General features: G+C 70.3%; 53 protein-coding genes and 1 pseudogene (2 of these 54 only partly in view). 17 read left to right on the forward strand and 37 right to left on the reverse strand.

Features of this window, described 5'->3' with window-relative positions; all coding sequences use genetic code 11:
- Both lipA and lipB read right to left on the reverse strand, forming a co-directional pair.
- Positions 1–754: the 5' portion of a lipoyl synthase gene (lipA, locus tag ACEN96_RS26215; protein ID WP_495585935.1), read on the reverse strand. Its footprint begins 245 nt before the window's first position; the window shows 754 of its 999 coding nt (coding positions 1–754); its start codon is at positions 752–754; its stop codon lies off the left edge, out of view.
- Positions 755–785: 31 nt separating this feature from the next.
- Positions 786–1,454, reverse strand: a complete 669-nt coding sequence (gene lipB / locus ACEN96_RS26220) for a lipoyl(octanoyl) transferase LipB (RefSeq protein ID WP_495585936.1) — start codon at positions 1,452–1,454, stop codon at positions 786–788.
- Positions 1,455–1,515: 61 nt separating this feature from the next.
- Here lipB and ACEN96_RS26225 point away from each other — a divergent pair, with 61 nt between their 5' ends.
- Entirely contained in the window at positions 1,516–2,193 is a 678-nt protein-coding gene (locus ACEN96_RS26225; protein WP_495585937.1) for a tetratricopeptide repeat protein, read from the forward strand.
- A gap of 15 nt (positions 2,194–2,208) precedes the next feature.
- Here ACEN96_RS26225 and ACEN96_RS26230 read toward each other — a convergent pair whose 3' ends face one another.
- The 7 genes from ACEN96_RS26230 to ACEN96_RS26260 form a co-directional block, all read right to left on the reverse strand.
- A complete protein-coding gene (locus ACEN96_RS26230; RefSeq protein ID WP_495585938.1) occupies positions 2,209–2,502 on the reverse strand; it encodes a DUF493 family protein in 294 nt (97 codons plus the stop codon).
- Positions 2,503–2,526: 24 nt separating this feature from the next.
- Complete coding sequence (locus ACEN96_RS26235; protein WP_495585939.1) at positions 2,527–3,408, reverse strand: D-amino acid aminotransferase; 882 nt, start codon at positions 3,406–3,408, stop codon at positions 2,527–2,529.
- Positions 3,409–3,538: 130 nt separating this feature from the next.
- Positions 3,539–4,708 (reverse strand): D-alanyl-D-alanine carboxypeptidase family protein, encoded by a 1,170-nt coding sequence (locus tag ACEN96_RS26240; protein WP_495585940.1) that lies wholly within the window; start codon positions 4,706–4,708, stop codon positions 3,539–3,541.
- 24 nt (positions 4,709–4,732) lie between these two features.
- Positions 4,733–5,374, reverse strand: coding sequence for an alpha/beta hydrolase (locus ACEN96_RS26245; RefSeq protein WP_495585941.1), 642 nt, complete (start codon positions 5,372–5,374; stop codon positions 4,733–4,735).
- A gap of 16 nt (positions 5,375–5,390) precedes the next feature.
- A complete protein-coding gene (locus ACEN96_RS26250) occupies positions 5,391–5,723 on the reverse strand; it encodes a (2Fe-2S) ferredoxin domain-containing protein (protein ID WP_495585942.1) in 333 nt (110 codons plus the stop codon).
- Positions 5,720–6,931: a VanZ family protein gene (locus ACEN96_RS26255; RefSeq protein WP_495585943.1), complete on the reverse strand. Its 1,212-nt coding sequence runs from the start codon at positions 6,929–6,931 to the stop codon at positions 5,720–5,722. Before ACEN96_RS26255 ends, ACEN96_RS26250 begins: the two co-directional genes overlap by 4 nt.
- Positions 6,932–6,938: 7 nt before the next feature.
- Positions 6,939–7,367 (reverse strand): CopD family protein, encoded by a 429-nt coding sequence (locus ACEN96_RS26260; RefSeq protein WP_495585944.1) that lies wholly within the window; start codon positions 7,365–7,367, stop codon positions 6,939–6,941.
- A gap of 221 nt (positions 7,368–7,588) precedes the next feature.
- Here ACEN96_RS26260 and hemB point away from each other — a divergent pair, with 221 nt between their 5' ends.
- Both hemB and ACEN96_RS26270 read left to right on the forward strand, forming a co-directional pair.
- Positions 7,589–8,596: a porphobilinogen synthase gene (gene hemB / locus ACEN96_RS26265; RefSeq protein WP_495585945.1), complete on the forward strand. Its 1,008-nt coding sequence runs from the start codon at positions 7,589–7,591 to the stop codon at positions 8,594–8,596.
- Positions 8,597–8,627: 31 nt separating this feature from the next.
- A complete protein-coding gene (locus tag ACEN96_RS26270) occupies positions 8,628–9,722 on the forward strand; it encodes a magnesium transporter CorA family protein (RefSeq protein ID WP_495585946.1) in 1,095 nt (364 codons plus the stop codon).
- A 3-nt stretch (positions 9,723–9,725) separates the two neighbouring features.
- On the opposite strand, the gene ybeY is transcribed toward ACEN96_RS26270, so the two are convergent.
- Positions 9,726–10,172, reverse strand: a complete 447-nt coding sequence (ybeY, locus tag ACEN96_RS26275) for an rRNA maturation RNase YbeY (RefSeq protein ID WP_495585947.1) — start codon at positions 10,170–10,172, stop codon at positions 9,726–9,728.
- A gap of 332 nt (positions 10,173–10,504) precedes the next feature.
- Positions 10,505–11,464, reverse strand: a pseudogene (locus ACEN96_RS26280) (PhoH family protein); the annotation flags it as partial.
- Positions 11,465–11,556: 92 nt separating this feature from the next.
- Here ACEN96_RS26280 and ACEN96_RS26285 point away from each other — a divergent pair.
- The 4 genes from ACEN96_RS26285 (at position 11,557) to ruvB (ending at position 15,642) form a co-directional block, all read left to right on the forward strand.
- Positions 11,557–13,038, forward strand: coding sequence for a sensor histidine kinase (locus tag ACEN96_RS26285; protein ID WP_495585948.1), 1,482 nt, complete (start codon positions 11,557–11,559; stop codon positions 13,036–13,038).
- Between the two features lie 183 nt (positions 13,039–13,221).
- The gene (locus ACEN96_RS26290) at positions 13,222–13,875 is read left to right on the forward strand and encodes a response regulator (RefSeq protein ID WP_495585949.1); all 654 of its coding nucleotides are present in this window, start codon (positions 13,222–13,224) and stop codon (positions 13,873–13,875) included.
- 98 nt (positions 13,876–13,973) lie between these two features.
- Complete coding sequence (gene ruvA, locus ACEN96_RS26295) at positions 13,974–14,543, forward strand: Holliday junction branch migration protein RuvA (protein WP_495585950.1); 570 nt, start codon at positions 13,974–13,976, stop codon at positions 14,541–14,543.
- Between the two features lie 40 nt (positions 14,544–14,583).
- A complete protein-coding gene (ruvB, locus tag ACEN96_RS26300) occupies positions 14,584–15,642 on the forward strand; it encodes a Holliday junction branch migration DNA helicase RuvB (RefSeq protein ID WP_495585951.1) in 1,059 nt (352 codons plus the stop codon).
- Positions 15,643–15,716: 74 nt separating this feature from the next.
- Here ruvB and ACEN96_RS26305 read toward each other — a convergent pair whose 3' ends face one another.
- From ACEN96_RS26305 to ACEN96_RS26330, 6 genes are all read right to left on the reverse strand, one after another.
- Positions 15,717–16,676, reverse strand: coding sequence for a porin (locus ACEN96_RS26305; RefSeq protein ID WP_495585952.1), 960 nt, complete (start codon positions 16,674–16,676; stop codon positions 15,717–15,719).
- 125 nt (positions 16,677–16,801) lie between these two features.
- A complete protein-coding gene (locus ACEN96_RS26310; protein ID WP_495585953.1) occupies positions 16,802–17,878 on the reverse strand; it encodes a sterol desaturase family protein in 1,077 nt (358 codons plus the stop codon).
- Between the two features lie 70 nt (positions 17,879–17,948).
- Positions 17,949–18,626, reverse strand: coding sequence for a histidine phosphatase family protein (locus tag ACEN96_RS26315; protein WP_495585954.1), 678 nt, complete (start codon positions 18,624–18,626; stop codon positions 17,949–17,951).
- Positions 18,627–18,980, reverse strand: a complete 354-nt coding sequence (locus ACEN96_RS26320; RefSeq protein ID WP_495585955.1) for a DUF1840 domain-containing protein — start codon at positions 18,978–18,980, stop codon at positions 18,627–18,629.
- A 113-nt stretch (positions 18,981–19,093) separates the two neighbouring features.
- Entirely contained in the window at positions 19,094–21,265 is a 2,172-nt protein-coding gene (locus tag ACEN96_RS26325) for a putative bifunctional diguanylate cyclase/phosphodiesterase (RefSeq protein WP_495585956.1), read from the reverse strand.
- The gene (locus ACEN96_RS26330; RefSeq protein WP_495585957.1) at positions 21,262–22,560 is read right to left on the reverse strand and encodes a cyclic di-GMP phosphodiesterase; all 1,299 of its coding nucleotides are present in this window, start codon (positions 22,558–22,560) and stop codon (positions 21,262–21,264) included. The genes ACEN96_RS26325 and ACEN96_RS26330 overlap by 4 nt, the downstream gene beginning before the upstream one ends.
- A gap of 201 nt (positions 22,561–22,761) precedes the next feature.
- Between ACEN96_RS26330 and pcaF the strand changes: the two genes are divergently transcribed.
- Both pcaF and ACEN96_RS26340 read left to right on the forward strand, forming a co-directional pair.
- On the forward strand, positions 22,762–23,961 hold the full coding sequence (gene pcaF / locus ACEN96_RS26335; protein WP_495585958.1) for a 3-oxoadipyl-CoA thiolase: 1,200 nt from the start codon (positions 22,762–22,764) through the stop codon (positions 23,959–23,961).
- 548 nt (positions 23,962–24,509) lie between these two features.
- Entirely contained in the window at positions 24,510–25,346 is an 837-nt protein-coding gene (locus tag ACEN96_RS26340) for an IclR family transcriptional regulator domain-containing protein (protein WP_495585959.1), read from the forward strand.
- Between the two features lie 98 nt (positions 25,347–25,444).
- Here the strand turns inward: ACEN96_RS26340 and ACEN96_RS26345 are convergent, their stop codons facing one another.
- The 3 genes from ACEN96_RS26345 to ACEN96_RS26355 all read right to left on the reverse strand — a co-directional run bounded on the left by ACEN96_RS26345 (position 25,445) and on the right by ACEN96_RS26355 (position 28,790).
- Positions 25,445–26,968 (reverse strand): 3-hydroxyacyl-CoA dehydrogenase, encoded by a 1,524-nt coding sequence (locus tag ACEN96_RS26345; protein WP_495585960.1) that lies wholly within the window; start codon positions 26,966–26,968, stop codon positions 25,445–25,447.
- 52 nt (positions 26,969–27,020) lie between these two features.
- Entirely contained in the window at positions 27,021–27,833 is an 813-nt protein-coding gene (locus ACEN96_RS26350; protein ID WP_495585961.1) for an enoyl-CoA hydratase-related protein, read from the reverse strand.
- Positions 27,834–27,899: 66 nt separating this feature from the next.
- Positions 27,900–28,790, reverse strand: coding sequence for a LysR family transcriptional regulator (locus ACEN96_RS26355; protein WP_495585962.1), 891 nt, complete (start codon positions 28,788–28,790; stop codon positions 27,900–27,902).
- Between the two features lie 135 nt (positions 28,791–28,925).
- Here ACEN96_RS26355 and ACEN96_RS26360 point away from each other — a divergent pair, with 135 nt between their 5' ends.
- The gene (locus ACEN96_RS26360; RefSeq protein WP_495585963.1) at positions 28,926–29,882 is read left to right on the forward strand and encodes a DMT family transporter; all 957 of its coding nucleotides are present in this window, start codon (positions 28,926–28,928) and stop codon (positions 29,880–29,882) included.
- A gap of 19 nt (positions 29,883–29,901) precedes the next feature.
- On the opposite strand, the gene ACEN96_RS26365 is transcribed toward ACEN96_RS26360, so the two are convergent.
- The 8 genes from ACEN96_RS26365 to def all read right to left on the reverse strand — a co-directional run bounded on the left by ACEN96_RS26365 (position 29,902) and on the right by def (position 36,374).
- A complete protein-coding gene (locus tag ACEN96_RS26365) occupies positions 29,902–31,095 on the reverse strand; it encodes a phosphoglycerate kinase (RefSeq protein WP_495585964.1) in 1,194 nt (397 codons plus the stop codon).
- Positions 31,096–31,212: 117 nt separating this feature from the next.
- Positions 31,213–31,542, reverse strand: a complete 330-nt coding sequence (locus ACEN96_RS26370) for an AzlD domain-containing protein (RefSeq protein WP_495585965.1) — start codon at positions 31,540–31,542, stop codon at positions 31,213–31,215.
- Positions 31,539–32,285, reverse strand: a complete 747-nt coding sequence (locus ACEN96_RS26375; protein ID WP_495585966.1) for an AzlC family ABC transporter permease — start codon at positions 32,283–32,285, stop codon at positions 31,539–31,541. Before ACEN96_RS26375 ends, ACEN96_RS26370 begins: the two co-directional genes overlap by 4 nt.
- Before the next feature lie 103 nt (positions 32,286–32,388).
- Entirely contained in the window at positions 32,389–33,159 is a 771-nt protein-coding gene (locus ACEN96_RS26380) for a head GIN domain-containing protein (protein WP_495585967.1), read from the reverse strand.
- A gap of 120 nt (positions 33,160–33,279) precedes the next feature.
- Positions 33,280–33,768, reverse strand: coding sequence for a hypothetical protein (locus ACEN96_RS26385; RefSeq protein WP_495585968.1), 489 nt, complete (start codon positions 33,766–33,768; stop codon positions 33,280–33,282).
- Positions 33,769–33,915: 147 nt separating this feature from the next.
- Entirely contained in the window at positions 33,916–34,761 is an 846-nt protein-coding gene (gene htpX, locus ACEN96_RS26390) for a zinc metalloprotease HtpX (protein WP_495585969.1), read from the reverse strand.
- Between the two features lie 132 nt (positions 34,762–34,893).
- The gene (gene fmt / locus ACEN96_RS26395; RefSeq protein WP_495588690.1) at positions 34,894–35,850 is read right to left on the reverse strand and encodes a methionyl-tRNA formyltransferase; all 957 of its coding nucleotides are present in this window, start codon (positions 35,848–35,850) and stop codon (positions 34,894–34,896) included.
- Positions 35,851–35,861: 11 nt separating this feature from the next.
- A complete protein-coding gene (def, locus tag ACEN96_RS26400; RefSeq protein ID WP_495585970.1) occupies positions 35,862–36,374 on the reverse strand; it encodes a peptide deformylase in 513 nt (170 codons plus the stop codon).
- A 226-nt stretch (positions 36,375–36,600) separates the two neighbouring features.
- Here def and ACEN96_RS26405 point away from each other — a divergent pair, with 226 nt between their 5' ends.
- From ACEN96_RS26405 to ACEN96_RS26415, 3 genes are all read left to right on the forward strand, one after another.
- Positions 36,601–37,758 (forward strand): LysM peptidoglycan-binding domain-containing protein, encoded by a 1,158-nt coding sequence (locus ACEN96_RS26405; protein WP_495585971.1) that lies wholly within the window; start codon positions 36,601–36,603, stop codon positions 37,756–37,758.
- Positions 37,759–37,800: 42 nt separating this feature from the next.
- Positions 37,801–38,913: a DNA-processing protein DprA gene (dprA, locus tag ACEN96_RS26410; RefSeq protein WP_495585972.1), complete on the forward strand. Its 1,113-nt coding sequence runs from the start codon at positions 37,801–37,803 to the stop codon at positions 38,911–38,913.
- An 87-nt stretch (positions 38,914–39,000) separates the two neighbouring features.
- The gene (locus tag ACEN96_RS26415; protein ID WP_343642232.1) at positions 39,001–39,453 is read left to right on the forward strand and encodes a Smg family protein; all 453 of its coding nucleotides are present in this window, start codon (positions 39,001–39,003) and stop codon (positions 39,451–39,453) included.
- Positions 39,454–39,480: 27 nt separating this feature from the next.
- On the opposite strand, the gene ACEN96_RS26420 is transcribed toward ACEN96_RS26415, so the two are convergent.
- The 4 genes from ACEN96_RS26420 to yajC all read right to left on the reverse strand — a co-directional run bounded on the left by ACEN96_RS26420 (position 39,481) and on the right by yajC (position 45,328).
- Positions 39,481–41,865, reverse strand: a complete 2,385-nt coding sequence (locus ACEN96_RS26420; RefSeq protein ID WP_495585973.1) for a DUF1631 family protein — start codon at positions 41,863–41,865, stop codon at positions 39,481–39,483.
- Positions 41,866–41,898: 33 nt separating this feature from the next.
- A complete protein-coding gene (gene secF / locus ACEN96_RS26425; protein WP_495585974.1) occupies positions 41,899–42,933 on the reverse strand; it encodes a protein translocase subunit SecF in 1,035 nt (344 codons plus the stop codon).
- Between the two features lie 39 nt (positions 42,934–42,972).
- Entirely contained in the window at positions 42,973–44,868 is a 1,896-nt protein-coding gene (gene secD / locus ACEN96_RS26430; RefSeq protein WP_495585975.1) for a protein translocase subunit SecD, read from the reverse strand.
- A gap of 133 nt (positions 44,869–45,001) precedes the next feature.
- Positions 45,002–45,328, reverse strand: a complete 327-nt coding sequence (gene yajC, locus ACEN96_RS26435) for a preprotein translocase subunit YajC (RefSeq protein WP_495585976.1) — start codon at positions 45,326–45,328, stop codon at positions 45,002–45,004.
- 215 nt (positions 45,329–45,543) lie between these two features.
- Here yajC and ACEN96_RS26440 point away from each other — a divergent pair, with 215 nt between their 5' ends.
- Positions 45,544–46,209 (forward strand): GntR family transcriptional regulator, encoded by a 666-nt coding sequence (locus ACEN96_RS26440; protein WP_495585977.1) that lies wholly within the window; start codon positions 45,544–45,546, stop codon positions 46,207–46,209.
- Positions 46,210–46,222: 13 nt separating this feature from the next.
- Here the strand turns inward: ACEN96_RS26440 and ACEN96_RS26445 are convergent, their stop codons facing one another.
- On the reverse strand, positions 46,223–47,185 hold the full coding sequence (locus ACEN96_RS26445) for a DMT family transporter (protein WP_495585978.1): 963 nt from the start codon (positions 47,183–47,185) through the stop codon (positions 46,223–46,225).
- A gap of 93 nt (positions 47,186–47,278) precedes the next feature.
- On the opposite strand from ACEN96_RS26445, the gene ACEN96_RS26450 reads away from it, so the two are divergent.
- Both ACEN96_RS26450 and ACEN96_RS26455 read left to right on the forward strand, forming a co-directional pair.
- On the forward strand, positions 47,279–48,175 hold the full coding sequence (locus tag ACEN96_RS26450) for a LysR family transcriptional regulator (RefSeq protein ID WP_495585979.1): 897 nt from the start codon (positions 47,279–47,281) through the stop codon (positions 48,173–48,175).
- The gene (locus tag ACEN96_RS26455) at positions 48,172–49,746 is read left to right on the forward strand and encodes an ABC transporter permease/substrate-binding protein (protein ID WP_495585980.1); all 1,575 of its coding nucleotides are present in this window, start codon (positions 48,172–48,174) and stop codon (positions 49,744–49,746) included. The genes ACEN96_RS26450 and ACEN96_RS26455 overlap by 4 nt, the downstream gene beginning before the upstream one ends.
- Before the next feature lie 30 nt (positions 49,747–49,776).
- Here the strand turns inward: ACEN96_RS26455 and ACEN96_RS26460 are convergent, their stop codons facing one another.
- Positions 49,777–50,898, reverse strand: coding sequence for an HDOD domain-containing protein (locus tag ACEN96_RS26460; protein WP_495585981.1), 1,122 nt, complete (start codon positions 50,896–50,898; stop codon positions 49,777–49,779).
- 158 nt (positions 50,899–51,056) lie between these two features.
- On the opposite strand from ACEN96_RS26460, the gene ACEN96_RS26465 reads away from it, so the two are divergent.
- The gene (locus tag ACEN96_RS26465) at positions 51,057–51,530 is read left to right on the forward strand and encodes a VOC family protein (protein ID WP_495585982.1); all 474 of its coding nucleotides are present in this window, start codon (positions 51,057–51,059) and stop codon (positions 51,528–51,530) included.
- 40 nt (positions 51,531–51,570) lie between these two features.
- Here ACEN96_RS26465 and ACEN96_RS26470 read toward each other — a convergent pair whose 3' ends face one another.
- The 3 genes in view from ACEN96_RS26470 to ACEN96_RS26480 are tightly spaced (at most 25 nt apart) and all read right to left on the reverse strand, a layout consistent with a single transcriptional unit that may run on beyond the window.
- On the reverse strand, positions 51,571–52,302 hold the full coding sequence (locus tag ACEN96_RS26470) for an ABC transporter ATP-binding protein (RefSeq protein ID WP_495585983.1): 732 nt from the start codon (positions 52,300–52,302) through the stop codon (positions 51,571–51,573).
- A gap of 1 nt (position 52,303) precedes the next feature.
- Positions 52,304–54,136 (reverse strand): branched-chain amino acid ABC transporter ATP-binding protein/permease, encoded by a 1,833-nt coding sequence (locus tag ACEN96_RS26475; protein ID WP_495588691.1) that lies wholly within the window; start codon positions 54,134–54,136, stop codon positions 52,304–52,306.
- A gap of 25 nt (positions 54,137–54,161) precedes the next feature.
- Positions 54,162–55,192, reverse strand: partial view of a branched-chain amino acid ABC transporter permease gene (locus tag ACEN96_RS26480; protein ID WP_495585984.1) — the 3' portion only. 4 nt of this gene lie beyond the right edge of the window; the window shows 1,031 of its 1,035 coding nt (coding positions 5–1,035); the start codon falls outside the window, past its right edge — the gene reads right to left on this strand; the stop codon is at positions 54,162–54,164.

Here is a 55,192-nt window from a genome sequence, read left to right on the forward strand (position 1 = left end):
GGATCTCCTCGTCGGTCTCGCCCAGGCCGACCATGATGCCGCTCTTGGTCGGCACGCCCGGCACCGCTTCCTTGAAGCGCTTGAGCAGGTTCAGGCTGAACTGGTAGTCCGAGCCCGGACGCGCTTCCTTGTACAGGCGCGGCGCCGTCTCGAGGTTGTGGTTCATCACGTCCGGCGGCGCCGCCTTCAGGATGTCCAGCGCGCGGTCCATGCGGCCGCGGAAATCAGGCACCAGCACCTCGATCTGCGTCGCGGGGCTGAGCTCGCGGACCTTGCGGATGCACTCCGCGAAGTGGCCGGCGCCGCCGTCGCGCAGGTCGTCGCGGTCCACGCTCGTGATCACCACGTAGCTCAGCTTCAGCGCCGCGATCGTCTTGGCCAGGTTCAGCGGCTCGTCCACGTCCAGCGGATCCGGCCGGCCGTGGCCGACGTCGCAGAACGGGCAGCGCCGCGTGCACTTGTCGCCCATGATCATGAAGGTCGCCGTGCCCTTGCCGAAGCACTCGCCGATGTTGGGGCAGGACGCCTCCTCGCACACCGTGTGCAGCTTGTGCTCGCGCAGGATCTGCTTGATCTCGTAGAAGCGCGTCGACGGGCTGCCCGCCTTCACCCGGATCCAGTCCGGCTTCTTCAGCTGCTCCGCCGGGACGATCTTGATCGGGATCCGCGCCGTCTTGGCTTGCGCCTTCTGCTTGGCGGTGGCGTCGTAGTCGGACGCGCTCTTGGCTTCGTGGGTGACGTTCTCGGTTGCCATCAGGCGTTCTCTCGGTTGCCTCGTTGGGGCCTCAGGGTTGGAGCTGGGCGCTGAGCCGATCCCCGAACCGCCGGGCCACCGTGGCCCAGTCCGTGAAAACCCCGAGTGTACCGAGGTCCACCGTCTGGAGCCCCGCGTACCCGCACGGATTGATGCCCAGGAAGGGCTTCAGGTCCATCGCGACATTCAGCGCCACGCCGTGGTACGTGCAGTGCCGGCTGACCTTGATCCCCAGCGCCGCGACCTTGCCCAGCCCCCGGAACGGGTCCGCCGGATCGGCCGGACCGGTCAGCGCGCCATGGGCGCCCGGGTCGTCCAGCCGCACGTAGATGCCGGGGGCGCCCGCCACCCGGTGGCCGGTCACGCCCAAGCCGTCCAGCGTCTGGATGACCGCGGTCTCGAGGCGGAAGACGTATTCCTTGACGAAGATCCCCAGCCGCTTCAGGTCCACCAGCGGATAGGCGACCACCTGCCCCGGCCCGTGATACGTCACCTGCCCGCCGCGGTTGGTCTGGACGACGGGAATGCCCTGGGCATCGAGCACGTGATCGGCCTGGCCCGCCAGGCCCTGCGTGTAGACGGGGTCGAACTCGCAGAGCCAGAGTTCATCGGGGGTGTCCGGGCCGCGGGCTTCGGTGAACGCGCGCATCGCGTCCAGCGTGGCCGCATAGTCGACGCGGCCCAGGGTCTTGATCAGCATCCCGGCATGCTAGCCGCGATGGGCCTAGCATCACCGCCATCGGGACATTCAGGAGTGCGCCATGCCGCGCCACATCACGCTCCTCGCCGCGACGGCGATCGCGTTCGGACTCGCGCTGCCCGCGGCGGCGGCCTCCGCGCCGTCCGCGCGCGTGACGCTGGAACAGGCGCTCGCCACCTATGAGCGCGGCGACCTGGCCGCCGCCGAGCGCCAGTTCCGGCAGCTCTCGCAACAGGGCGTCGCGCTCGGCGACTACAACCTCGCGATGATGCACCTGCGCTCGGAGGTGCCCAAACCCGATCCCCGCCTGGCGCGCTCGCTGCTCGTGCGCGCCGCCGGCCGGGGGCTGGTGCGCGCCGAACTGGCGCTGGGCCAGTTCCACGAGCAGGGCGAGGATGGCCGGCCCGACCTCGTCCAGGCCCAGGCCTGGTACCTGAAGGCGGCGGAACATGGCAGCGTCGACGCGCAGGTGGCCGTGGCCACCGCGTTCTATCTGGGCCGCGGGGCGGCCAAGGACTTCCCGCAGGCCGCGCAGTGGTACCGCGAGGCGGCCAAGGGCGGCGACGTCGGCGCGCAGTACCTGATCGCGTCGATGTACGAGTCCGGCCTGGGCGTCGAGCGCGATCTGCGCCTGGCGCGCTACTGGTACGACATCGCCGCGCGCAACGGCGACGAGGCCGCGCCCTACAAGCTCAAGGCCGTCGACGACGCGCTGGCCGCCGACGCCGGCACGATCTGATCGCGCCTGGATGCCTTAAAGGACGACCTTCACCATCGGGTGCGTGGTCAGCGTGCGATACAGCTCGTCCAGCTGTTCGCGGCTGGTCGCGGTGACGGTGATCGTCAGGCCGAGGTAGTTGCCGCCCTTGCTCGGGCGCTGCTCGACGGTCGAGGCGTCGAACGCCGGATCGAACTGCCGCGCGACGCTGACGATCGCCTCGAGGAAGCCCTCCACCTGCGCGCCCATCACCTTGATGGGGAACTTGGACGGGTACTCGATCAGCGATTGATCGGGCGGAATCGGGGCGTTGGTGAAGGGGGTCGTCATGATGGGATTCTCAAATGAAGCCGGTCAGAGGCTTTGCAAGGCCTTGGCCCGCTGGTACGCCTCGTAGAGCTTCGCGTAGACCGGTCCGGGCTTGCCGCGCAGCGCGCCGTGGCCCACCGGCTCGTGATCCAGCCGCGTCACCGGCGCGACCTCCTTGCTGGCGGAGGTCAGCAGGATCTCGTCGGCCGTCGGCAATTCCGTCTCGGCGATCGGACGCAGGTTGCAGGCGATGCCGAGCTCCTCGCAGAGTTCCTTCAGCACCCGCACCCGCACGCCCTCGAGCAGCGACTCGCCCGGCGGCGGCGTCAGCAGCGCGCCGTCGCGCACGATCCAGACGTTGCTGCTGGAACCCTCGGTCAGGTAGCCGTCGCGGATCAGCACGGCCTCGTCGGCGCCCTGGTCCACGGCCACCTGCCGCGCCAGCACGTTGCCCAGCAGCGAGGTGCTCTTGATGTCGCCGCGCTGCCAGCGGAAATCGCGTGCCGTGACGCAGCTCAGGCCCTGATGCCGCTGCTCCGGCGAGAGCGCGATCAGCGGCTGCGTGTACGCGAGCACCGTCGGCTCGATGTCCGCGGGCATCGCATGCCCGCGTGCCGCGACGCCGCGCGTGACCTGCAGGTAGATGGTCTGGTCCTCGACCTCCGGCAGATGCGCCACGAGGCTGCGCAGCAGGTCCAGCCAGGCCTCGCGCTCGTAGGGGTCCTCGATGCGCAGCGCCTTCAGGCTGCGGCCGAGCCGGTCCAGGTGGTCGTCGACGCGGAACAGCCGGCGTCCATGGACCGGGATGGTCTCGTAGACGCCGTCGCCGAACAGGAAACCGCGGTCCATCACCGGCACCCGGGCATCGCCGAGGCGGCCGAGATGGCCGTTCAGGTAGCAGGGCAGATCAACCCAGGACTGTGTCATCGGTGGCTCCCGCAATGTGGTCACGCCGAGCCATCGACTGTACGCCGCCGGCCCGGCCCGCCAACCCCGGCAAGCGGGGGTCCTTGGGGGGCACGGTCCGAGCGGTCCGCCCGGGCCGCTCAGCCCGCCATCACTTGATCCAGAGGCGGAGCGCGTCCCAGGCGCGGCCGAAGATGCCGGCCAGCGGCACCTCCTGCTGCACGACCAGCGGCACCTCGGCCACCGGCGCGCCGCCCGAGGTCGTCACCTTCAGCGTGCCCACGCGCTGGTTCAGCGCCAGCGGCGCGACCAGCGGATCGGTGCGCTGGATATCGGTCTTGAGCTTGCCGCCCTCGCCGCGCGGCACCGCGACGAAGACCGCGTCCGCCGCGCCCAGCTTGGCTTCCGGCGCCGCGCCCTTCCAGACCTTCACCGTGGTGATGGGCTGGTTCTTCTCGAACAGGCGCACCGCGTCGAAGGCCGCGTAACCCCAGTTCAGCAGCTTCTGGCTCTCGGTGGCGCGCGCCTCCTTGGAGGCCGTGCCCATCACCACGCTCAGCAGGCGGCGCTTGCCGTTGGGCACGTCGCGCTGCGCGCTGGCCGCCAGGCAGTAGCCCGCCGCGTCGGTGAAGCCGGTCTTGCCGCCGTCCACCGACGGGTCGCGTCCCAGCAGCATGTTGCGGTTGAACTGGCGGATCTTGTTGAAGGTGTACTCGCGCTTGGAGTAGTACTCGGCGTAGTACTGCGGATAGTCCTGGATCACGTGCGAGAAGATGACCGCGATGTCGCGCGCCGTCGTCTTGTGGCCCGGCGCGGTGATGCCGGTGACGTTGGTGAACGAGGTGTTCTTCAGGCCCCAGGCCTGCGCCTGCTTGTTCATCATCGCGACGAACTGCTCGACGGTGCCGCCCACGCCCTCGGCCAGCGCCACCGAAGCGTCGTTGCCCGACTGGATGATCATGCCGCGGATCAGTTCGTCGACCTTGGGCGTCATCGTCGTGTCGATGAACATCAGCGACGGATCGCCCTTGCGCTCGTCCCACGCGCGCTTGGAGATCGTCAGCGTCTGGTCCAGCGTCAGCCGCTTGGCCTTGAGCGCGTCGAAGACCACGTAGGCCGTCATCAGCTTGGTCAGCGAGGCGGGATCCTGCGGCGTGTCGGCATCGCGCTCGGCGAGCGTCTGGTGCGTCGTCAGGTCCAGCAGGATGAAGTTGCGCGCCGCGACCTCGGGCGGCGTCGGCGCCTGCGCGGCCGCGCCGGTCACCATCAGGAAGCTGGACAGGCCCACGCCGAGGGCCAGGGAGGCGAAGAATCGTTTCATGCGGGAGAAATCCTCAGGGACACCTCAGGCGCGCGCGGCGCCGGCGCCATGCCAGCTGCGCGTCACGAGGTTCTTGAGCAGCGGCAACTGCCCATGGAAGAAATGCCCGACACCGGGCACCACGATGACCGGCAGCGCCTGCGGGCGCGCCCAGTCGAGCACCGCCGGCAGCGGCACCACATCGTCCTGTTCGCCGTGGATCACGACGGTATCGGCCGGCACCGCCGCGACGCCGAAGCGGCTCGCGGCCGGACCGACCAGCAGCAGGCGCTCGGCGGGCTGCTCGAGCTTGAGCGCCGCCTGCGACGCGACGAAGCCGCCGAACGAGAAGCCCGCCAGCGCCAGCGCCAGCGGCACCGGCGCGTCGCGGAAGGCGGCGATCACGGCCAGCGCGTCGTCGACCTCGCCGCGGCCCTCGTCCCAGGCGCCGGCCGACTTGCCGATGCCGCGGAAGTTGAAGCGCACCGCGCGATAGCCCAGGTGCACGAAGGCGCGCGCGATCGTCTGCACCACCTTGTTGTCCATCGTGCCGCCCTGCGTCGGATTCGGGTGGCAGATCACGGCGACGCCGCGCAGCGGGCCGGCGTCGACCGCGGGTTCATCGACGGCGCATTCGATCTCGCCGGCCGGGCCGGCGATCTGTCGGCGCTGGGTCTGGGCATTCATGCGAGCGGGCTCCCGATCAACGGCCGACCGAGTCGTCCAGCACCAGCCGGTCGACGATCTCGCCGTGCTTGAGGTGGCGCTCGACGATCTCGTCGATGTCGCTGTTGTCGACGAACGAGTACCAGACCGCGTCCGGATACACGACCGCCACCGGGCCGCCGGCGCAGCGGTCCAGGCAGCCCGCCTTGTTCACACGCACGCCGCCCTTGCCCGCGAGGCCTTGCGCCTTCACTTGCTTCTTGCAGTGGTCGAAGGCCTCCTGCGCGCCGTGCTGGAGACAGGCGTTCTCGTTCTCGCGCTGGTTCAGGCAGAAGAAGATGTGGCGCTGGTAGTAGCTGGTCGAGCTCATCGTTCGATTGTAGTTTCAGGGTTTTCACCGACCGGCCGTCCGTGCGATCCGTCACGGCCCGCTTGTCCTTCAGAGCGCCCACCGGCGGCCGGCGGCGCCGGCGGGCGATCGGCCGCGCGGTCGCTCTGCGTGACGCCGTAGAGCAGCCACGCCAGCGCCGCGAAGGGCCACAGCCAGCCCACCCACTGCGCCAGTCCGTACATGTTGACGAAGCGGCCCTGCTCCCAGAACTGCAGGCTCTCGAGCAGGTAGGGATCAGCCGGCGCCTCGGCCATCAGCGCGATCAGCGCCGTCAGCACCACCAGGCCCCAGGCCGCATTGGCGCGGCGCGACATGAACGCCGCCAGCAGCGCGAGCGCGCCGCCCAGGATGAGGCCGGGCGCGGTCGTCGCGGTCAGCCAGGCCCAGGCGTGATCGGGGCCGAAGTTCAGCAGCGTCGACCAGGCCGTGGTGGTGATGCCGATCGCCGCCGCGCCCAGGACCAACGGGAAGCGCCGCCAGCCCGGCCGCGCCACCGACAGCGCCAGCAGGCACGGCGCCAGCAGGCCCATCGCGATGGCGATGGCCTCCAGGCCGGGCGGCAGCGGCAGGTCGTCGGGGAGTTCCTGCGGCGCCAGTTCCCAGGGGGTGTTCTCGAGCAGCATCTCGGCCCATTCGCGCAGGCGCGGGAAAAGCTGCCCCAGCCCCAGCGGCAAGGGCGCCGGATACAGCAGGCCCACAGGCCACAGCGCCAGCAGCGCCAGCGCGCCCGCGCTGTGCGGCGCGAACCAGCGCTCGCGCCAGCCGCTCCAGCGCGCCAGCCCGCCCAGCCGCAGCAGCGCCCAGGCGCAGAAGGCGCCCAGCCAGGCGCCGGCGCTGTTCAGCAGGAAATCGGCCAGCGAAGGCACCCGTCCCGGGAGGAAGTACTGCAGCGTCTCCATCGAGAACGACAGCAGCGGCAGCCCCGCCAGCGACAGGAGCAGCGCGCGCAGCAGGCCGCCGCCGCTGCGGATCACCGCCGAGAAGCACAGCAGCCCGAGCGGCCAGTAGCCGGCGACGTTCACCCAGATGTCGAAGCGCCCCCAGTAGCGCGGCCAGGGCAGGCCGACCACGCCGGGCCAGGGCAGGCTGGGCGGCAGCCGCCAGGGCCAGAACGGATAGAGGCTGGCGTAGAGCACCAGCACGGCGTAGCACAGGGCCAGCCAGGTGGCGGAGCTGCGCCGTTGCATCACCGGATCAGAACGGCTTGACGACGACCAGGATCACGATCGCCGCGAACAGCAGGATCGAGGCCTCGTTGAACACGCGGAACCACTTGTGGCTGCGGCGGTTGGCCATCAGCTCGAACTTGCGCAGGAACGCGCGGCAGACGTGGTGGTAGCCGATGGCCAGCACGACCAGGCCCAGCTTGGCGTGCATCCAGCCGTTGCCCGGCCCGCGGCCGATGCCGTAATGGCCCCACAGCGTCAGCCCGAAGATCAGCGCGAGCACCATCAGCATCGTGCTGAAGCGGTAGAGCTTCAGGCCCATCAGCAGCAGGCGCTCGCGCTCGGCATGGCTGTCGGACGGGACCATGGCCAGGTTCACGAAGATCCGCGGCAGGTAGAACAGTCCCGCGAACCACGCGGCGACGAAAATGATGTGGAGGGCTTTGATCCAGAGCATCGCGGCATTATGGATGGCGCGAAAAAAAACCCCGGCTTCACAGCCGGGGTCGGAAAGCCTTATCGCTGTCATCACGTTAAGGCTCCTGCTCAGGGAGGAAAAGCAGGGAATGACAACCGAGCGGCTATCATTCAAGAGCGACTTTAACAGATCTGCCGAATTTCGAAATCTACGTCTTTCCACGTAGCGGTCCCTCGAACCGGTGGAATTTCTCGGAAACCATGCAACTTCCCGCCCCCTATCCCGCCAGCCGCCCGCGTCGCCTGCGCCGCGATGCCTACACCCGGGCGCTGGTCCGCGAACACCGCCTGCACCCCAGCGATCTGATCTTCCCGGTCTTCGTCCATGAGGGCGAGAACCGCGTCGAGCCCATCGCGTCGATGCCCGGCGTGTCGCGGCTGAGCCTGGACCGGCTGCTCCCCGTCGCCGAGGAATGCGTCGAGCTGGGCATCCCGGTGATGGCGCTGTTCCCCGCGATCGACCCGTCGCTGAAGACGCCCGACGGCATCGAGGCGACGAATCCGGACGGCCTGATCCCGCGCGTCGTGCGCGCGCTCAAGGAGCGGGTGCCGGGCCTGGGCGTGCTGACGGATGTCGCGCTCGACCCTTACACCAGCCACGGCCAGGACGGCGTGCTCGACGAGCAGGGCTACATCCTCAACGACCGCACCGTCGAACTGCTGCGCCAGCAGGCGCTGGTCCAGGCCCAGGCCGGCGTGGACATCGTCGCGCCCAGCGACATGATGGACGGCCGCATCGGCGCGATCCGCGCCGCGCTGGAGGCCGACAGCCACATCCACACGCGGATCATGGCCTACAGCGCCAAGTACGCGAGCGCCTTCTACGGCCCCTTCCGCGACGCGGTGGGCTCGCGCACCAACCTGGGCAAGGCCGACAAGAAGACCTACCAGATGGACCCCGGCAACGGCGACGAGTCGCTGCGCGAGGTCGGCCTGGACCTGGCCGAGGGCGCCGACATGGTCATGGTCAAGCCCGGCATGCCCTACCTGGACATCGTCCGCCGCGTGAAGGACGAGTTCCGCGTGCCCACCTTCGCCTACCAGGTCAGCGGCGAGTACGCCATGATCAAGGCCGCCGCCGCCAATGGCTGGCTGGACCACGACGCCGTGATGATGGAAGCGCTGCTGGCCTTCAAGCGCGCCGGCGCCGACGGCGTGCTGACCTACTTCGCGATGGACGCGGCGCGCCTGATCAAGGCCGGCTGCTGACGCGCCGGCACGCCGGCTGCCCGCACGACGCATGCGTCTCTTCCACCTCAGCGACGCGGTCTACGAGGAACTCGCCGCGCTGCCGGAGGACCTTCCGCCCGAAGGCTTCCTCTGGATCGGCCTGCCGCGCCGCGAGTTCGAGCTCCAGCTCGGCACGCTGCAGCAGCGGCTGCAGCGCTGGACCGGCGCGCAGCTGCTGGACCTGCATGTGTCGGACCTGATGAACCCGCAGCTGCCGTCCCACTTCGACTACACGAGCTGGTACGACCTGATGGTGTTCCGCCGGCTCGCGACCATGCCGGGCAGCGAGCAGTACCTGTCCGACGACAGCCCCCGCACCGCCGCGGCCGCCAACGAGGCGCTGCAGGCCATCGACACCAGCCCGGTCGGCTTCGCCGTCTTCGACCGCGTGCTGATCACCGTGCATCCGGGCGAGTGTTCGCTGCGGGACTACTTCGCGGGCAAGCTCGGCGCGCAGCAGGAAGGCCGCGACCTGCGCGGCAGCACCCGGCTGCCCGCCAGCCCCGCCGAGCTCATGCTGCGCATGGTCAATCACATGGTCGACAGCTACCTGGACCTGCGCCGCCTGCTGACCCGCCAGCTGACCACGCTGCAGAACCTGCTGCTGGACCGGCGCGGCCACTTCCGCGACTGGCAGGTCGTGCTGCATGCCCGGGACACGCTGTCGCGGCTCGAGGACCTCTGCGAGGACCAGCGCAGCGCGGTGCAGGAGTGGATCGACGCACTGGGCGAATGGCCGGCCGGCGACGCGCGCGCGCAGCGCGAGCGCGAGCTGCTCCGGGTGCGCTCGCGCGACGTGCTCGAACACGTGGAGCGCGTGCTGACGCATGTGCGGCGGCTCGAGACGTCGGCCGAGACCTCGGTGCAGATGCATTTCTCGCTCACCGGCGAGCGCACCAACAACATCATGCGCACGCTGACGGTGCTGACGGCGATCTTCCTGCCGCTGAACCTGATCACCGGCATCTTCGGCATGAACTTCGACACCCTGCCGCTGATCCATCGCGCGACCGGCTTCTGGATCGCGGTCGCCGTGATGGGTGTCACCGCGATCGCGCTCGGCGCCTTCTTCTGGCGCAAGCGCTACCTCGGGACGCAGCAGTAGCGCTCAGCGCTTCGCGTAGGGATCGGCGAAGCCCAGACCGAGCATGATCTCGGTCTCGCGCGCTTCCATGCACTCGGCCTCGTCGTCTTCCTCGTGGTCGTAGCCCTGCGCGTGCAGCGTGCCGTGGACCAGCATGTGCGCGTAATGCGCCGTCAGGTCCAGGCTCATCTCCCTGGCCTCGCGCTCGACAACCTCGGCGCAGATCACCAGGTCCGCCGCGACCACCGGCTCGTGCGTGTAGTCGAAGGTCAGCACGTTGGTCGCGTAATCCTTCGAGCGGTACTCGCGGTTGAGCGCCTGCCCCTCCTGGGCGTCGACGATGCGCACGGTGATCTCGCCCGGCAGCTCGAGCGCCGCGCGCATCCAGCGGATGACCTTGTGCCGCGGCAACTGCGCCTTGTGGCGCGGATCGGCGAATTGCAGCGACAGGCTCAGTTCGGGACGGCTCATCGGGCGGCTCCCTTGCGGGCGGGCTTCTTCACCGCGGGCTTCTTCGCCGCAGGCTTCGTGATGGCGGGCTTCTTGGTGGCGGGCTTCTTGGTGGCAGGCTTCTTCACGGCAGGCGCCTTGGCGGAGACCGTCCTGGCGACCGCCTGCTTTGCGGCTGGCTTCCTTGCGGCTGCCTTCTTCGCAGCGGGCTTCGCTGGCGCCGGCGCGGGCGCGTCGTCGAAGCGGGCCGGCGCCTCGCGCAACTGGATCGCGCGCAAGCGGCGCTCCTCGCGCTCCTCGGCGAAGCGGGCCTCGCGCTCCTGCTGCTCGCGGGCCTCCTCGCGTGCCGCCACTTCCGCGCGGTCCTCGTAGGCCTGCACGATGCGGGCCACCAGCGGATGCCGCACCACGTCGGTCCGGTTGAAGCGCGTGATCGCGATGCCCTCGACACCGTCCAACACCTGCTCCGCGTCGACCAGCCCGCTGTGCATGCCGCGCGGCAGGTCGATCTGGCTGGTGTCGCCGGTCACCACGCACTTGCTGCCGAAGCCGATGCGGGTCAGGAACATCTTCATCTGCTCGGGCGTCGTGTTCTGCGCCTCGTCGAGGATCACGAACGCGTGATTCAGCGTCCGGCCCCGCATGAAGGCCAGCGGCGCGATCTCCAGCTGGCCCTTCTCGAAGGCCTTGGTGACGCGGTCGAAGCCCATCAGGTCGTAGAGCGCGTCGTACAGCGGCCGCAGGTAGGGATCGACCTTCTGCGTCAGGTCGCCGGGCAGGAAGCCCAGCCGCTCGCCGGCTTCGACCGCCGGCCGCGTCAGGATGATGCGCTGCACGGCCGAGCGCTCCAGCGCGTCCACCGCGCAGGCCACCGCCAGGAAGGTCTTGCCGGTGCCGGCGGGACCGATGCCGAAGCTGATGTCGTGGGCCAGGATGCGCCGCAGGTAGTGATGCTGGTTGGGCGTGCGCCCGGCCAGGTCCGCGCGGCGCGTGCGCAGCACGATGTTGTCGCCGTCCGCGTCCTGCGCGCCGGCGCCCGCCGATGGCGCGGCGACATCGTTGGCCGCCTCGACGATCGCCAGCCGCAGGCTCTCGGCCGGGATGGCGCGATCGGCGCGCGCATAGAGCGTTTCCAGCAGCGTCACCGTCCGCTGCGCGGCGGCGCGATCGCCTTCGACGTTGAAGTGCTCGGCGCGGTGGGTGATGCGCACCGAGAGCGCCGCCTCGATCTGGCGGAGATGCTCGTCCAGGGGGCCGCACAGGTGCGACAGACGCCGGTTGTCGGCGGGGGTGAAGGCGTGGCGCAGGTTCAAGGCGGCGAGGGCTCCGTATTCAGGGGGGTTGCGGGCGGTATTGTGGCGCGGCGGTGCGCCGCGTGCCTGTCGCGCCTGCACAATCGCCCCCCATGCAGCGGACCTCAGAACAACAAGGGAGCAGGGCCTGCCGCGGCGAGACTGCGCCGGCGCGAGGAGGCGGATCGCGGCGTGTCACGGCCGGCATCGCGGCGGCGCTGTCGCTGGCCGTGCCGGTGTGCCTGGCCCAGGTGGCCGACGCCGCGACCGCCGGCGGCACGGGCGCCGCGCCCGGCTCCTTCGCCGCGGTCTGGTCCCGGCTGGCCCCGCTGCTCGCGTACGGGCTCCAGTCGGCGCTGGTGCTGATGGCCTTCGTGCTGGGGCTGCTGATCTGGCAGCGGCGCGCGCAGCGCCACATCGGCTGGCTGCTGGCCCTGATGCCGGGCTGGATCCTCATGGTCGGGCTGGCGCCGCTGACGCCCTGGCCGTCGGCGGTCGCCGTGATCCTCGCGCCCTGGCTTCTCTGGTGCGCGGTGCACTACCTGATGCGGCGCATGCGCCGCCGCGACCCGCGCCTGCATCGCCTGCTGATCGCGCAGGCACTGCTCTTCCCCGCCGCGCTGCTGCTGCCGGTGCCATCGGCGCGCATCGCCGCCTTCGCGCTCTGGTGGCTGGGCGCCGAGTTGCTGATCGTGATGGCCTGGCACTTGTGGCAGCGCTGGCAGGACATGTTCCTGCCCACCCTCGAGGAGCGCTACCCGCCGTCCGACTTCGTCATCAGCTGCGTGCTGGTCGGCTTTGGCGCGCTGGCGGTGGTGGCCGCCTGGACCCTGCCCGGCAGCGGGCTGGCCGGCATCCTGGGCCCGCTGTCGCTGATCGGATTGGGACTGCAGCGCGTGCGCGAGTTCGCCCGGGCGCTGACGCAGTCGGAGCTGGCCGTGCTGCAAGGCGAGCTGCGGCTGCAGGAACGCATCGCCGAGCTCGAGCGCCACTTCGACCAGGTCGCCGAGGCCAAGCTGGAGCAGGTCACCGAGCGCGAGCGCAAGCGCATCGCCGCGGACCTGCACGACGACCTCGGCGCCAAGCTGCTGACCATCGTCCACACCAGCGAGTCGGACCGGATCTCCACGCTCGCGCGCGAGGCGCTCGAGGAGATGCGCCTGTCGGTGCGCGGCCTGACCGGCAAGCCGGTCCAGTTGCTGGACGCGCTCGGCGACTGGCGCGCGGAGGTCGTCTCGCGGCTGGCGCAGGCCAACATCCTGGCCGAGTGGAAATCGCCCTCCGAGGACATCGAGCACACCTTCCCCGCCCGCGCCTACGTCCAGACGACGCGCATCCTGCGCGAATCGGTCAGCAACATCATCAAGCACAGCGGCGCCACCCACTGCGTCATCAGCTGCTCGGCGCAGGACGGCTATTTCTCGGTGGTGATCCAGGACAACGGCCAGGGCATTCCGCTCGAACTCGAAGGTCGCCTGGACAAGGGACACGGCATGGCCAGCATGAAGGCCCGCGCCAAGCAGATGCACGGCCAGTGCCTGGTCGAGTCCGGCCCTGGCTGGGGCACCGTGATCCGGCTCACGATCCCGCTCTGATCGCGCTCTGATCGCGCTTCGCCTCGCGGGCGCGCCGCGATCGGGCCCGCGGCGTGATCCATTGCCGCGGACGCCACACTCGGGCGTTGATCGGGATGGTCAGCCCACCGAGAAAGCCGTACCGTTGCATCCACCCGCCAGCTTCCCGGCGGGTGTCGATTTCCTGAGCAAGAATCCCGCGCCATGAACCACATCCTGCTCCTCGAAGACATTCCCGAAATCCGCGCCTGGCTCAAGGTGCTGGTGAAACAGGTCTTCGCCAACGCGGTCGTCACCGAATGCTCGCGGGTGCAGGACGCGCTGCAGCAGGTCAACAGCCAGCGCTTCACGCTGGCCCTGCTCGACCTGGGATTGCCCGATGGCTCCGGCGTCGAGGTGATCTCCGCGCTGCGCGAGAAGCAGCCCGAGGTCCAGTCCGTCATCGTCACCATCCATGACGACGACGAGCACCTGTTCCCCGCGCTGCAGGCCGGCGCCTTCGGCTACCTGCTCAAGGAGCAGTCGCGCGAGTTGCTGGTCGAGCAGCTGCAGCGCATCAGCCAGGGCGAGCCGCCGCTGTCGCCGTCGATCGCCCGCAAGGTCATCGCCTATTTCACCTCCCAGCGCCGGCCGCAGGCGGCGCAGGTGCTGCACGAGGTGTCCCTGACCGACCGCGAGACCGAGGTCCTGCTGCGCGTCGCCAAGGGCTTCACGCTGCCGGAGATCGGCGTGCAGCTGGGCCTGTCGCGCCACACCATCGCCGACTACGTCAAGCAGATCTACCGCAAGCTCAACGTGAGCTCGCGCGCCGAGGCCGCGCTGGAGGCGCAGCGGCTGGGCCTGTTCGGACGCAACTGAGCGCGGCGCCGGCCATCGCCGCCGGCCCCGGGAAAATACTGGACGGACATCCAGCAAATCGCCGTCGAACGGCCGGCGAACGCGGATAATCCCCGCCCATGATCGGCAAGCTCACCGGCGTCATCGCGGAAAAATCGCCTCCGCAGGTCCTCATCGACGTGCAAGGCGTCGGCTACGAAGTCGACGTGCCGATGAGCACCTTCTTCAACCTCCCGGGCCTGGGCGAACGCGCCTCGCTGCTGACCCACCTGAGCATCCGCGAGGACGCGCATGTGCTCTTCGGCTTCCTGACGCCCGAGGAGCGCAACACCTTCCGCCTGCTGATCAAGATCAGCGGCGTCGGGCCGAAGATGGCGCTGTCGCTGCTCTCGGGCATGACGGTGGGCGACCTGGCGCAGGCGATCTCGAAGCAGGAGACCGGCCGGCTGGTGAAGGTGCCAGGCATCGGCAAGAAGACCGCCGAACGGCTGCTGCTGGAGCTCAAGGGCAAGCTCAGTCCGGATCTGTCGCTGCCCGTGTCGGTGGCCAATGACGCCCAGGCGGACATCCTGCAGGCGCTGGTCGCGCTGGGCTACAGCGAGAAGGAAGCCGGCGCCGCGCTGAAGACGCTGCCGGCGGACATCGGCGTCAGCGAAGGCATCAAGCTGGCGATGAAGCACCTGTCATGATCGGCCGACCCGCGACGTCCGCCCCGCCCCCCTCCGCGCCATGAGCATCCAGACCGACGACTTCACGCCCGCGCCCCAGCAGGCCCGCCTGATCAGCGCGCAGCCGGCCTCGCCGAACGAGGACGCGATCGAGCGCGCGCTGCGCCCCAAGCTGCTCGACGAATATGTCGGCCAGGCCAAGGCGCGCGAGCAGCTGGAGATCTTCATCGGCGCCGCGAAGAAGCGGCGCGAGGCGCTCGACCATGTGCTGCTGTTCGGCCCGCCCGGCCTGGGCAAGACGACGCTGAGCCACATCGTCGCCGCCGAGCTGGGCGTCAATCTGCGCCAGACCAGTGGGCCGGTGCTCGAAAAGCCCAAGGACCTGGCGGCGATCCTGACCAACCTCGAGCGCAACGACGTGCTGTTCATCGACGAGATCCATCGGCTGTCGCCGGTCGTCGAGGAAATCCTGTATCCGGCACTGGAGGACTATCAGATCGACATCATGATCGGCGAAGGGCCGGCGGCGCGCTCGATCAAGCTGGACCTGCAGCCGTTCACGCTGGTGGGCGCCACGACGCGTGCCGGCATGCTGACCAACCCGCTGCGAGACCGCTTCGGCATCGTGGCGCGGCTGGAGTTCTACACGGCCGAGGAGCTGCAGCGCATCGTCACGCGTTCCGCGTCGCTGCTGGGCGCGGCGATCGAGCCGGCGGGCGCCTTGGAAGTGGCGCGGCGCTCGCGCGGCACGCCGCGGATCGCGAACCGGCTGCTGCGCCGCGTGCGCGACTACGCCGAGGTCAAGGCCGACGGCACCATCACCCGCACGATCGCGGAGAAGGCGCTGGCGATGCTGGATGTCGATCCGCTGGGATTCGACCTGATGGACCGCAAGCTGCTGGAGGCGGTGGTGCACCGCTTCGACGGCGGGCCGGTGGGTCTGGACAACGTCGCCGCCGCGATTGGCGAGGAGCCCGGCACCATCGAGGACGTCATTGAGCCCTACCTGATCCAGCAGGGATTCCTGCAGCGCACGCCGCGCGGCCGCATCGCGACGCTGGCGGCCTATCGCCACCTGGGCGTGGCGCCGCCCAAGCAGGCGGGGCAGCTGTTCGACTGAAGGCACGCGCCACCGGCGCGGCTCCAATGAAAAAGGCGCTCCGAGGAGCGCCTTTCTGCTGACTGATCCGAAGATCAGAAGTTGTGGCGGACACCCACGGCGAACGAGCTCAGGTCGTCCACCTTGTTGGGAGTGTTCGCGTCCACGGCCGTGTAGAACGCGTAGACCTTGGTGCGCTTGCTCAGGTTGTAGTTGTAGGCCAGCGTGTACTGCTTGCCGCCGTAACGACCGTTGCCGAAGGAGTAGGCGCCAGCCTTGGTGCCGCCGACGTTCAGGTGGAATTCCGACTGGCCCATCGTGTACATCACGGCGGCGCGGCCGATCCAGCGGTTGTCCTTGGCGCCCGGCGATTGCGGGGTGCCCGACTCTTCACGCTGCGCGTAGCCGCCGAAGGTGAACGCGCCCAGTTCGTACAGGCCGCGGATCGCGTACTGCTTGGCCGGACCTTGCTTGCTGTAGCCAGCGCCCAGGTGCATCGGGCCTTGGTCGTAGTTCAGCGCCACGTCGTAGCCGCGGGCTTCGCCAGGAGCGCCTTCGCCGGCGTGGACGGCGAACTCGCCGTTGAAGCCGTTGATGTTCGGGGTGAAGTAGCCGACCTTGTTGGTCTGCGTGAAGCCGGCACCCGAGTACAGCTTGTCTTCCGACGTGCCGGTGTCGTGGTTGTGCATCGACACGTAGTCGGCGGTGGCGTAGTACGAGCCGGGGGTCCAGCGGCCCAGGCGGATCGCGCCGAAATCGCCCGACAGCTGCACGCTCGCTTCACGGTTCCAGAACGCCGCGTTGGTCTGGCGGCCGTCGTCGGAGTTCAGGCCGTGTTCCAGCGCGAAGCTGGCCTTCAGGCCGCCACCCAGGTCTTCGGTGCCCTTGAAGCCCAGACGCGAGTTGTTGTTGATCACCGAGGCGACGCGATCGTTGTCACCGCGCTTGATGCTTTCCACCGAGGTGTTGATGCGGCCCCAAAGCGTGACGGAGCTTTGCGCGAACGCCGGGACGGAGAGAGCCGCGATGGCCGCAGCGAATGCAATCTTTTTCATACCCACCTTCATCAGTTGGAGGTTTCAGCCGGTCTGGCTCAATGGCTTTACTGCAAGGTGTGCGGAGTATAGAAGTGCGTTGCACGCACCCATCACGCCCGACGCGAAATTGCAACAGTTCCCCGTTAGGGGTGTTCCTGAGTGGCGCGGGGCGTCAAAAGCCACGCCGTCAAGACCTGCCCCGCCAGCAGTGCCGCCAGCACGGCGAGCTGCTGCGGCGGGCTCAGACGATGGGCGTTCCAGAGGAACAGCGCGACCCCGCCAAGCAGCGCGACGAAGGCGGCCATCGCCGCCCCCGCGTGCGAGGACGGGACCTTCGGGTCGAACAGCGGCCGCTGGAGCGGGTCGTAGCCGGGCGCGATGCGCGCGCCGATGCCCGGCTCCCAGTGCGCGGGCTCCCACCACAGACGCAGCTTGTCCCGCCAGCGCGGCGTGCGCCGGCTCTTGGCCAGCAGCCTCGCGTAGACCTGCACGTTGGCGGTCCAGGGGTTCCAGCTTCGCAGGGCGTCGCGGGTGCCGTAGACGCAGCGCTCCCCGTCCAGTTCTTCCTGGAAGCTCCCGAACATCCGGTCCCAGATGACGAGGATTCCGCCGTAGTTGCGGTCGAGATAGGGGTCGTTGACGGCGTGATGCACGCGGTGGTTCGATGGCGAACAGAACCAGCGGTCGAACCATCCAAGCTTGCCGATCTGCTGCGTGTGGACCCAGAACTGGTACAGCAGGTCCACCAGCGCCACCACCGCGTAGACCAGCGGCGGGAAGCCCAGGATGGCCATCGGCATGTAGAAGATCCAGCCGGCCAGCCAGCCGCTGCCCGTCTGGCGCAGCGCGGTGGACAGGTTGTAGTCCTCGCTCTGGTGATGGACCGCGTGGGCGGCCCAGAGCAGCGCGGTCGTGTGGCCGAGCCGGTGATGCCAGTAATAGAGGAAGTCGTACAGCAGCAGGCCGGTCAGCCATACCCACCAGGCGCCAGCGTCGAGCCGCGTCAACGCCGCGCGCTCGAAGACCCAGGTGTAGATGCCCAGCGTGAACAGCTTGGTCAGCACGCCCACCACCTGGCTGAGCATGCCCAGCGCGATGCTGCTGATCGCGTCGTTGAGCCGGTAGGTGTTGCGGCCACGGCGCACGCCGACCCAGTACTCCAGCCCGATCAGGGCGAAGAACACGGGCGTGGCCAGCACGATGATCTGTGCGTCGGTCATGGTCTCCTCGACGGGCGCTCGATGCGGCGCCTCTTTCGATGCCGGCGGCCCGCGGCCGCCCCTCGGCGGGTCAGGCCTTGATCGCCTGCGGCGTGGCCGGGATGAAGCCCGGCACGCCCGGGTCGTCGAGCGTCAGCCCCTGCAGGTGCTGGTCGTCGTTCCAGCCCACCAGCGTGAAGCCCTGCGGCGAATGCAGCAGCCGGTTGACGCTGGCGTTACCCAGCACCCAGCTCCTGGGCGCCTGCAGGTCGATGCGGGTCGCGGCGCGGTAAAGGCAGTCCAGCACCCCGCCATGCGCGACCACCGCGATGGTCTGGCCCGCATGCCGCGCCGCCAGCTCCGAAACGACGGCGGTGACCCGCGCGTGCAGCATCGTCAGGCTCTCGCCGCCCGGCGGCTGGAAATCGGGATCGCGGCGGCGCCACCGCAACGCATCCTCGGGGAACGAGGCCTCGATCTCGGTCCAGAGCTTGCCCTCGTGAACGCCGAACGCGCGTTCGCGCAGCCGCTCGTCCAGGCGCACCTCGAGTCCGTGCGGCGCGGCCACATGGCGCGCGGTGACCGCCGCGCGGTCGAGGTCGCTCGAATAGACCGCATCGATGACCTGATCGGCCAGCGCTTCACCGAGGCGCCGCGCCTGGCGCAGGCCGAGCTCATTGAGCGGCAGGTTCAGATGGCCTTGCAGCCGGCCTTCGCGGTTCCAGGCGGTCTCGCCGTGCCGGATCGCCAGGATCAGCGTCGACTCCACTCAGACGCCCCAGACCACATCGGTGTTGGCGGCCTGCGCGGCGCGCATCAGCTCGAGCAGCGGCCACAGGCGCTGGCGCAGCATGACCTCGGGCGCGGGTGGCGGCTTGCGGCCCTCGGCCCGAGCCTCCTCGGCGGCTCGGTCGAGCGCCTGCTGCTCCTGCGCGATGGCGGCCTCGCCGCGCTCGATCAGCGCCGGCAGGTCGGCCGCCTGGAAGATGCCCTGCGGCGACGCGCCGCGGCCCAGCGTCTCGAGCGCCCGGTCACCGTGCGCGGCCAGCATGATCACGTCCGCACCGGCCTTCGACTTGAACTTGTACAGCACGCTTGTCTCCCGGCCGTCGACGACGGCCATCGGCGCATTGTGCCGCCCTCGCGCCCGCGTCTGTGGAGAGGTCTCCCGACCCCGCTCAGGGGCGGACCGGATTGCCGCCGCGAAACGGAAGGCTGCCGGTATGACGGCCGCGCTCAGCCGCCGCGCAACAGGTGCACCGAGGCGCGTGCCGGACGCGGCGCCGCGGTCCGCTGGGCCATTGCCGCCTTCGCCGCCTCGACCTCGGCCGCGATCTGGGCGTGGCGCTCCTCGAAGGCGCGTGTCTCCAACGCCGGCGCGCACAGGAAGCCCTGGTATTCATGGCAGCCGCAGCGGGCGAGGAAGTCGCGCTGGGCCTCGGTCTCAACGCCCTCGGCGATGACCTTCAGGTTCAGCGCGCGCCCCATCTGGATGATCGCGTTGACGATGCCCGCGTCGCTGGCATCGCCGGGCAGTCCCTTGACGAAACTGCGGTCGATCTTGAGGCGCTGGATGGGGAAGCGCTTCAGGTAGCCGAGGCTGGAATAGCCGGTGCCGAAGTCGTCGATCGCCATCAGCACGCCGAGCTCGGACAGCGCCTGCATCCGATGCAGCGCCTCCTCGGCGTCGCGCAGCAGCACGGACTCGGTGAGTTCGAGCTCCAGCAGCGACGGCGGCAGGTCATAGGCGCGCAGCGCCTGCGCGACCTGTTCGACGAACTGGGTCTGCTGGAACTGCAGCGCCGACACGTTGACCGCCACCGGCACGCGCAGGCCCTTCTGGAGCCATGCCGCCGCCTGCGCCACGGCCTGCTGCAGCACCCATTGGCCGATCGCGACGATGAAGCCGCTCTCCTCGGCGACCGGAATGAACTCGGACGGCGGCACGTCGCCGCGCAGCGGATCGCGCCAGCGGATCAGCGCCTCGGCGCCGATCAGCTCACCGGTCTCGAGCGCGACCTGCGGCTGGAAGTGGAGCCGGAACTCCCGCTCCTGCAAGGCCTGGCGCATCGCGTGGTCGAGCCGCATCCGCGACAGCAGGTCCACGTCCTTGCGCGGCTGGTGGAAGCGGAACGCGCTGCGGCCGCTCTCCTTGACCCAGTGCATCGCGCGCTCGGCGCTGGCGAGCAGCTCCTCGGCGCCCGCGCCATCGCCGGGGAACAGCGCGATGCCGGTGCTGCAGGTGACGGTGAAGCTGAGCGTATCGAAGCAGAACGGCCGCGACATCGCCTCCTGCACGCGCCGCGCGGCGTGCTCGGCGCCCCGCGCGTCGGCCTGATGGATCAGCAGCGCGAACTCGTCGCCGTCCAGGCGCGCGACCGTGTCGACCTCGCGCAGCGATTCCTTCAGCCGCAGCGCGACTTCCTTCAGCACGCGGTCGCCGTACGAGTGCCCCAGCGTGTCGTTGATCTGCTTGAAGCGGTCCAGGTCGACGTTGAGCAGCGCGAACGGTGTGGTCTCGCGGCGGGCCATGGCCTGCGCGTAGTCGACGCGCTCCATCAGCGCGCGGCGGTTCGGCAGCCCGGTGAGCATGTCGTTGTGGGACAGCTCCTCGATGCGCTGGTGCGCGGCGAGCTTCTCGCTGAGATCGCGGAACGAGTACACGCGCCCGATCGGCCGCCCGCGGCTCCACTGCGGCAGCGACACGCGCTCGAGCACGCGGCCGTCGATCAGCTTGAGGTTGTCGCTCGTATGCAGCAGCGGCGACTCCTGGATCGCGCCTAGCCGCATCGCGTAAGCGGCGCCATCGACGACGCTGCGCCGCATCCAGGCCTGCACGGCCTCGTCGTTGCGCTCGTTGAGCAGGTCCTCGGGAATGCCCCACAGCGACGCGAGCCGCTGGTTGAAGCTGCGGATGCGGCCGGCCAGGTCCGTGACGAGGATGCCGTCCGCGGTCGATTCGAGCGTCGCGCGCAATTCGGCGAGCAGTGTCTCGCGCTCCTCGTCGTGCTGGCGCTGCTGGGTCTGGTCGCGCATCGCGACCAGCCACAGCCCGTCGCCCTGCGGCTGCGTCACATGGCTGATGCGGCGCGACACCCACAGCATGCGGCCGTCGGCGTGCCGCATCATCGTGTCGGTGTGCAGGCTTTCGCGGCGGCCGATCGCGGCATCCATCCAGAACAGGGCGTCCTCGGGCGTCGATGCCAGCGACTCGATGCTCGCGCCGACCAGGTCCTTCGCCGGCTGGCCGAGCAGTTGCTGCGAGGCCGCGTTCACCGCCACGACGCAATGCGTGCGGGCATCCACGAGCCACACCGCCTCCTGCAGGCCGTCGATCAGCGGCAGGAAGGCGGTGTTGAACGCCGCGGGCGACGCGGCGGCGGCGATGCGGGCGGCCGGGAAGCTCATGCGGCCATTTCTCCCGGAGGCGGAGGCGGCGTCGCCATCGGGCCGGCTGACTCGAAGAAATAGGCGATGCGGCTGCGCGGGCTCAGGTAGTCCAGCGAGGCTCGCGGCAACTGCTGCGGCTTCACGCTGCGGCGGATGCCGAGGTCGGGCAGTTCTTCCAGATTCAGCACCAGCGCTTCGTCACGCGGCACCTTGGCATCGTGAACCATGACCTTGGGCTTGAGGGGACGCGACGAGTTGACGGCCACGACCAGCGCGTAGCGGTCGTCGGTCAACTGGACCGCGGAGCCCGGCGGGTAGACGCCCATCATGCGGATGAACGCGTTGAGCATGGTCGCGTCGAAGCGGCTGCGCCCCTGCGCGAACATCAGGGACAGCGCCTCATGCGGCGTCATCGCCTTGGAACTCAGCAGCGGATTGCACAGGCCGTCGAAGCGGTTGACCAGCGCCACGATGCGCGCGCCGATGCTCATGCGATCAGCGTTCAGGCGCTGCGGGAAGCCGCTGCCGTCGGCGTGTTCGTGGTGCTGCGCGATGATCAGCAGCGGACCGGCGCCGATGCCCATCTTCTGCCCCCACATCACGCCCTTGGCAACGTGCTGCTGGTAGGCGGCGACCTCGGCGGCGGTGAAGCTGTCGTCGCGATGGCGGAAGCGGGGCGTGAGCTCCATCTTGCCGATGTCGTGCAGCAGCGCGCCCTGGCCGAGATCGAGCATCTCGTCGCGGCCCAGCCCGAAGGCGCGGCCCAGCAGCAGCGCGATCACGGCGACGTTCAACGCATGCGCGGTCCCGCGGTCACCGGCGCCTTCGTTGAGCAGGCGGATGTTGATGTCGCCCTCGATCAGCATCTTGTCCAGCAAGGCGCGGGACAACGCGGACGAGCGGTCGCGCGCGTCCGTCGGATCGCGGGGCACCAGGTCGATCAGGTCGCGCAGCGCGGTCGAGGCTTCGGCGTACTGGCGCTCGCACAGCAGCAGCGCCTCGCGCTGCTCGGCCAGCAGGCGGCGATGGCGCTCGCGGGCCTCGTCCTCGGCGGTGCGGCTCTCGGCCACGACCGCCGGCGCGGGCACCGGCGACGGCATCGGCGTCGCCTCCAGCGGCAGCTCGCTCTTGCCAGGGCTCCAGCGCACCTGCTTCAGACCCAGCCGGCGCAGGATCAGCAGTTGCTCTTCCGAGCTCAGCTTGAAGCTGCTGAGCGGAAACGGATGTGACATCCAGCCGAGGTCGAGATGGATGAACATCCCGACTTTCAGCTGGTTCACATCGATGAGCGGATCGGCCGATCTGTCCTTCATTCTTGTCGTTCCGCGCCCGGGTTCAGGCGCCCTCGTCCTGCAGCTTCGGCTGCCATGGGGCGCAACTTAAATGAAAAGCGGGTCAGCCGCGCGGCTTCCCGCATGATCACGGAGCCCGCGTGCAACTTGTCACAGGTTTTTCCTGGGGGCCCCTATGATCCCCCGGAACCGCCATTCTCATAAATATTCAGGAGACCTTGCATGCATGCGTTCGTTTGCGACGCCCAGCGCACGCCGTTCGGGCGTTATGGCGGGGCGCTCTCGCCGGTCCGCGCGGATGATCTGGGCGCCGTCCCGATCCAGGCGCTGATGGCGCGCCAACCCGGGCTGGACTGGGAGGCCCTGGACGACGTGTTCTACGGCTGCGCGAACCAGGCCGGCGAGGACAACCGCAACGTCGCGCGCATGTCCGCGCTGCTGGCGGGGCTGCCGATCGGCGTGCCGGGCGTGACGCTGAACCGGCTGTGCGGCTCCGGCATGGATGCGGTCGGCAGCGCCGCCCGCGCGATCCGCGCCGGCGAAGCGCAGCTCCTGATCGCCGGCGGCGTCGAGAGCATGAGCCGCGCCCCGTTCGTGATGCCGAAGGCCGAATCCGCCTTTTCGCGCGCGAATGCGATCTACGACACCACGATCGGCTGGCGCTTCGTCAACGCGGCGATGAAGGCGCGCCATGGCGTCGACTCGATGCCGGAGACGGCCGAGAACGTCGCCACCGATTTCGGCATCGAGCGCGAAGCCCAGGACCGCATGGCGCTGGCCAGCCAGACCAAGGCGCTGGCGGCTCAGCGCAGCGGCTTCTTCGACGCGGAGATCTGCCCGGTCACGATCCCGCAGAAGAAGGGCGACGCGGTCGTCGTGCGCCAGGACGAGCACCCGCGCGAAACCAGCCTGGAGGCGCTGTCCCGGCTCAAGGGCGTCGTCCGACCGGACGGTAGCGTGACCGCGGGTAACGCGTCCGGCGTCAACGACGGCAGCTGCGCGCTGCTGATGGCCGGCGAAGCCGCCATCGCCCGCCATGGCCTCACGCCGCGGGCCCGCGTGCTGGGCATGGCCACGGCGGGCGTGGCGCCGCGCATCATGGGCATCGGCCCCGCGCCGGCAAGCCGCAAGGTGCTGGCGCAGGTCGGCCTTTCGCTCGACCAGATGGACGTCATCGAGCTGAACGAGGCCTTCGCCGCCCAGGGGCTGGCCGTGCTGCGCGACCTCGGCCTGCGCGACGACGACCCGCGCGTGAACCCGAACGGCGGCGCGATCGCGCTCGGACATCCGCTTGGCGCCAGCGGCGCCCGCCTGGTCACCACGGCGATCAACCAGCTTCATCGCATCAACGGCCGCTACGCGCTCTGCACGATGTGCATCGGTGTCGGTCAGGGCATCGCGCTCGTCGTCGAGCGCGTCTGAAGGACTCCGGCGCGCCGGGAGGCGCGTTCCGGACCCCACATCAATAGTCTGACAATTGCCCGCCAGCCTCTGCGGCGCGGCGGGAGTTGTACGACCTCATCCTGGTGCAGCGCGGGAGCGATCGCCCTTCTCGAACCCATATCCAACGGTTTGGGGCGATTAAAAAATAGTCATGGGCGCGCGTAGGACTACGCAGGCGCCAATCGCACAGGGCGTGGGATACTGGCTAAGTTTGATGGCGCATACCGCTCATATATGTAGGGTATGCGGCGACAAGCATGATGTCTGACTATTGACGACCCGCTTAGCGTCCAACCGATCGCGGTTTCGCGCCCTTTTCTCCCGCTGAACGCCCATTGACGCGACCTTTATCAGGCCGTGGGGCGTGCTGCACGGCAAATGCACCAAAATGATGCACAAGGGTGCGATTTGCGGATCAAAACAATTGCCCTGGCAAACATTCTTCACAGGGTTGTCCCTATAGTCGTGGACATCACCTGCTTACGCCCAGCAGATTTGGGCGTCAAACGCACGTCCTCCCCCCTGCCATGTCCGCTGCTCGAGCCCACGATGAAGACCTGACCGCCATCCCGGTGGTCGCCCCCGCCCCTGATGCTGAAGTCCGTACCGGCCCGCTCAAGCGGGACCTGGTCGCCGGCCTGGAAAAAGGCCTGGCCGTGATCGAAGCCTTCGATCAGGAACGTCCCCGCCTCACCATCAGCGAAGTCGCCGGCCGCACCGGCCTGACCCGCGCGGCCGCCCGCCGCTACCTGCTGACGCTGACCCACCTGGGCTTCGTCTCGCAGGACCGCAAGATGTTCGCGCTGACCCCCAAGGTGCTGCGCCTGGGCCAGAGCTACATGCACTCCGCCCGCCTGCCCCGCATCATCGAGCCCGAGCTGCACAAGCTGGCCTACGCGATGAAGGAAGCCTCGTCGGCCGGCGTGCTTGATGGCAACGACGTGATCTGCATCTCCGCGACGAGCGCGGGCCGCGTGGTCTCGCCGACGCTGCAGCCGGGCACCCGTGTGCCGGCCTACTGCACCGGCAATGGCCGCGTGCTGCTGGCGGCGCAGCCGCAGGCGGAAGTCGATGCCTTCATCGCCCGCCAGGAACTGACGGCGCTGACCCCGCACACGATCACCCACCCGGAACGCCTGCGCATCGAGATCGCCCGCGCCCGCGCCCAAGGCTACGCGCTGATCGACCAGGAGCTGGAACAAGGCCTGCGCTCGGTGGCCGTGCCGCTGAAGAACTACAAGGGCGACACCGTTGCCGCGATGGCCATCAGCGTCCACGCGACCCGCATGAGCATGGAACAGATGGTCGAGCACTGCCTGCCGCCGCTGCTGCAGGCGCAAGCGCACCTGCGCATGCTGCTCTGAGGCTCCCGCGGCTCAACGAGAAAGCGCCCCGAGGGGCGCTTTTTCATGTCCGGACGCGAGGACTGGCGTCCGGGCCGGTTCTGGCCGGTCCAGCCCGTTCAGGCCCAGAGGCGCTGTCGCAGCAGCGGGCTGATCCGGTAGCGCTCGCTGCGATAGGCCTCGTGGAGCCCCTCGAGCGCGTCGACGACGAGCGGCGCGCCCAGTTGCGCGAGCCACTCGAAGGGACCGGCGGGATAGTTCACGCCCAGCTTCATCGCGGTGTCGGCGCCGGCCTCGTCGCAGACGCCCTGCCAGACGGCATCGGCGCCCTCGTTGATCAGCATCGCGATCGTGCGGGCGACCGCAAGGCCCGGCACGTCGCGCAGCACCAGCGGCTCCCAGCCGAGGCGCCGCAGCAGCGTCTCGGCATGCGTCTGCTGGACGTTGTCGACGCGCGGCCCGAAGGCGATCGCCAGGCCATCGAGCCGGTCGGGCATGAGCGGCCAGTCGATCACCGCGAGGCCGGGCTGGCTGCGCTCCCGCGCGAGTTGCGCGGCGCAGCGCCCGCGCGTGAGATGCAGCTGGACGCCTTCGACCGCGACACCGTTCCAGTCGGCCGTCTCATCGCGCTCGAACGCGACACCGCGGGTCGCCATCCAGCCCCCCAGCAGCTCCACCAGCGGGCCGCGGCCCGACAGCGTCACCGCGCCGACGTCGCCATCGATCACCGCGACCGGCGCGGCGGTGCCGGGCGCGCCCTCGTAGAAGCCCCGGCCAGCCTTGCGTCCAAGGCGGCCGCCATCGACGAGCGCCTTCTGCACCAGTGAGGGCTGATAGCGCTTGTCGCCGAAGTTGGCCTCGAAGACGGACTGCGTGACCAGGTAGTTGGTGTCGTGGCCGATCAGGTCCATCAGCTCGCAAGGCCCCATGCGGAAGCCGGCCCCGCGCAGCGCGCGGTCCAGCTGGGCCGGACTGCCGGCCTGCTCCTGCAGCAGCTGCAGCGTCTCGGCGTAATAGGGGCGTGCGATGCGGTTGACGATGAAGCCGGGCGTCGACTTCGCATGCACCGGCGTCTTGCCCCAGCGGCGCGACAGCGCCTCGATCGCCTGCGCGGCGCCGGCGTCCGTCTCCGCGCCCCAGACGACCTCGACCAGCTTCATCAGCGGCACCGGGTTGAAGAAGTGCATGCCGACGAGGCGGCGCGGCGTCGCCATGCCGTTGGCCAGCGCGGTGATGCTGATCGACGAGGTGTTGGACGCGATCAAGGCATCGGGCGGCAGCAGCGCGTCGAGCTCGCGCAGCAGCGCCTGCTTGGGCTCGAGCTTCTCGACGATCACCTCGATCACGAGCGCGGCGTCCGCCAGCTCCGCGGTCGATCCCGCCGGCGACATGCGGGCCAGCACCGCGTCGCGCGCGTCCTGTTCCATGCGCCCCTTCGCCACCAGGCCGTCGAGCGCCTTGCCGATCTGCGCGATCGCCGCCGCGGCGGCGCCTTCGCGCAGGTCCATGAGCCGGACCGGATGGCCCGCCTGCGCCGCCACCTGCGCGATGCCCGCGCCCATCACGCCCGCGCCGATCACCGCCACCGGTGCCCGCGCCGCGTCGGCGCCCGCGATGCGCCAGGTTCCCGTCGATGCCGTCATTGCTGTCTCCCAGGTCGATCCCGATGAATCCGGAAAGAGAGGATGCCGCGCGTCAATCCGCGCCGCCGCCGGCCTTCGGCACCCAGGCGGCCGGCCGCTTGCCGAGGAAGGCGGCGAAGCCCTCCTTGGCCTCCGCGCCCATGCGGACGCGAGCGATGGTCTGCGCGGTCAGCTCGCGCACCTCGCCGTTGACCGGTCCGACCTCGAGCTGCGCGAACAGCGCCTTGATCTCGGCCTGCGCCTGCGGGCCGTTCATCAGCAGTTCGGCGATCCAGCGCTCGACGGCCGCGTCGAGTCCACCGGCCGCGTCGCTCTCGACGACCTCATGCAGCATGCCGATGCGCAGCGCCTCGGCGGCCGGAATGCGGCTGGCGGTGAGCGCGAGCCGCCGCGCCTCCCGCGGACCCACGGCGTTCATCACGTACGGGCCGATCACCGACGGCAGGATGCCGAAGCGGGCCTCGCTGACGGCGAACTGGGCGCCGGCGGAGGCGATGGCGATGTCGCAGGCCAGCGTCAGGCCGACGCCGCCGCCCAGCGCCACGCCATGCACCTTCGCGAGCGTCGGCTTGGGGCAGCGCGCGATCCGGTCGAGCATGCCGGCGAAGCGGCGCGCGTCCTCGACGTTCCACTCCTGCGTCGCCTCCGACGCACGCTTCATCCACTGCAGGTCCGCCCCGGCGCTGAAGGCCTTGCCGGCGCCGTCGAGCACGACGACCCGCACGGCCGGGTCGCGGCCCAGGCGTTCGAAGGCGGCATCGAGCGCCGCGATCATGGCCTCGTCGAAGGCGTTGAACACCTCCGGCCGGTTCATCGTCACGCGCGCGACGCCGCGCGCATCGGTCGCAATCAGCAGGGTGTCCACGTGGCCAGTCTCCGTTGTCGTCGGCGGAGTATCGCAGCCCGACCGGTCGGTCGAGGAATGACCCGCTCAGCCGTCTTTCCGGTCTTCCCAGACTTCCTGGATCAGCTCGCGCAGCACGGTCAGCGCGTGATCTTCCGGCCCCTCCTTCTGGAGCCAGCACAGCCAGGTCTCGTCCTGCCAGTGCGGCCAGATGCGGAGCTCGCCGGCCTCCACCGCGGCCCGCGCCTGGTCGATGCGCAGCACCGCCGCGCCGAGCCCGCTCGCGACCATGCCGCGCACGGCGGCCTCGGTCTCGGCCATCAGGCTGTGCGGCGGCTCGCGGCCGGCGCTCTGGAACAGGCGCTCGGCGGCGGGACGCAGGCCGCAGTCCGGCGGCGTGCCGATCCACGGCAACGCGAGCAGCGCGTCGCGCGACACCGGCCACTCCCGGTCCGCGAAGCGCCGCGGCACGGCCACGGCCAGCTCCATGCGCCGCAGCCGATGCACCGCCAGGCCCTCGGCATGCTCACCGTCATACAGCACGTAGGCGCAGTCGACCTCACCGCGGCGCAGCGCCTGCACGCTGTGCAGCGACAGCCGCTGCATCAGCTGCAGCCCGATGCCGGGATGGCGCTCGGCGAGCTTCACCATCACCTCGCCCAGACGCAGCGCCAGCGGGTCGGAGACGGTGCCCATGCGCAGCAGGCCGCGCACTTCGCCGCGGATCTGCGCGGCCGCCTGGCGCAGGCGCTGCGCCGCGTCGAGCGTGCGCCGCGCCTCGTCGGCGAGCCGCTCGCCCGCCGGCGTCAGCGCCATGCCGCGCGAGCTGCGCTCGAACAGCTGCACGCCGAGCTCCTCCTCGAGCGCCTTGATCTGGGCGCTCACGGCCGGCACGCTGGTGAACACCTTCTCCGCGGCGCGGGTCAGGTTCCGTTCGGCCACGACGGCCAGAAAGCTCTTCAGCTGGTACAGCTCCATGGGCCGGGATTGTGACGAGTCGCCGCGGGCGCGCGTTCGGATTCTTCAAACGCCCCTTCCAAAGATGCGCATGGACCGCGCGCGCGCCGGTGCCCAGACTGCATGCCATCGACCTCTCCGAAAGCGAAGGGCTCCATGACTCCCGCCAATCCCTATGCCGCCACCGCGGCCATGCTGTTCGCCGCCATCTCCTGGGGCAGCCTCTTCCTCGTGGGCAAGCCGGTGCTGGGCCGGCTCGATCCGATCTGGTTCACCGCCGTGCGCTACCTGCTCGCGGGCATCGGCATGGCGCTGCTGGTGGCCTGCTTCGGCCAACGGCCCTGGGCCAAGCTGCGCGCCCACTGGCGGCTGCTGACCGGCTTCGGCGTGCTGGGCTACGGCTTCTTCGGCATCCTGGTGCTGGAGGGGCTCAAGCTGTCGCTGCCATCGCACGGCGCGGTGCTGATGGCGACGATGCCGCTCACCACCCTGCTGCTGCGCTGGGTGCTCGACGGCCACCGGCCCGGCCTGGGTGTCGCCGGCGCGGCGGTGCTGGCGCTGAGCGGCGTCGTGATGGTCTCCGGCGTGCTGGGCCGGACCGATGGACCGGCGCACATGCTGCTCGGCGACGCGCTGACGCTGCTGGGAACGATCGGTTGGGTGAGCTACACCCGCGGCGCGGCGAAGGTGCCGGACCTGAGCCCGCTCGAGTACACCGGCCTGACCGCGCTCGCGGCGCTGCCGTGGCAGATCGGCTTCGCCGCAGCCGCGACCGCGGCCGGCTGGATCGCCGCGCCGGGTTGGCAGGACCTGGCGCCGGTCGCTCCGCACCTGCTCTACATCGCGGCCGTGCCGACGGTCGCCGCGGTCGTCGCCTTCAACTTCGGCGTGCGGCAGCTCGGCGCGTCACGGGGAACGCTGTTCCTGAACGGGGTGCCGGTGTCGGCGCTGCTGATGAGCGTGGCGCTCGGCCAGCATCCGGCGATGCAGGAGTGGATAGGCGCGGCGCTGGTCATCGCGGCCCTCACGCTGAGCACGCGGGCGCCCGCGCCGGCCGCGCGGCCCGTGCCTGCGCCGGTCCTGCGGGAGCGGGCGTGCTCGGCCTCGGCTTGAGGCCCGCGGCGCGGGACGATCAGCCCTGGGCGCGCTTGGCCAGGATCTCGAAGGCGGGCAGCGTCTTGCCTTCCAGCACTTCCAGGAAGGCGCCGCCGCCGGTCGAGATGTAGCCGACGTCCTTCTCGATGCCGTACTTGGCGATGGCCGCCAGCGTGTCGCCGCCGCCGGCGATCGAGAAGGCATCCGACGCCGCGATGGCGCGCGCGATGGTCTCGGTGCCATGGGCGAAGGCGTCGAATTCGAAGACGCCGACCGGGCCGTTCCACACGATCGTGCCGGCCGCCTTGAGCTGCCCGGCCAGTTGAGCGGCGGTCTGGGGGCCGATGTCCAGGATCAGGTCGTCGTCGGCGACCTCGGTCGCGGCCTTGACCGTGGCCGGCGCATCGGCGGCGAAGGTCTTGGCGGTCACCACGTCCACCGGGATCGGCACCGCGGCGCCACGCGCCTTCATCGACTCGATCACGGCCTTGGCATCGGCCAGCAGGTCCGGCTCGGCCAGCGACTTGCCGATCTTCAGGCCGGCGGCCAGCATGAAGGTGTTGGCGATGCCGCCACCGACGATCAGGCCATCGACGTTCCTGGACAGCGACTGCAGGATGGTCAGCTTGGTCGAGACCTTGGAGCCCGCGACGATCGCCACCAGCGGGCGCTTCGGATTGGCCAGCGCCTTGGTGATGGCGTCGATCTCGGCGGCCAGCAGCGGGCCGGCGCAGGCCACCTTGGCGAACTGCGCGATGCCATAGGTCGAGGCCTCCGCGCGGTGGGCGGTGCCGAAGGCGTCGTGCACGAAGATGTCGCACAGCGCGGCCATCTTCTTCGCCAGCGCCTCGCTGTTCTTCTTCTCGCCCTTGTTGACGCGGCAGTTCTCGAGCAGCACCACCTGGCCCGGCTTCACGTCGACGCCGTCGACCCAGTCCGCCACCAGCGGCACCTCGCGGCCCATCAGCTCGCCCAGGCGCCTGGCGACCGGCGCCAGCGAGTCCTCGGGCTTGAACTCGCCCTCGGTCGGGCGGCCCAGGTGCGAGGTCACCATCACCGCGGCGCCGGCCTTCAGGGCCATCTCGATCGCGGGGATGGAGGCACGCACGCGCGTGTCCTCGGTGATCTGGCCGGCGTCGTTGAGCGGCACGTTCAGGTCGGCGCGGATGAAGACACGCTGGTCGGCCACCTTGCCGGCGGCGATCAGATCGGCGAAACGCAGGACGTTCATGGGATGAGGCTTGTGGAAGTGGGAAAGCGGGCGCCGGCGCTTGTCCATCGCTGTTCATCGCTGTTCATCGAGACATGCGGCCGGCAAGTCGGGCCGCAGCTTAACAGCCGCGCGCGCTCACCAGCCCAGGCCGATGCGCAGCGCCAGCATCACCGCGGTGCCGCTGATGATCGTGCCCAGGATGCCGCGCTTCCAGAAGAAGTAGGCCGTGCCGGCCGCGGCGGCGAACAGGCGCGCGTCCTTCCAGGTGTGGATCAACTCGCCCTGCGTCATGACGATCTCCGGCACGATCACCGCGGCGAGCGCCGCCAGCGGCGCATAGCGCAGGCCGTCGCGCACCCACTCGGGCAGCGGGATCTCGCGATCCGGGATCATGAAGAAACCGCGCGTGATCACCGTGATGGCGCCCATGCCGAGGATGCCCAGCACCGCTTCCCACGCGCTCATGCGGATCTCCCGGTCGAGCCGCCGCTCACGCCGGACGGCGGCAGCCACTTCTCCATCAGCAGCCCGGCGGCGACGGCCGCCGCGATCGCGACCAGGATGTTGAGCCGCAGCGGCAGCGCGTAGGCGGCGACCGCCGCGCAGCCGGCCACCGCGCCCGAGACCCAGGTGTTGCGGTCCTTCAGCAGCGAGTAGCTCAGCCCCAGCAGCGCCAGCACGCCGGCGAAGCCCAGGCCCCAGTTCGTTGGAATGTGATCGGCCAGCAGGATGCCGGCGATCGCGGGGACCTGCCACGCGAACCAGTTGGTCGACACGCCGCCCCAGAAGTACGGGAGCTGATGCTCGGGATCGGGCCTCAGTTCCGGGAAGCGCTTGAGGAAGGCGACGTAGTTCAGATCGGCCGCGAAGTAGCCGATGAACAGGCGCTGCGCGCGCGGCAGCGGCTCGAAGTACAGGCGCCACTGGGCGCTGAAGATCACGAAGCGCAGGTTGACGCAGAAGGCGGTGGCCCACAGCACCCACAGCGGCGCGCCGCTGGCCAGCAGCGGCAGCGAGGCCAGTTGCGAGCTGCCGGCGAAGACCACCAGGCTCATCAGCAGCGACAGGCCCACGCCCAGGCCGCTCTTGACCATGGCCACGCCGGTCACCAGGCCCCAGGCCGAGATGCCCAGCGTGATGCCGAGCATGTCGCGTGCGCCGCGCTTGAATTCGGGGTGGCGCGCCAGCGCCGGGAGTCCTTCCACCATGGGCGCGATTGTCGTCGCGGCCCCGCCAAACGACGCGCCCCTCGCACGCGATCGCGTCGAGGGGCGTTCACAGTGCGCCCGGTCCCGAGGGGGACGGGGCGGCTTACTTCAGCTTGCGGACCGAGCCCGAGCCGGCATTGGACATGCTGATCTCCGGGCTGCCGACGTAACCGACGTCGCCGGAGCCGGCGATGCGGACGTCAAGCTTGCGCACCGCCTGGACGCTCACGTCGCCGCTGCCGGAGATGCTGACCTTGGCTTCATCGACGACCAGCTCGCGGGTCTTGACGTCGCCGCTGCCGGCCACGCTGACCGACAGCGCGTTGGCCTTGCCCGCGAACTGCATGTCGCCGCTGCCCGCGACGCGCAACGTCACGTGGTCGGCCTCCAGGCCCTGCACGCGCAGATCGCCGCTGCCGGCGATGCTGGCGTCGAGGTTGCCGGTCTTCATCGGCTCGACGCGGATGTCGCCGCTGCCGGCGATCGACAGGCCGCGCAGCTGGCGCATGTCGAGCGTGATGGTCGGCGAGCCCTTGGCGTTCAGGCTGTAGCCGCGCTTGGGCGAGATCTCCAGCGTGCGGCCCTTGCTGCCGTCGACGACCTTGGTCTCGATGTAGCTCAGCAGGTTGCGGTCGGTCTTCACCTCGACCTTGTCGGCCGGGCCCTGGCGGACGAAGACCTTGAAGTCTCCCGACAGCGAGACCGCGTCGAAGGCGCCGAGGTCGCGCGCCTCGCTGGCGGTGTCGCCGTTGCCCTCGACGCGCTGCGAGCTGCCGAAGGTCAGCGACCAGGCGTGGGCCGTGCCGGCGGCGGCCAGGCTCAACGCGGCGACGGTGAACAGGCGGCGGGCGGCGCGGAAGGACGTGGTGGTCATGAGCGATCTCCTATCTTTCGGATGATCGCATCTTCGTCGCGGCGCTCCGTGGCCGCGACCGGCGGATGACGAACTGCATCATCCAGGGCATCAACTGCGCGGCCGACCGACGGCCCGGCGCTAGCGCCCGCCCTTGTCGGACGGCTTGTCCGGGCCTTTGTCGGAGCCCTTCTCCGACCCCTTCTCCGAACCTTTTTCCGAACCTTTTTCCGCGCCCTTCTCGCCCACCTTGCCCTTGGCCGAGCGCGGCGACTCCTCTTCCTCCCCGGGCGCGCCCCCGGCCGGGCGGCTGGCCTGCGGATTGGCCACGAGCGGCCGCGTGCCCTCGAGCTTGTTCTCGCGCATGTACTCGTCCATCTCGCGCCAGCCGTCGTAGACCGCCGCCTTCTGCGCCTTCGGATTGAGGGCGTAGCAGTCCTCGATGGCGCGCAGCGCGTTGCGGCACGCGCCGCCGATGGCCTTGCCCTCGGCCACCTTGGCGGCGGCCACCTTGGCCGGATCCTCGATGCCGAGCTGGTCGCAGCCGGCCAGCAGCGCGCCGGCGCCGAGCAGCGCCGCCGTCAGCGCGGGGCGCGCGATCGCGGTGAGGGAGCGGGGGGAAGCCTTCATGCTGTCCTTTATCGGCCGCCGGAGGCGATCGCTTGAAGAATGCTCGAACGGACGATTGTGCCGCCGCCAGGCCCGGCGCCCATCGCCGGCGATCCAATGAAAAACACCGCCCGAAGGCGGTGTTTCGCGGTTCCGGCGCGCCGCGGCTCAGCGGCGGGCCATCGCCATCAGGCGCTCGATGCGCTCCTCGGTCGACGGGTGGGTGCTGAACAGGCCGCGCAGGCCGCCGCCGGACAGCGGGTTCATGATCATCATCTGGGCCGTCTCCGGGTGGCGCTCGGCCGTCTCGAGCGGGATGCCCTGGGCGTAGCGGTGGATCTTGTCCAGCGCCGTGGCCAGCGCCTGCGGGTCGCCGGAGATCTCGGCGCCGCCGCGATCGGCTTCGAACTCGCGCGCGCGGCTGATCGCCATCTGGATCAGCGAGGCCGCGATCGGCGCCAGGATCGCCACCAGCAGGCCGACGATCGGATTGGCCGGGCGGCCTTCGCTGTCGCGCGGGCTGAAGAACATCGCGAAGTTGGCCAGCATCGAGATCGCGCCGGCCATCGTCGCGCTGACGGTGGAGATCAGGATGTCGCGGTGCTTCACGTGGGCCAGCTCGTGCGCCATCACGCCGCGCAGCTCGCGCTCGGACAGCACGCGCACGATGCCGGTGGTCGCGGCGACCGCGGCGTTCTGCGGATTGCGGCCGGTGGCGAACGCGTTGGGCGCGTCCTCCTGGATCAGGTAGACCTTGGGCATCGGCAGCTGGGCGCGCTCGGCCAGCTCCTTGACCAGGTTGTAGAACTGCGGCGCGCTTTGGGCGTCGACCTGCTGGGCGTTGTACATCTTCAGCACCAGCTTGTCGGAGAACCAGTAGCTGAAGAAATTCATGCCCACCGCGACCACCAGCGCGATCAGCATGCCGGTCTGGCCGCCCAGCACGGAGCCGATCGCCATGAACAGCGCGGTGATGGCGGCCATCAGGATGGCGGTCTTCATCAGGTTGAACATGCAATCACCTCCTGGGAAAAGGCGGCCGGAGCCGCGAACGGACACAGTCCTGAACGGTACACCGTCCAGCTTGTCCCACCTGACGGCGAGGCCGGCGGATTCAAGCCGGTTTCGCCGCCGGTTCAGTCAGGGTTAAGCGAAGCGGGCGCCCGGCGCCACCGGCCGCGCCTGCAGGAAGGCGGCGGCGGGGAGCCGCTTGCCGCCGGCGCGTTGCAGTTCGGTCAGCCGCACGCTGCCGGCGCCGCACGCGACGACCGGACCGTGCGGCGAGACCGCCAGCACCGCGCCCGGTTCGCCCAGCGTTCCGGCGGCCTCGACGACCTCGGCCCGCCAGACCTTGACGGCCTCGCCGTCCAGCTGGGCGACGCCACCCGGGAACGGATCGAAGGCGCGCAGCCGGCGCGCGATCTGCGCGGCCTCGTCGGTCCAGCGGATCTGGCTCTCCGCCTTCTCGATCTTGTGGGCGTAGGTGACGCCCGCTTCCGGCTGCTTCACCGGATGCAAGCCGCCGCAGGCGGCGAGCTCCAGCGCCTGGACGATCATCCGGCCGCCGAGCGCCGCCAGCTTGTCGTGCAGCGACGCGGTCGTGTCCGCCGCCTCGATCGGCAGGCGCTCGATCAACAGCATGTCTCCGGTGTCCAGGCCCTCGTCCATCTGCATGATGGTGATGCCGGTCTCGGCGTCGCCGGCCTCGATCGCGCGATGGATCGGCGCCGCGCCGCGCCAGCGCGGCAGGATCGAGCCGTGGATGTTCAGGCAGCCCAGGCGCGGCAGCGCCAGCACCCATTGCGGCAGGATCAGCCCGTAGGCGGCGACCACCAGCACGTCGGGACGCGCGTCGAGCAGCGCCTGGCGGCCGGCCTCGGCCTCGTCGGGGAACTTGCCGTCCAGGCGCAGGCTGCGCGGCTGCGCGACGGCGATGCCGCGGCTGGCCGCCAGCTGCTTCACCGGCGACGCCTGCAGCTTCATCCCGCGTCCGGCGGGCCGGTCGGGCTGGCTCAGCACCAGCGGCACCTCCAAACGCGCGTCCAGCAGCGCCTGCAGCGCGACGGCGGCGAACTCGGGGGTGCCGGCGAAGGCGACTCGCAGCGGCGCGGCCATCAGCGCTTCGCGTCCTCGCGGGCCTTCTTCACGAGCTTGGTCTTGATGCGCTCGCGCTTGAGGGGGCTGAGGTACTCGACGAACACCTTGCCGGCGAGGTGGTCCATCTCATGCTGCACACACACGGCCAGCAGGCCCTCGGCGTCGAACTGGAAGGTGTGGCCGTCGCGGTCCAGCGCCTGCACGGTGACCTTCTTGTGGCGCATCACCTTGTCGTAGATGGTGGGCACGGAGAGGCAGCCCTCCTCGCCTTCGATCATCTCGTCGCTGCGGGCGACCAGCTCCGGGTTGATCAGCACCAGCGGCTGGTCGCGCTCCTCGGACACGTCCATCACCAGCAGCCGCTCGTGCACGTCCACCTGCGTCGCGGCCAGGCCGACGCCCTCGGCGTCGTACATCGTCTCCAGCATGTCGTCGGCGAGCGCGCGGATGCGGTCATCGACGGCGGCGATGGGCTTGGCCACCGTGTGCAGGCGCGGATCGGGGTATCGAAGAATGGAGAGTTTCGCCATGGTGAGGACGCGAGACGGCGTGTTTCGCTGTGGACAGCGCACAACGCCTGTTTGTAAGGGCTTGCAAGGGACGGCGGGCACCTTCATTGCGGGTGCCCCTGAACCGGGGCAGAATCGCCGCCAGCGAAGCGGCCGATTTTCGCCGATTTGGCGGTCGATCCGGCCCTCGTCACAAAAGCGCCATTGGCCGCGAGGGGCCTTCGATCACGGCGCAGGAGAACAAGTAATGACGCAAAGGCGGCCGCTGGGCTTGACGATGATTTCTGCAGCCCTGTTGGCGGGCACCTTTGCCGCCATGCCGGCCCTGGCGGCGGGCAACTACCCCATCACCCCCGACCAGCGCCAGACGGCGCAGCAGGTCGCGCAGGCGGGCGTGCCGCTGTCGGAGCTGGCGCCCAACGCCCCCGACACCTACACCGTCAAGGCGGGCGACACGCTGTGGGCGATCTCGGGCCTGTTCCTGAAGAGCCCGTGGCGCTGGCCCGAGCTCTGGGGCATGAACACCGACCAGATCCGCAATCCCCACCTGATCTATCCCGGTCAGGTGCTGATGCTGATCAAGGCCGATGGCCGCGCACGGCTGCAGGTCGGCCGCGACCTCGGCGGCACGCCGGGCGGCACCGTGAAGCTGTCGCCGCGCGTGCGCGCCGAATCGCTGTACGACGGCTCCATCGCCGCGATCCCGCAGCACCTGATCGAGCCCTTCCTCAACGAGGCGGTGGTGCTCAACGGCAACGAACTGGCGACGGCGCCGCGCGTCGTCTCGGCGCAGGAAAACCGCGTCTGGATGTCCAAGGGCGACCTGGCCTATGCGCGCGGCACGATGGCGCCGGAGCAGGTGGGATATCGCGTGTTCCGCGAGCCCAAGCCGCTGCGCGATCCGCTCACCAAGGAAGTCCTGGGCTACGAGGCCGTCTACGTCGGCACCGCCGACCTGACCCGCGCCGGCAGCGGCGCCGGCACGAAGGACGAAGTGCCCGCCACGCTGACGATCACCCAGGTGCGCCAGGAAGTGCAGGCCGGCGACCGGCTCGCGCCGGTGCCGCCGCGCGGCTACACGAGCTACGTGCCGCACGCGCCGGCTGGCGCGCTCGATGGCCGCATCGTCTCGATCTACGGCGACGCGATCAACGCCGGCCCGAACCAGATCGTGGCCCTGAACAAGGGCCAGCGCGACGGCCTGGAGCGCGGCCATGTGCTGGCGCTGTGGCACGCCGGCCGCATCGTCCGCGACCCGACGACGCCCCGCCGCGAGGAAGTGCGCCTGCCCGATGAGCGCCAAGGCCAGCTGTTCGTGTTCCAGGTCTTCGACCGGGTCTCGTACGCGCTGATCCTGTCGTCGCAAGGCGCGGTCGTCCCGGGCGACCGCTTCACCCAGCCGTAAGCGCCGGGGCTCGCCGGCCAGGTCGCAGTCAGGACCGCACCGATGAGCCCTGACGACCTGCGCGGCTGGCTCCATCTGCTGTCCTGCGCCTCACGTGGCGCCGCGCGCCGCCTGCTGGCGCGCCACGGTTCCCCTGACGCCGCATTGAAGGCGGGACGCTCCGGCTGGAGCCGACTGCTGAGCGCCGACGAGGCCGACCGCCTGGCGGCCCAGCCTGCCGACCTGACCCAGCGCGTCCGCCGCACCGAAGCCTGGCTGGCGGGCGGGGACCGCCGCTCGCTCCTGGTCATCGGCGACGCCGACTACCCCACCCCGCTGCTGCATACGGCCGATCCGCCGTTGATGCTCCATCTCGACGGCCGCCGGGAACTGCTCAACACCCGCTGTGTCGCGGTGGTCGGCAGTCGGCGGCCCAGCCCGCAGGGCGACGAGAACGCGCGCCACTTCGCCGCCGGGCTGGGCCAGGCGGGCTTCTGCGTCGTGTCCGGACTGGCGATGGGCATCGACGGCGCGGCACACGAGGCGGCCTTGCACACGCCGGGCGGCACCATCGCCGTGCTGGGGACCGGACCGGACAAGGTCTTCCCGCTCGAGCACGCCGACCTTTCCCGCCACGTGGCGCGCCGCGGCCTGCTGGTCACCGAGTACTTCGTCGGCACGCCGCCGATGGCGCCGAACTTCCCCCAGCGCAACCGCATCATCGCGGGACTGTCCGAAGGCTGCCTGGTGGTGGAGGCGGCGATGAAGTCGGGCTCGCTGATCACGGCCCGGCAGGCCTCCGAGGCCGGACGCGAGGTCTTCGCGGTGCCCGGTCCGATCCATGCCCCGCAGTCCAAGGGCTGCCACCACCTGCTCAAGCAGGGCGCCTGCCTGGTCCAGGAACTGGATGACCTGCTCGCGGAGCTTCCCGCTGGCGGCCTGCCGCGCAGCGAGCCGCTGGCGTTCGCGCCCGAGCCCCCCGCCGAGCCGGAATCGCCCGCCGACGATCACCCGCTGCTGCGCGCCATCGGCGCGGACACCGTCTCGCTGGAACAGCTCTCCCAGCGCAGCGGCTGGCCGCAGGACGAGCTCAATGCGACCTTGCTGGACCTCGAACTGGAGGGCCGCATCGCGCGGCTGCCGGGCGCCCTTTTCCAGCGTCGCCGCAGGGCCTGACGACGAGCATCCATCGGGGAATTTCCGCCCCGCGGGCGGTTCATTTCGGCGGGAAGGGCTTTCTACCCGTGGGGTATAGTCCCCGCCATGTTTGACGTCCTCGTCTATCTGTACGAAACCTACTGGCGCCCCGACGCCTGCCCGGATCACGCGCAACTGACCCGGAAATTGTCGGCAGTGGGTTTCGAGGACGACGAAATCCGCGACGCGCTGTCCTGGCTGGATGGCCTGGCCGCCTCGGCCCAGTCGCATCACGGCGAGCCGGGCGACCGCAGCCTGCGCATCTACACCCGCGAGGAACAGGATCATCTGGGCGAAGGCTCGATGGGCTTCATCAGCTTCCTGGCCTCGGCCGGCGTGCTGCCGACCGCGATGCGCGAGATGGTGATCGACCGCGCGATGGCCATCCCCGGCGGCCCGCTCGACCTCGAGGACCTGAAGATCATCGTGCTGATGGTGTTCTGGAGCCTGGGGGAGGAGCCAGACGCGCTCATCCTCGACGAGCTGTTCGTCGCCCCGGAAGAGCGCCTGATCCACTGACGCCGCCGCGCGCGACGCCGCGCCGCCTCAGGCCAGCAATCGGCTCGGATCGACCTCGAGCTTGGCGAGCGCATTGCGCGTCGCCTTCACGGTGAGCGACTCATCCTGCGCCGGCAGCATCAGGCCCGCCTGCAGGAAGGCGGCCAGCCGGCTCAGCTGGAACAGCACGCCACGCCCTTGCGGCGAGACGAACAGGATCAGGTGGTGCCGCAGCCCGCGCCACACCAGCTGGACCGGTTCCACGCGGCCGCGGTAATCGAGCATGTACCAGCTGCCGACCTGCAGCTCACGCGCCCAGGCCACCATCGCCGGCGACGGCGCGGCACCGCCTTCGGCCACCACTTCCAGGCCTTCGCACTCGTGCGTGGACAGGTCGCGCACCAGCGTCTCGTTGATCTCGCCGGCCTCGGGCGACGGGAGCATCGCTTCCAGCGTCTCCAGCTGACTCATCAGGTCGTCCAGCCGCTCGCGCGGAATCGCCGCGGTCTTGGCGGTGAATGCCGCGGCCAGCGCGTTGTTCAGCGATCGGATGTGTTCATCCTGCCGCTGATGGCTCATGCCGGCGTGGCCCATGCCGTCGCGCAGCGTCTTCAGCAGCGGCGGCAGGCGGCGGATCACCTCGGCGCGGTCCTCGCGCGATACCTTGGCGCTGGCCGACCAGATCAGGTCGGCCGCGGCGCGCTTCATCGCCTTGGTCTGCTCGGCCTGCGGCCCGTAGCGCACGCCGGTCACCGCCAGCACGTCGGCCCAGACCTGGAACAGGAAGTCGCGCACGCCGTCCTGCACCGGCACCTCGGACAGCATCTTGCGCAGCTCGATCGTGTACTGGATCGCCAACGTCTCGCGCTGCTCGACCTGCTGCGCCAGCGACACGCCCTTCTTGGAGACCTCGTTCTCCTGCTCGAAGTAGTGGTCGAGGAATTTCTCGAACTCGGTCAGCACCGTCTGGAAGACGCGCCGGCCGGTGTCCGGATAGGCCTCGACGACCTGCACGACGCGCTTGATCTCGCGCTCGAGCGCGTCGCCGATCTCGGCGGTCGAGGTGCTGAATCCCATCACGCAGGAGCCCATGCGGTCGATCAGGCGGCGCGCGGGGTGGTCGTCGGTGGCAAAGAAGTCGGGCTCGCCGACGGCGACCCGCAGCACCGGCATCTGCAGCCGCGCGAACCACACCCGGATCGCCGGCGGGATGCGCTCCTCCTGCAGGATGGCCTGGAACAGCAGCGCGACCAGCTCGATCGTGGCGCGCTCGGCCGGCGTGTCGGCGGCGGACTTCAGCACCTGCTTCAGCGCCTGGTTGCGCTGGCGGATCTCATCCAGCGCCTGCGGCGCGGTCAGTTGCTGATCAACGGTCGCGACCCGGTCCGCGCGCCGCTGCACGGCCTCCTGGGCGTGGTTGATGGCGGCGCTCAGGCGCGGGGAGCCGGCACGGGTCGACGGTCCCGCCGACGGGGCGGCCGGCAGGCCGCTGCGCGTCGCCGGTCCCGGCGGGGGCATCCCCTGCGGCATCCCATGCGACATGCCCGGCGCGCGGGCCGGCGATGACGCCTGGGGCTGCGCGAGTTCCGGCACATGGCGCGCCAGCACGCGTTGCAACTGCGCCATCACCTGCTGGGCGGACTGGCTGGCCGGCGTGCCCGCGACGGCGGCACCGGCGGCCGGGGCGCCGAGCGGCCCCGTCGACGACGGCGCGACGCCGCTGTGCGCCTGGGCGGGCGCCGGCCCCAGCGGCACCGCCTGCGTCATGCCGCTCGCGGGCGCATTGCGCCGGATGAAGGGCCGCAGGTCGACCTCGGGCATCACGCCCTGCTGGATCAGCCAGTGGTTGGCCTCGTGATAGGCCTCGTTCAGGAGCTGCGAGAACTCATGGTGCAGCCAGCGCTGCAGCATCTGCCACACCGAGCTGCTCAGCCCGGCCTCGAACCAGGCATCGAGCACCAGCCGCGCCAGCACCTGCGCGCGCAGCAGGTCCTGCTGCGCCAGATCCTCGACGCGCTCCAGCGCCTGCATCCGGTTGCGCAGGTCGCTGAACTCCCAGCTCGCCTTGTCCATCATCGCCAGCGCGAGGCGCGAGGCGATGATCTCGCGCTCGATCGTGTCGTCGCTGACCAGGGACAGATTCTGCGGACGCGAGGACAGCGACGCCGATCGCGAATCGCCCGCGCCGTGGTGGTACGCATGCCGCAAGGACTTGCCCAGCCGCGCGTGCCAGGGCGTCGCGGCGCGCTGCCAGGCCTCGAACGCATCGCGCCGGGCCATCTGCAGCGAGTGCTCGGCCGGCTGCGCGAGCTGGTCCTGCACCGCGGTGGTCAGCACCGCCACCATGGCGGGCAGGCCCCGCAGCAGCACCTCCGTGTGGACGCGCCGCGCTTGCGAAGCCAGGGCCTGGGATCTTGCGTCGGCGGCGGTCATCGAGCGTGAGGTTGAGGAGTGCGGACGACTCTACTACACGACCGCGCCGGCGTTGGGATCGTCCGGGTCACCCTGCTTGGCGGGACCGGCCTTGACCAGGTCCTCGCGCTTGACGCCCAGCCACATCGCGATCGCCGCGGCCACGAAGACCGACGAGTAGATGCCGAACAGGATGCCGATCGTCAGCGCCACCGCGAAGTAGTGCAGCGTCGGACCGCCGAACAGCAGCATCGACAGCACCATCATCTGCGTCGAGCCGTGCGTGATGATGGTGCGGCTGATCGTGGACGTGATCGCGTGGTCGATGATCTCGTGGGTGTTCAGCTTGCGGTACTTGCGGAAGGCCTCGCGGATCCGGTCGAAGATGACCACCGACTCGTTCACCGAGTAGCCCAGGACCGCCAGGATCGCCGCCAGCACCGCCAGCGAGAACTCCCACTGGAAGTAGGCGAAGAAGCCCAGGATGATCACCACGTCGTGCAGGTTGGCGATGATGCCGGCCACGGCGAACTTCCACTCGAAGCGGAAGGCCAGGTACAGCATGATGCCGATCACGGTGAAGCCCAGCGCCATCGCGGCGTCGTGCGCCAGCTCGGCGCCGACCGACGGGCCGACGACCTCGCTGCGGGTCATCTTCAGCGGCTCCGCGCCGCCGACCGCGCAGGCCTGACGCTCGACCGACTCGCCCTGCGGCGTGACCTCCCTGTGCGCGACGACCTGGCCCTGGTCGGCCTTGCAGAGCTCGGCGAAGACGTGGTCGGCCACCTGGTCCTGCTTGACGCCCGGCTTGATCGGCAGCCGGATCATGACGTCGCGCGAGGTGCCGAAGTTGGTCACCTGGATCTCGCCGAAGCCCATCTGCTCGACGATGTGGCGCGTGCGGTTGATGTCGGCCGCCTGGGCGTACTGCACCTCGACCACCGTGCCGCCGGTGAACTCGATCGAGAAATGCAGGCCCTTGGTGACCAGGAAGAACACCGCGGCGATGAAGGTGAGGAAGGACACGGCGTTGAGGATCAACGCGTGCTTCATGAACGGGATGTCCCGTTTGATTCGGAAGAATTCCATGGCGTTGTGCGCTCGCTTCTCTTCGGGGGGCCGCAGCCCTTATTGGGCCTCGGCGGCCGTGTCGTCGGCGGCCGCGGCCGCGCCGGGCTTCCAGACGGTGCCGATGGAAACGGCCTTCAGGCGCTTGCGCCGGCCGTACCAGAGGTTGACCAGCCCGCGCGAGAACATCACCGACGAGATCATCGAGGTCACGATGCCCAGGCAGTGCACGACCGCGAAGCCCTTGATCGGGCCCGAGCCGAAGGCCAGCAGCGCCAGGCCCGCGATCAGCGTGGTCACGTTGGAGTCCAGGATGGTCGCCCAGGCGCGCTCGTAGCCGGCGTGGATCGCCTGCTGCGGCGCCAGGCCCGCGCGCAGTTCCTCGCGCACGCGCTCGTTGATCAGCACGTTGGCGTCGATGGCCATGCCCAGCACCAGCGCGATGGCCGCGATGCCGGGCAGGCTCAGCGTGGCCTGCAGCATCGACAGCACCGCCAGCAGCAGCAGCAGGTTGAAGCCCAGCGCCACCGCCGAGAACACGCCGAACATCATGTAGTACAGGCACATGAAGATCGCCACGGCGACGAAGCCCCAGGTGACCGACGCGATGCCCTTGTCGATGTTGTCCTTGCCCAGCGACGGGCCGATGGTGCGTTCCTCGATGATCTCCATCGGCGCGGCCAGCGAGCCGGCGCGCAGCAGCAGCGCGGTGTCGCTGGCTTCCTGCGCGGACATCGAGCCGCCGGTGATCGAGAAGCTGTTGCCCAGCTCGCCGCGGATGACCGGCGCGGTCACGACCTGGCCCTTGCCCTTCTCGAACAGGATGATGGCCATGCGCTTGCCGATGCTCTCGCGCGACACGTCCTTCATGATGCGGGCGCCCTTGGCGTCCACCTTCAGGTTCACCGACGGGTTGTGGTCCTGGTCGAAGCCGGGCTGGGCGTCGTTCAGGTTGTCGCCGGTCAGCACGACCTGGCGCTTGACGATGATCGGGGCGCCGCCCTTCTCGGTGAAGCGCTCGGTGCCGAAGGGCACCGGGCCGGTGCCGCTCAGCGCGGCCGTGGCCTCGGCGCTGTCGTCCACCATGCGCAGCTCCAGCGTCGCGGTGCGGCCGATGATGTCCTTGGCCTTGGCGGTGTCCTGCACGCCGGGCAGCTGCACGACCACGCGGTCGCGGCCCTGCTGCAGGATCACCGGCTCGGCCACGCCCAGCTCGTTGACGCGGTTGTGCAGCGTGGTGATGTTCTGCTTGATCGCGGCGTCCTGCACCGCGACGACCGCCTTGGGCGTCAGCGAGCCGGTCAGGCGCAGCTCGGTGCCGGCGCCGGACGGCACCCACGCGAAATCGGGCACCTGGTCGTGCAGCAGGTTCTGCGCCTGCGTGCGGGTGGCCTCGTCGCGGAAGTTGATCGCCACGTCATTGCCTTCGCGGCTGATGCCGGCGTGGCGGATGTTCTTGTCGCGCAGCATGGTGCGGACGTCGGCGGCCATCGATTCGGCCTTCTTCGTCAGCGCGGCCTTCATGTCGACCTGCATCAGGAAGTGCACGCCGCCGCGCAGGTCCAGGCCCAGGTACATCGGGAACGCGTGCAGCGCGGTCAGCCACTGCGGGCTGCGCGACACCAGGTTCAGCGCCACGATGTAGGTCGGGTCGGAGGTCTCGTCGCCGTTGAGCGCCTTGGCGATCGCGTCCTTGGCCTTGATCTGGGCGTCGGTGTCGTGGAAGCGGGCGCGGATCGAGCCGACCTCCAGGTGCACGAAATCGGGCGTCACGCCGGCCTGGGCGATGGCCTGCTCGACGCGCTGGCGGACGGCGTCGTCGACCCTGACGGTGACCTTGGCGCTGGACACCTGCACCGCCGGCGCTTCGCCGAACAGGTTGGGCAGCGTGTAGATCAGGCCGACGAGCAGCGCCACGAGCAGCAGCGCGTACTTCCACAGCGGATAACGGTTCATGAGGAGATCCTCTGCAAACCAGGCGCCTTGGGCGGCGCCTCTGAAAACCGACCCGGCCGGTGCTGTGCACGGGCCGGGTCGTCAGGGAGCGTGGCGCGCGTTGCCGCGCGGCGCGCTCCGGGGTGGGGGCGGGTTACTTGGAGACCGTGCCCTTGGGCAGGACCTGCACGACGGCGGCGCGCTGGACCTGGATCTCGACGCCGGAGGCGATCTCGACGGTCAGGTACTGCTCGCCGATCTTGCTGACCTTGCCGAGCATGCCGCCGGAGGTGATGACCTCGTCGCCCTTGGCCAGGGCCTCGACCATCGCCTTGTGCTCCTTCTGCCGCTTCATCTGGGGGCGGATCATCACGAAATACATGACGACGAACAGGCCCACGATGGGCAACATCTGCACGAAGCCGCCCATCGGGTCGGCCGCGGCCCCGGCGGTCTGGGCAAAAGCGTTGGAAATAAACACGTCGATATCCCTCAGGAAAGGCGTTGGCGCGGGCTCGGAGGCCCGGGCGCCGCGCGGACCAGGCCCGCGCGTACGAAAGAGCCGGTGATTGTATGCGGCCCGCCCAGCCGGCCTGGCGCCCGCCGGACGCGGATTTAACTGGGGTTGACCTGCGCAAACTCAATCCCATGCCGTCCGCGGATGCCCGCGTGGCGGACCTGCGATGATCCGCGCCCATGACTTCAGACACCCTCGACCTGCAGGACGCGGACAAGCGCCGCCAGGCGGACCAGGCCTATGACGCGATCGAGTCGCTGATCGCGACGCTGCAGCTGCGTCCCGGCGCGCCAGTGGTGGAGTCGGACCTGATCGCCCGGATCGGGCTGGGCCGCACGCCCACGCGCGAGGCGCTGATGCGGCTGGTGGCCAGCGGCCTGATCGCGCAGCAGCCGCGGCGCGGCCTGCTGGTCAGCGACATCCCGCTGGCCGAGCACCTGGACCTGCTGGAGGCGCGCCGGCCGCTGGAGCGGCTGATCGCCTGCTGTTCGGCGCGGCGCGCGTCGCCGGCGCAGCGCAGCGCGTTGCTGGCCTGCGCGGCGCGGATGGCCGAGGCGGCCGAGCGCCAGGACCTGGACGCCTACATGCGGGTGGACCAGCAGCTCGACCGCGTCAACCACGCGGCCTGCCGCAACCGCTACGCGGTGGCGGCGGTGCTGCCGATGATCATCCAGTGCCGGCGCTTCTGGTACGCCTACCGGCACCTGGGCGACGTCGCCACCGGCGCGCGCGCGCATCAGCGTCTGGCGGAGGCGATCGCGGGCGGGGACGGCGAGGCCGCCGCGCAGGCGTCGGACGTGCTGATGGACCACCTGCGCGCCTTCACGCACCAGGTGATCGCGTGAGTCTCCCGGCCGCTCAGGCCCGCCGCCGCAGCGTCCACAGCGAGGCCGCGATCAAGGCGACGCCGGCCATCTGGACCAGGCTGAGCGCTCGCCCGTAGACGAGCCAGTCGACCAGCACCGCGGTGCCGGGATAGACGAACTGCAGCACGGCGATGCGGCCGGTCCCGAGCCTGGCCATGCCGGCATAGAGCACGACGTACGCGAGCCCCGTGTGAAGCACGCCGAGTCCCGCCAGCCAGCCCCAGGCCGCGCCAGGCGCCGGCAGGCCATGCATCAATGGCCAGGGCAGGAGCACGAGCGCGCCCACCACGCACTGCCCCGCCGAGAGCGCGAACGAGCCGGCGCGGTCCGCCTCGACCTTGGCGATGAAGCTGGCGGCGGCGTAGCTCAGCGAGCCGATCAGGCACATCAGCACGCCGCTCGCGTAGCCGGGCAGCCGCAGGGCGGAGTCCGCCGCGGCGACTTCGCCGACCAGGGCGTCCGCGATGCCAGTGGCCAGCACAAGCCCCCCGAGCGCGATCGCGGCGGCCAGCCACTGCGCGCGGCTCACGCGCTCACGCAGCAGCCAGGCGCCCATCGCCATCAGCCAGAACGGCTGCACATGGAACACCACCGTCGCCACGGCGATCGAGCAGCGAGGAATCGCGGCGAAGAAAAGCTCCCAGTTCAGCACCGTCAGGACGCCGACGGCGACGACCGCCAGGAGCGCCCGGCCACGCAGCCGGACCAGCTCGCCGAGCCGGCCGCGCACGGCGCCCCAGGCCAGCAGCGCCGCCAGGCCGAACACGCAGCGGCACCAGACGGTCGTGGCCGGATCCTGGCCCGCCTCCTCGACGAAGACACCGATCGTGCCCAGCAGCATCCCGCCCGCCGCCATCAGGGCCTGCCCCTGCCGTTGATGCCGCTGCTGAAGGGAGGCGCCGGCATCGGCCGGCAGCGCCGGGGAAATCGAGGCGGAAGGATGCAGCGAGGTCATGCGGCGAGTCTGCGCGGTCGCTCGCGTCCAGCAAAGCGAATCCTCATCACGCTTAGCATCAGGGAATCGAATGCCTGCACCGGCGGAGGACCCATGCCATCGACCGATCTCCAACTGGACTGGCTGCGCGCCTTCGTCGCATCGGTGGACGCCGGTTCGCTGACCGCCGCGGCGCAGGTCGTGCACCGCTCGCAATCCGCGCTGAGCATGCAGATCGCCAAGCTCGAGCAGGCGGTCGGCCAGCCGGTGCTGGTGCGCACGCCGCGGCGCATGGACCTGACGCCGGCCGGCCGCGAACTGCTCGGCCATGCGCGCCGCCTGATCGCGCAGCATGACGAGGCGGTGCAGGCGTTGCGGCGCGAGACGCTGCATGGCCGCCTCACCGTCGGCGTGCCCGAGGACTATGCGGTGCCCTATCTGACGCCGGTGCTGCGCGATTTCGCGGGCCGGCACACCGCGGTCGAACTGACGCTGGTCTGCCAGCAGTCGACGGAGCTGATCCCGCGGGTGTCGCGCGGCGAGGTGGACATCGCGGTCGTCACGCGCGATCGCGCGGGGCGCGGGCAGGCGCTCTTCGATGAACCGCTCGCCTGGTTCGGCGCGCCGCGCTTCGAGGCCTGGCGGCAGACGCCGCTGCCGGTGGCCGTCTACGAATCGGGCAGCCTGGCGCGCAAGGCGGCGCTCTCGGCACTCACCGCGCTGCGCCGCCCGTATCGCATCGTGTGCGACAGCGCCAGTCCGGCCGGGATGCTCGCGGCCGTCGAGAGCGGCCTGGCCATCGCGCTGTTCACGCGCTGCAGCGTGCCCGAGGGCGTCGAGCTGCTCGACGAACGGCACGGCATGCCGCCGCCCAGTTCGCTGCCGTTGATGTCGGTGGTGCTGATGCGGAGCAAGGCCTCGGCGGGCTCGCCGGCGGCGGACGCGTTCGCGGCCCAGGTCCTGCGCACGCTGGCGCGCGGCCGGACCGGCTCGACTATGCTGCGCCGATGACGACGCCCCGCTGGCTGCGCCCGATCCTTCTGCTGCTGGCCTGCGCCGCGGCCCTCGTCATCGCGCCGCCGGCGCGGGCCGGCGAGCCGCTGCGCATCGGCTCCAAGCGCTTCACCGAGAGCTACATCCTCGCCGAGGTCCTGGCCCGGACGGTGCGCGCCGACGACCCGTCGGCCGCCGTCGAGCTGCGGCAGGGCCTGGGCAACACCGCCATCGTGCATGCCGCGCTCAAGGCCGGCAGCATCGACGTCTATCCCGAATACCTCGGCACCATCGAGCGCGAGATCCTCGGCCACGCCACGACCGGCGCGCCGCTCGCGCAGCTGCAGTCGGAGCTCAGACCGCTGGGGCTGGCGATCGGCGTGCCGCTCGGCTTCAACAACGGCTACGCGCTGGCGATGCGGTCGGCGCAGGCGCGTGAACTCGGCATCGCGTCGCTGTCGCAGCTCAAGGCACAGCCGTCGCTCCGGTTCGGGCTCAGCAACGAGTTCCTCGGCCGCGCCGACGGATGGCCGGGCCTGTCCAGGCGCTACGGGTTGCCGCAGTCGCCGACGGGCCTCGATCACGGCCTCGCGTACCGCGCGCTCGCCGACAAGCAGATCGACCTCACCGACGTCTACACGACCGACGCGCAGATCGCGGCACTCGACCTGAAGGTGCTGGCCGACGATGCGCGCTTCTTCCCGCGTTATGACGCGGTGCTGCTCTATCGGATCGACCTGCCGCAACGTCATCCGCGCGCGTGGGCCGCGCTCCAGGCGCTCGAGGGCCGCATCGACGAGGCCGCGATGATCGCGATGAACGCGCGCGCGGAAATGGACAAGCAGCCCTTCGACGTCATCGCGCGCGACTTCCTCGCCGGCTCGCGAGCAGGCGGCGTCGCGGCGGCTGCCCCATCGGCGTCGTCCGCGCCGTCTGTGCCGTCCGCTGCGCCTGCCGGGTCCGGTCTCTGGGCTCGCCTGGCGGGTCCGGACCTTGGCCGCCTCACGCTGCAGCACCTGACGCTGGTGCTGGGCTCCGTCGCGCTGGCGGCGCTGGCCGGCGTGCCGCTCGCCGTCGCGCTGCATCCGTGGCCGCGCTGGCGGGGATCGCTGCTCGCCGTCTGCGCGCTGCTTCAGACGGTGCCGTCGCTGGCGATGCTGGCCTTGCTGATCTGGGCGCTCAACCGCATCGGGCCGGTGCCCGCGCTGGTCGCGCTGACGCTCTACGCGCTGCTGCCGGTGCTGCGCAACTGCACTGTCGGACTCAGCGAGGTCCCGGAAGGATTGATCACCGCGGCCCGCGCGCTCGGCCTGACGCGGGGCCAGGTGTTGCGCGAGGTGCAGCTGCCGCTGGCCCTGCCGGTGATGCTCGCGGGGCTGCGCACGGCGACCAGCCTGTCGGTCGGCACCGCCACGATGGCCGCGTTCATCGGGGCGGGCGGCTACGGGGAGCGCATCGTCACCGGGCTCGCGCTCAATGACCAGACGCTGCTGCTCGCGGGCGCCCTGCCCGCGGCGGCCTTGGCGCTGCTGCTGGAAGGGGCCTTCGGCGCGCTGGCCTGGGGGCTGGCACGGCGACGCGGCGGCTGAAGACGCGCCGCCCGGCCGTGCACGAAGGCCTCAGCCTGGGTGGCCCGCGGCGAACTCGCGATCGAGGTCCGCGTAGCAGCGCTGCTGCGCGGCGGACCAGTCGCCCAACTGCGCCGGCTGCAGGCCCGGCTGCATCAACTGACGCAGCGCGACGGCCTGCGCCTGCCGCACCAGGTGCGCGAGCACGGTGGACTCGGCACCGCGCCCGGGCCGCGGCGCCAGCGCCTCGGCCACCTTCGGCGGGAAGCCCCAGTGTTCGACGATCTGCGCCGCCCAGGCCGCCGTCAACGGCAGCAGCTGGCGATGCAGGCCCTCGCGGTCCAATGGCGGCACGGCCGGCGCGGACATGGCGTCCAGCGCGCGCAGCAGCGCCATCAGTCCGAGCTGCGAGCTCAGGCCGGACAGGTAGGCGGAGAACTCATCGTCGCCCGCGTTGGCCAGGCGCATCGTCGCGAGCGCGGTGCGCTCGCTGAGATCCCACAGCAGCGTGCCGGCACGGCTGGCGTACCGGCCCTTGCCCTGATGGAAGATCGGCCGCAGCGCGACGCTCATGACCAGCTGGTTCAGGCCCTGCTGGCCGAGCACCATGACGGCGCCGGACAGGTCGGTGATCTCGCGTTCGGTGCGATAGCGCGGCGAGTTGGCCAATCGCATCAACTCGCCGACCAGGCTGGGATCGCGCGACAGCAGCTGCGCCAGTTCGCCGCCGGAGACGTCCGGGCGGCGCACCAGCCGCATCAGTTGCGGCAGCACCGCGGGCAGGCGCGGCAGCAGGTCGGCCCACTGCGACCCGCGTTGCGCCTGCAGGCGTTGCATCAGCGCCTGCTCGCCCGCCGATGGCGGCACGTCCTTCAGCCGCGACAGGCCCAGCAGCCGGGCGCTGAAATGCAGCCATTCGGGTGAAGCCTCCAGCGTCGGGAAGACCAGTTCGCCGCCGGTGTACACCGCCGTCTGGGTGGACACCAGGCTGGGGCCATGCGAATGCGCCGAGCCCGGCGCCTGCGACGGCGGCGGCGGCATCTCGACCCGTGCGGCGGAGGCGGCGGGCGGTGGCGCGGGCGCCGACGGCGCGCCCTTGCCGGACGGCCGGCGCGGCGATGTCGCGCCGGCGGAGCCGGTCAGCAGCTTTCGGAGGGAGGACAGCAGGGCCATGGTCGGGGGTCGGCGGATTATGGTGGGACACCCCCTTCGGCATGTTTCGGGAACGCCACCGTCCTCCCCCCGAATCAGGGTGTCCGTGGTCCGTGTCGAATCCGTGGCGGGTCATTCGTCGTGTCGATGTGTCCCACCCACCACCGATGGAGAGTCCCATGACCGCTTCCGTTCCCGCCGTGCCGGCCGCCTCCGGCGCCACACCCTACCTGACCATCCGCGGCGCGGCCGCCGCGATCGAGTTCTACCAACGCGTGTTCGATGCGCGGCTGGCACTCCGTCTGGATGCCCCCGATGGCGTCATCCACGCCGAATTGGCCGTCGGCGGCGCCCGCTTCATGCTGACCGAGGAGCGCTCCCACTGCGGCGCGCTCAGCCCGCTGAGCCTGAACGGTTCCGGCGTCTGCATCGTGGTCTACGTGCCCGATGCCGACGCCACCGTGAAGGCGGCCGAAGGCGCCGGCGCGAAGGTCGAGATGCCGGTGGCCGACCAGTTCTGGGGCGATCGCATGGGACAGATCGTCGATCCGTACGGCCACAAGTGGATGGTGGCCACCCACAAGGAGGACGTGTCCGAGGTGCAGCTCAAGGAGCGCCTCGCGAAGATGTTCGCCGAAGGCCAGCCGCGCTGACGAGGGTTCCCAGGCGCGCGGACGGCGCCTGGATCCGCCTTCAGTGGGGCGGGCGGCTCGCCCCCAGGTAGGTCTCGATCACCCGTGGATCCTTCGCGAGATCGGCGGCGGCCCCCTCCAGGGCGATCTCGCCGGTCTCCAGCACATAGCCGTAGTCGGCCACCTCCAGCGCGGCGCGCGCGTTCTGCTCAATCAGCAGGATGGAGACGCCGGCGTCGCGCAGCTGGGCGACGATGCGGAACACCTCCTTCACGATGAGCGGCGCGAGCCCGAGGCTGGGCTCGTCGAGCATCAGCAGCTTGGGCCGCGCCATCAGCGCGCGGCCGACCGCGAGCATCTGGCGCTCGCCGCCGGAGAGCGTGCCGGCGAGCTGGGCGCGGCGCTCCTTCAGCCGGGGGAACAGCGCGTAGACGCGCTCCAGCTCGTCGCGCCACCCCTTGACGCCCATGCGCATCGGCCGGAAGCCGCCCAGCACCAGGTTGTCCTCGACCGACATCGTGGTGAACAGCTCGCGCTTCTCGGGCACCAGCGCGAGGCCCTTCATCACGCGCTCCTCGAGGCCCAGGCCGTTGACGTCCTCGCCATCGAAGATCACCCGCCCCCGCGCCGGCAGCACGCCCATCAGCGCATTCAGCGTCGTGCTCTTGCCCGCGCCGTTCGGCCCGATCACCGTGACCACCTCGCCCTGGCGCAGCCGCAGGTCCAGGCCGGTCAGCACCTCGGCGCGGCCGTAGCCGGCCTGCAATCCGCTGACCTTCAGCAACTCGCTCATGTCAGTGTTCCGTTCCCAGGTAGGCCGCGCGCACCTCGGGGCTCGCCTGCACCTCGGCCGGCGTGCCCTCGATCAGCTTGGTGCCGAACTCCATCACGACGATGCGATCGGTCAGGCCCATCACGAAGTCCATGTCGTGCTCGACCAGCAGAATGCTCATGCCCTCGGCGCGCAGCTGCCGCAGCACGGCCGCCAGCGCCTGTTTCTCCTTGTGGCGCAGGCCGGCGGCCGGCTCGTCGAGCAGCAGCAGCGACGGATCGCTGCACAGCGCCCGCGCGATCTCCATCAGCCGCTGCGGCCCGAGCGCCAGGTTGCCCGCGAGCTCATGCAGATGGTCCTGCATGCCGATGCGGCACAGCTGGGTCTCGGCCTCGGCGAACAGGCGTCGTTCCTCGGCCCGGTCCAGCCGCAGCATCGCCCGCGCCGTCCCGCTGCGCGAGCGCAGGTAGCCGCCCAGCGCGACGTTCTCGAGCACCGTCATGTCCGCGATCATCTTCACGTGCTGGAAGGTGCGCGACAGGCCCAGCCGCGCGATCCGCCGCGACGGCAGACCGGCGATGGACTCGCCGGCGAAGCGCAGCGTGCCGCCGCTCGCGGGCAGCACGCCGGAGACCAGGTTGAAGGTCGTCGACTTGCCGGCGCCGTTGGGGCCGATCAGGCCCATGATCTCGCCGGCCCGCAGTTCGAAGCTGACGTCGTTCACCGCCACCAGGCCGCCGAACTGCTTGCGCAGCTTCTCGACCCGCAGCAGCACCGAGCCGGGCGCCGGCTTCGGACGCGACGCGAGCGGCTCGGCGCCGTCCCAGTCCCGCGCGCGCGGCGGCGCCGGCCACCAGCGCGCGAGCGCCGACTGCAGCGTCGGCCACAGGCCCTTGGGCGCGTACTTCAGCATCAGCACCAGCACGACGCCGAGCACGATGATCTCGAAGTTGCCGTTGCTGCCCAGCAGGCGCGGCAGCAGCTCCTTGAGCTGGTCCTCGATGACCTTGAACACGCCCGCGCCGACGAAGGCGCCCCACACGCTGGACACGCCGCCGACCACGGCCATGAACAGGTACTCGATGCCCATCTTCAGGCCGAAGGGACTGGGGTTCACGGTGCGCTGCACATGCGCGAACAGCCAGCCCGACACGGCCGCGAGCAGCGCCGCGATCAGGAAGACCACGACCTTGTAGCGGAAGGTCGAGACGCCCATCGATTCGGCCATCACCGTGGCGCCGCCCAGCGCGCGGATCGCGCGGCCCGGGCGCGAGTCCAGCAGGTTGCGCACGGCGATCGCGCCGAGCAGCGCCAGCAGCCAGATCAGGTAGTAGATCGCCCGCCCGTCGGCCAGGCTCATGCCGAAGAGCTCGATCGCCGGCACGCCCAGCAGGCCGTCGTACTTGCCCAGCGACTCCAGGTTGGCGATGGTGAAGTTCAGGCTCAGCGCCCAGGCGATCGTCGCGAGCGGCAGGTAATGGCCGGACATGCGCAGCGTGATCAGCGCCAGCACCAGCGCGATGGCCAGCGTGATCGCGAGGCCGGCGGCCAGGCCGATCCACGGCGACAGCCCGTAGCGCGCGCTCAGCAGCGCGGTCGTGTAGGCGCCCACGCCGACGAAGGCGGCCTGCCCGAACGACGTCAGGCCGCCGACGCCGGTGAGCAGCACCAGGCCCAGTGCGACGAGCGCGAACATGCCGATGTAGTTCAGCTGCGTGATCCAGAACTCGGGCACCGGCAGCAGGGGCAGCAGCGCGATCGCGGCGAGCAGGATCGCCGGTACGGCGCGGCGGGACCAGCGGTTCGAGGCGGGCGGCACGGCGGGCGTGGCGGTGCCGGCGGGGGAGGCCTTCATGGCGGCGGCTCGATCGGTGCTCACGTCAATGCTCCTCGTGGTGCGGATCGCGCCAGCTGCGCCACAGCAGCACCGGGAGGATGGAAGTGAAGACGATGACCTCCTTGAAGGCGCTGGCCCAGAAGGAGCTGAACGACTCGATCAGGCCCACCAGCAAGGCGCCGAGCGCCGCGCCGGGATAGCTCGACAGGCCCGCGAAGACCGCCGCCACGAAGCCCTTGAGGCCGATCAGGAAGCCGCTGTCGTAGAAGATCGTCGTGGTCGGGCTGATGAGGATGCCGGACAGCGCGCCGATGAAAGCCGCGAGCGTGAACGACAGCCGGCCCGCCGAGGTGCTGGAGATGCCCATCAGCCGCGCCCCGAGCCGGTTGACCGCCGTCGCTCGCAGCGCCTTGCCGTAGAGGCTGCGCTCGAAGAACAGCCACAGCGCGACGATCAGCGCGGCCGAGGCCATCACGATGATCAGCGTCTGGCCCGAGAACATCAGCGGCCCGGCCGAATAGCTCGCCTCCCAGAAGCTCGGGTTGCGCGAGCCTTCGGCGCCGAAGAACACCAGGCCCAGGCCGGTCAGCGCGAAGTGCACGCCGACCGAGACGATCAGCAGCACCAGCACCGAGGCATCGGCCAGCGACTGGTAGGCGAGCCGGTACAGCAGCCCGCCCATCGGCGTGACGATGGCCAGCGTGAGCAGCGCTTGCGCCATCAGCGGCAGTTGCATCGGCGCCAGTGCCATCGCGGCCAGGCCGATGACGACGCCAGGCAGCGCGCGCAGCGCGATCGGCCGCCATTGCGCCGGAAGCCGCCCGGCGCGCGCGGCGGCCACCAGGTCCAGCACCGCGGTGAGCAGCGCCATCGCGATCAGGAAATGCACCGTCATCGGCGTGCGGCCGAGCTGCAGGCCCGCCAGCGTCAGCGCGCCAAAGGCGACGAACTCCCCCTGAGGAATGAAGATCACCCGCGTGACCGCGAACACGAGGACCAGGGCCAGGGCCAGCAGCGCGTAGATCGCGCCATTGGTGACTCCGTCCAGCACCAGGATGCTTGCAATCGCGCCGT

It is taken from the genome of Roseateles sp. Mitsp63 (assembly GCF_059491535.1).

Bases quoted from the DNA above. Each gene is read 5' to 3' on its own strand.
- lipB (WP_495585936.1), bottom strand. From the start codon at position 1,454: ATGCTGATCAAGACCCTGGGCCGCGTCGACTATGCGGCCACGCTGGAC.
- ACEN96_RS26225 (WP_495585937.1), top strand. From the start codon at position 1,516: ATGCCGCGCCACATCACGCTCCTCGCCGCGACGGCGATCGCGTTCGGA.
- ACEN96_RS26230 (WP_495585938.1), bottom strand. From the start codon at position 2,502: ATGACGACCCCCTTCACCAACGCCCCGATTCCGCCCGATCAATCGCTG.
- ACEN96_RS26235 (WP_495585939.1), bottom strand. From the start codon at position 3,408: ATGACACAGTCCTGGGTTGATCTGCCCTGCTACCTGAACGGCCATCTC.
- ACEN96_RS26240 (WP_495585940.1), bottom strand. From the start codon at position 4,708: ATGAAACGATTCTTCGCCTCCCTGGCCCTCGGCGTGGGCCTGTCCAGC.
- ACEN96_RS26245 (WP_495585941.1), bottom strand. From the start codon at position 5,374: ATGAATGCCCAGACCCAGCGCCGACAGATCGCCGGCCCGGCCGGCGAG.
- ACEN96_RS26250 (WP_495585942.1), bottom strand. From the start codon at position 5,723: ATGAGCTCGACCAGCTACTACCAGCGCCACATCTTCTTCTGCCTGAAC.
- ACEN96_RS26255 (WP_495585943.1), bottom strand. From the start codon at position 6,931: ATGCAACGGCGCAGCTCCGCCACCTGGCTGGCCCTGTGCTACGCCGTG.
- ACEN96_RS26260 (WP_495585944.1), bottom strand. From the start codon at position 7,367: ATGCTCTGGATCAAAGCCCTCCACATCATTTTCGTCGCCGCGTGGTTC.
- hemB (WP_495585945.1), top strand. From the start codon at position 7,589: ATGCAACTTCCCGCCCCCTATCCCGCCAGCCGCCCGCGTCGCCTGCGC.
- ACEN96_RS26270 (WP_495585946.1), top strand. From the start codon at position 8,628: ATGCGTCTCTTCCACCTCAGCGACGCGGTCTACGAGGAACTCGCCGCG.
- ybeY (WP_495585947.1), bottom strand. From the start codon at position 10,172: ATGAGCCGTCCCGAACTGAGCCTGTCGCTGCAATTCGCCGATCCGCGC.
- ACEN96_RS26285 (WP_495585948.1), top strand. From the start codon at position 11,557: ATGCAGCGGACCTCAGAACAACAAGGGAGCAGGGCCTGCCGCGGCGAG.
- ACEN96_RS26290 (WP_495585949.1), top strand. From the start codon at position 13,222: ATGAACCACATCCTGCTCCTCGAAGACATTCCCGAAATCCGCGCCTGG.
- ruvA (WP_495585950.1), top strand. From the start codon at position 13,974: ATGATCGGCAAGCTCACCGGCGTCATCGCGGAAAAATCGCCTCCGCAG.
- ruvB (WP_495585951.1), top strand. From the start codon at position 14,584: ATGAGCATCCAGACCGACGACTTCACGCCCGCGCCCCAGCAGGCCCGC.
- ACEN96_RS26305 (WP_495585952.1), bottom strand. From the start codon at position 16,676: ATGAAAAAGATTGCATTCGCTGCGGCCATCGCGGCTCTCTCCGTCCCG.
- ACEN96_RS26310 (WP_495585953.1), bottom strand. From the start codon at position 17,878: ATGACCGACGCACAGATCATCGTGCTGGCCACGCCCGTGTTCTTCGCC.
- ACEN96_RS26320 (WP_495585955.1), bottom strand. From the start codon at position 18,980: ATGGCCGTCGTCGACGGCCGGGAGACAAGCGTGCTGTACAAGTTCAAG.
- ACEN96_RS26325 (WP_495585956.1), bottom strand. From the start codon at position 21,265: ATGAGCTTCCCGGCCGCCCGCATCGCCGCCGCCGCGTCGCCCGCGGCG.
- ACEN96_RS26330 (WP_495585957.1), bottom strand. From the start codon at position 22,560: ATGAAGGACAGATCGGCCGATCCGCTCATCGATGTGAACCAGCTGAAA.
- pcaF (WP_495585958.1), top strand. From the start codon at position 22,762: ATGCATGCGTTCGTTTGCGACGCCCAGCGCACGCCGTTCGGGCGTTAT.
- ACEN96_RS26340 (WP_495585959.1), top strand. From the start codon at position 24,510: ATGTCCGCTGCTCGAGCCCACGATGAAGACCTGACCGCCATCCCGGTG.
- ACEN96_RS26345 (WP_495585960.1), bottom strand. From the start codon at position 26,968: ATGACGGCATCGACGGGAACCTGGCGCATCGCGGGCGCCGACGCGGCG.
- ACEN96_RS26355 (WP_495585962.1), bottom strand. From the start codon at position 28,790: ATGGAGCTGTACCAGCTGAAGAGCTTTCTGGCCGTCGTGGCCGAACGG.
- ACEN96_RS26360 (WP_495585963.1), top strand. From the start codon at position 28,926: ATGACTCCCGCCAATCCCTATGCCGCCACCGCGGCCATGCTGTTCGCC.
- ACEN96_RS26365 (WP_495585964.1), bottom strand. From the start codon at position 31,095: ATGAACGTCCTGCGTTTCGCCGATCTGATCGCCGCCGGCAAGGTGGCC.
- ACEN96_RS26370 (WP_495585965.1), bottom strand. From the start codon at position 31,542: ATGAGCGCGTGGGAAGCGGTGCTGGGCATCCTCGGCATGGGCGCCATC.
- ACEN96_RS26375 (WP_495585966.1), bottom strand. From the start codon at position 32,285: ATGGTGGAAGGACTCCCGGCGCTGGCGCGCCACCCCGAATTCAAGCGC.
- ACEN96_RS26380 (WP_495585967.1), bottom strand. From the start codon at position 33,159: ATGACCACCACGTCCTTCCGCGCCGCCCGCCGCCTGTTCACCGTCGCC.
- ACEN96_RS26385 (WP_495585968.1), bottom strand. From the start codon at position 33,768: ATGAAGGCTTCCCCCCGCTCCCTCACCGCGATCGCGCGCCCCGCGCTG.
- htpX (WP_495585969.1), bottom strand. From the start codon at position 34,761: ATGTTCAACCTGATGAAGACCGCCATCCTGATGGCCGCCATCACCGCG.
- def (WP_495585970.1), bottom strand. From the start codon at position 36,374: ATGGCGAAACTCTCCATTCTTCGATACCCCGATCCGCGCCTGCACACG.
- ACEN96_RS26405 (WP_495585971.1), top strand. From the start codon at position 36,601: ATGACGCAAAGGCGGCCGCTGGGCTTGACGATGATTTCTGCAGCCCTG.
- dprA (WP_495585972.1), top strand. From the start codon at position 37,801: ATGAGCCCTGACGACCTGCGCGGCTGGCTCCATCTGCTGTCCTGCGCC.
- ACEN96_RS26415 (WP_343642232.1), top strand. From the start codon at position 39,001: ATGTTTGACGTCCTCGTCTATCTGTACGAAACCTACTGGCGCCCCGAC.
- ACEN96_RS26420 (WP_495585973.1), bottom strand. From the start codon at position 41,865: ATGACCGCCGCCGACGCAAGATCCCAGGCCCTGGCTTCGCAAGCGCGG.
- secF (WP_495585974.1), bottom strand. From the start codon at position 42,933: ATGGAATTCTTCCGAATCAAACGGGACATCCCGTTCATGAAGCACGCG.
- secD (WP_495585975.1), bottom strand. From the start codon at position 44,868: ATGAACCGTTATCCGCTGTGGAAGTACGCGCTGCTGCTCGTGGCGCTG.
- ACEN96_RS26440 (WP_495585977.1), top strand. From the start codon at position 45,544: ATGACTTCAGACACCCTCGACCTGCAGGACGCGGACAAGCGCCGCCAG.
- ACEN96_RS26445 (WP_495585978.1), bottom strand. From the start codon at position 47,185: ATGACCTCGCTGCATCCTTCCGCCTCGATTTCCCCGGCGCTGCCGGCC.
- ACEN96_RS26450 (WP_495585979.1), top strand. From the start codon at position 47,279: ATGCCATCGACCGATCTCCAACTGGACTGGCTGCGCGCCTTCGTCGCA.
- ACEN96_RS26455 (WP_495585980.1), top strand. From the start codon at position 48,172: ATGACGACGCCCCGCTGGCTGCGCCCGATCCTTCTGCTGCTGGCCTGC.
- ACEN96_RS26460 (WP_495585981.1), bottom strand. From the start codon at position 50,898: ATGGCCCTGCTGTCCTCCCTCCGAAAGCTGCTGACCGGCTCCGCCGGC.
- ACEN96_RS26465 (WP_495585982.1), top strand. From the start codon at position 51,057: ATGACCGCTTCCGTTCCCGCCGTGCCGGCCGCCTCCGGCGCCACACCC.
- ACEN96_RS26470 (WP_495585983.1), bottom strand. From the start codon at position 52,302: ATGAGCGAGTTGCTGAAGGTCAGCGGATTGCAGGCCGGCTACGGCCGC.
- ACEN96_RS26475 (WP_495588691.1), bottom strand. From the start codon at position 54,136: ATGAAGGCCTCCCCCGCCGGCACCGCCACGCCCGCCGTGCCGCCCGCC.